Below are 57,671 nucleotides of genomic sequence, written 5' to 3' on the forward strand. Positions count from 1 at the left end.
TATTGGTTACATGACCCCACATCTGTGTGAAAAACGTTACTACGAGCAGCACCAGGTTGCATAATGAGCGTGTCTACTTTCTTGACAGAGGTACAGCCAGCTCGTTTTTCCGACTGTAAGGCGCTTTCGACTCTTACAGCACCTCGGCCAGCTCGCTTTTCCGCCTGTAAGGCGCCTTCGACTCTTACAGCACCTCTGCCAGCTCGTTTTCTCGCCTGTAAGGCGCTTTCGACTCTTACAGCACCTCTGCCTGCTCCTTTTTCCGCCTGTAAGGCGCTTTCGACTCTTACAGCACCTCTGCCTGCTCCTTTTTCCGTCTGTAAGGCGCTTTCGACTCTTACAGCACCTCTGCCAGCTCGTTTTTCCGTCTGTAAGGCGCTTTCGACTCTTACAGCACCTCTGTCAGCTCGTTTTGCCGACTGTAAGGCGCTTTCGTCTCTTACAGAAACTGCAACCGACACGGTTACGCAATCTCTATGAAACCAACTAAAAAAAAGCCCGGCTCCTTTTCATAAAAGAAGCTCGGGCGTATCGCTATTTTACTATGACAGCCGCTTATACTTTGATATCAAGCTTCTGCCCCAGGTTCGGGTCCAAACTTCCCATAGTTTGAATCAACTGCGCAGCTTGTCCTTCTGCCGAATCCATCGCCTTACTTAACATGCCAATGCTGAAAGCTTGTTTAACCGCATTTTGGCCCATTGCAATCGATAGTGCTGAAATGTCCAATGATTACACCTCCTTCTATATTAAATATCGGCATCTGTGCTCGTAATTTTCGTAAACTTTCTATGAAACTACAAGTGTGCTGTAGAATTAATGAAATAAATGATCAACCACCTAAATTAAGGAAGGTTTTGCAGATATTTTGTCGAATGTTGTTGCATTGTACACAAAACATCAAAGCTGGAGGCGGTTGTCGTTGGTTCGTTCTAATGAAAATTACGAAACGATTTATAAGCATGTAGAGGAGCACCTCGGTCCGGTTGCGGGCGTTTTTCAAGAGATTTTGTCCGATGAACTCACGATCGATATCATCGTGGCGGCTCCTACTAAAGAGCGGAACTGCTATACGCTGGTAACGAGCGGTATTAGCGAGATTCCGTTTACCGTTCCAGACGGGGCAGAGTCATACCGGTATGCCGAGCTGACAATCAGTCTGCCGCCGACTTGGAAAATATCCGACGAAGACTTCAAGGACGAACGCAACTACTGGCCAATTCGGGCCTTAAAAACGATCGGTCGCTTCCCGCATGAGTACAACACTTGGCTGTACTATGGACATACGGTCGCTAACGGCAACCCTCCTGCCCCATACAGTTCAGATGCAAAGTTCCAAGGCATGCTGGTATGGGTGCCGGAGGCGGCCAACGCAACGGAATTTTTCAATCTTTCATTATCTGAGGAAAAGGTTGTTCACTTCTTTTCGCTAATCCCGCTCTACCAAGATGAAATAGAGTTTAAAGTTAAAAATGGTCAGGACGCTCTGCTCGAGAAGCTAGGCCGTGTCGGCGCCGATCAAATTGTAAACGTTAATCGTAAAAATGCGTGCAAAAAGCTGTTCGGCCTGTTTTAAGGGAACAAGGGGTAATCGAACTTGAGCTTTTAAGGAAATAATGTTCGTGACAGCGGACGAGGATGTGTGCTCTAATCATTTCAATTGGTTAGAGCTCACATCCTCGTTTATTGTTTTAGCGCTTCTACTAGGTGCAACTGAGTCGATCGATGCGACGCCGGCCCCGTGCTTCTGTAGATCGCCCATCCTTTTAAACCTCAGACTCCTGTTTCCATTACTCGCCTATAATCATTAGGCTACTACCTACCAACTCCCTCCGAACTCAGTTATGTGAAAAAAAAGATGTACGCTGTGAGTGATCTTCACAAACCACGACGTAGTAATCAATAGAACAACGCCGGAGGTTCGTATACATGTTTAAAGATGAGAACCGCAAGTGGGTTAAAGGATTCAAAAGTCGCGACAAACGTGTGCTTGAAGAAGCTATCGATATTTTGGGACCGAGCGTTCATGCGCTCGTTAGACGTGTGTTGTCCGGTGCTGGCAGCGCGGAGGACGCGGAAGAATGTGTGAGCGATGTTTTTATGGCGGCTTGGCAAAGCATTGAAAACTACGAAGAAAGTCGAGCATCATTTCGGACATGGCTGCTCGTGCTGACTAAATACAAGGCGCTGGACTTACGACGCAAACTGCTGCGTAACGGTGGAGAACGTTTGATGCTCCAGGATGCGGAAGCGTTACAAAGTCCGTGTTCCACGGAACAACATGCGCTTGCCCGCGAATCGAATAGGGAGGTCATCGATTTTGTTCAAAAGATGAGTGAGCCTGACCGAAGTTTGTTTTGGCGAAGGTACTTCTACTACGAAAGTCTTGATGAACTGGCGGCCACGTTTGGCCTCACCAAGAAAGCGATTGAAGGCCGGCTCTATCGGAGCCGCAATGCGCTTAAGCAGGCACTAGGGTTATCGGAAACTGAAAAAGGGGGGACAAATCATGAAGGATGAGGAAAAGGTTATTTTCGAGTTGTTCGATCAACTAGACATTGAAAGTGCAGATTTGGAGCTGATGCAGTCAAAGCAGGACATTCCTAAAACTGTAACCGAAGATGATGCCGCAGCCATCACGCGCATTAAGGCACTCACGTTCTCCAAGCTACAATCTGGCGAAAATGTGACGTCCCCGTCCCCCCTTGTCCGCTCGTCCCAGCGGCGGCGCTACATTGCTGTAGTTGCAGCCGTGATCGCCGTTCTGTTCATTGCGGTTCAGATCGTCTCCACCCCTTCGGTACAAGCCGAGCTGAGAAAGGTGCTTCGATTCTTCCCGGGGTTTGGAACGGTACAGGAAGGAAATGCTTCACAACCGACATACGTGCTGGAAAAGCCCTACGTGCAGAAGATGGGAGCCGGAACGCTGACCGTCGATGGCATCGTACTGCAGCAGGACGTCGCAACCATTACACTGCAAGGGATACAAACGCCTGAAGTAAAGGAATTCGAAGCTGAAGTTAACGGCCGGCTCTATGCGTTCACTTCTTCCATGCGCTCCTCTTCTGGAGACTGGTTGGGCTATTACGTTCCTATTAAAGGCACCAATGTTCCTGTTCCTGTTGCTGATACGATTACACTGCACATCAACGATTCAATCATTGGTCCAATAAAGCTTGTTCCGCCAAAAACGGCCGGTGACCTTGAGCATTTAGGCTCAAGTGCCGTGCAGCAGGATATCATGATTACAGCATTCCCAACTAAACTTGAAGAGGGTATCGTACGAATTCAACTTGTCTCTAAGCTCCCGTTGCCAAGCCTTTCCGTTAGCTCCTACGGGGTATCCCCGCTTGTGAAGGACACTGGCTTGTATGTGGAGGATGCAGAGGGAACAAAAGCGAGCTTACTTCAAGCTGATACCTTAACGTATTCGTCCGGTTTTCGATTCCGTGAAACGCTCAATAACAGCGAGTTGCTTCCATATACAGTTGTCATTCCCTATATCGAAGTGCACGACCGGGAAGCAATCTCCGAAAAGGTTTCGATACCTCTCCCGGAAGTTGGCTCTGAACGCACGATCGACATTACGGCTGAGGTGAGAGGTTTCCCAGTCAAGTTCACAAGTATTAAACGCACGAGCGAAACAACCGTTAATGTGGAGGTCGACTTAGCGTTCGATTCGTCGAAGAATGAGGCGCTGCTTTATTTTTTGATCCGTTATCCAGATTCGAATTTCAACAATTCGTTTAGTTGGGAAAATGTCGATAAGAACACTGCCGTCATGAAGACGCTGTATCTTGAAACGAAACCTGGTCAAACATCGCTTCAGTTTTCGCTGACTAAGCCGCATTTCTTGATAAAAGGGCCTTGGACATTGCCTTTAAAATTTGAATAGCCATATGAAAACGGTGGCTTATCGCTTGCTTGCTAGAGTAGTCATTCGAAATCGGATCGCGCTGGGAATTGGGTTGAGAGATTTACTTTTATCCGCGAAATCCGGCCCAATTGACCACGGCTTGTACCGCCAACTGAAGGGGCAGCCATATCGGGACGTTTAAACCGTTAGCCAGGTGCCGCTGCATGTTAACGGAAAAACTAATGCAATCCAGCGCGACCTGCTCTACTTTCGATTCCCGAAAATGTCGGCTTATCTCCTGCAATCTCTCACGATCGCTAGAAGGCTGGGCCACCATAAGCATGGGTTCAAAACCGGCTGATCTCCAGCGATTTTCTGCGGCGGTAAGCCGGCTTTCATCCGGCACGATGACGCCCAGCCTCCCGCCGCTGGATGCGGCTGACCGTACGGCTATCTCTAGCCTTACACCCGGCAGAAGCAGCGGTACAGGAGAAGCGATCGGTGGAAAATCATTCGAGCAGAGCAGCACAATTAACTCTGCCCCTTGTTCGGCAAGCATCCGGCACTTCTGCTCGATCCGATCCAACAACCAGGCTTGCTGAACAATAAGCGGCCCGTCCTTCGTATGCACGTAAAGCGGACAATTGCCTTCCGATTCCGCTATTTTCTCTGCTTCGGATCTGCTCAATCCGTCCATTGCGCCCTGCAGCGTTAACCGCACACCGGGGAGCGCGACTTGGAACGGAGCAAGCAAATCCGGACGCGGGCTGTGGCCTAACGCAAGCAGTCCGATCATTGGCTGTCCCCCTTTTCGCTTTTAATGAGATTGCAAACTGCTAAAGAAACGTACCAGACTTGGATTGTCGTTCGATTCAAAAATCGCTTCCGGCGTTCCTTCCGCAACAATCCGCCCTTCTTCCATATAAAGCACACGATCAGCGACCTGCCTCGCAAAACGCATTTCATGCGTAACGATCACCATCGTCATTCCTTCTTCGGCCAGCATCGCAATCATTTTTAATACTTCTCCGACCAGTTCGGGATCGAGAGCCGAGGTCGGTTCGTCGAACAGCAAAACGCTCGGCCGCATGGCGAGTGCCCGCGTTATCGCGACGCGCTGCTGCTGACCTCCAGACAGCATGTCGGGATACGCGTCCTTTTTCTCCAGCAAATCCACGCGGGTAAGCAGCTGTTCGGCCTGCTGAATCGCTTCCCGGCGCGTTTGTTTTCGAACGGCGATTGGCCCTTCGATAATGTTTTCCAGCACCGTTTTATGATTCCAAAGATTAAAATGCTGAAAAACCATCCCAACTTTACTCCGCATGCCGCTCAGCCTGAACTTCGATAAAAAAGTCAAATGCCCTGCTCCATTAAGCGTATATTTCACCTGCTCGCTGTCGATCGCAATCTCCCCGGATGTCGGCACCTCCAACAGGTTAATCATGCGCAGCAGCGAGCTTTTGCCCGCTCCGCTTGGACCGATAATGGCCACAACTTCGCCTTTGGCCACCGAAAAATCGATGCCGTCCACAACCGTCTTGCCGTCAAACGACTTCGTCAGCTTGTTTAATTGCAAAACGCTCATGCTTCATCTCCCCTCTGCTCGCGTCCACTCCATGAATTCGTATTGGCCGCGTTATTTAATGCTGCGATTCAGATTTAATTTTTTCTCCGAGTAAAGCTGCAGCAGCATGAGCAGGCTCGTCATCAACAAATATAACAATGCCGCTACGCCCAGCGTTTCATATGGCTTATAGGTGCTGCTGAACTGGTTTTGCGCCCTTAACATCAGATCGGGCACGGTAATGACGGATACCTGCGCCGATTCTTTTAGCAACGCAACAGAGTTGCTGATATAAGTAGGAAGAACGAAACGAACAATTTGCGGAATTCGGATGCGAATAAGAATTTGCCAAGGCGTCATCCCGATTGCTTCCGCCGCTTCGATCTGTCCTTTTGGAATAGCCAATATGCCCGTACGAATAATTTCCGCCTTGTAGGCAGCCGCATTCAGAGACAACCCTAACAAACCGGCGGCAAAAGCAGACAGCGTTATACCAAAAGGCGGCGTATAGTAAATGAATACAAGCACCATCAAAATCGGAATGCCGCGGAAAAACCATACGTACACGATCGTGAACAAGCGAACGAACTTGTTGTGCGACAAGCGCAGCGCAGCCAGTACGAAGCCAAGCAGCGTGCCAATCAGAAGAGCAAGAAATGAGATTTCAAAAGTAACCAGTGCGCCTTGCGTCAAAAAAGGGAGTACTTGTGCGACCGTTTCGAAGTCCAAAGCCTGCCGCCTCCTTTCTAAAAATGATCCGGAAACAGCTCCGACCGCCCGAAGCTTGCCTCCGGGATGCCGAAGCCGTTAGTTTTAATAAAAAGAACCCTTACTTACTTACTTATCGAATTGCAGGCCGAAATGCTCTTCCGCCAGCCGTTGATAGGTGCCGTCGCTTTTCTTCTCCAGAATGATTTTGTCGATCGCTTCCTTGAGAGCGGCGTTGTTTTTGCGAAGTGGAATAGCCACGTCAACGAACTTGTACGGGTCGCCTGCGATTTCCAGCTGGCTGCCTTGAGCCGCTGTTTTGATATAGTCGCCAGCCGCGTCCCGGCCGATCGATACGAGATCGACGCGCTTGTTGATCAGATCCATGAATACTTCCGTTTCGCCCGGATATTCCTTGATTTCTTTGTACCCGCCGATTTCTTTCACAACCGCCTGCGCTGTCGCTCCTGCAATAACACCGACTACTTTGCCTTCCAGATCTCTGATGTCCGTCGGATTGTTTTTGCCTTCTTTGTTCACAACGGCTACGACGCCGTCGCGAGCATAAGGCTCGGCGAAGTCTACCGATTTTTTGCGTTCGTCCGTGACGTTCACGCCTGCGAGCAATATATCGAATTTACCGGCCAGCAAGCCTGGGGTTAATCCGGAAAATTGGCCTGTTACGAACTCCGGCTCGACGCCGAGTCCTTCCGCTATGATTTTTCCCCATTCAATATCGAAGCCGACCAGCTCATTTTTTTCATTCATATAGTTGAAAGGACGATAGTTGCCGCCGGTACCGATGACGATTTTGCCGGCTTTTTTAATTTTTTCGAGAGTGTTCTCGTCGTCAGCGGACGCGTTGTTCGTCTCAGGAGCAGCAGTCGAGGCTGCGGCCGGCGACAGTTCTTCCGTTTTTTTGTTGTTTTGCTGTCCGCAGCCGGATAGCAATACTACGATCATTAATACCAAGACAGATGAAAACCATGTGAACTTCTTCGTGTTTACTTTCATTTCTCCCAATCCCTCTCTTAACTTTTTCTATTTTTTTGGTTGATACAATGCGTTGCAGTTGAAAATCCGGAAATAGGTGTTCTGCTGCCTTGTTGCGATGCCCCCTTTGTATAGATGAACCGCCTTCTGTTTGATTAGCCGCCCCGCCTTATCGTAAATGGAGCACGCTTATGATTCGGGCAACAAAAAAAGGTCCCATTTTCCCCGTTGTAGTTGTAGCGGGAAAAATGAGACCTCCATTCGTTAGGTCAGTCTCTATATTATTATATTTTGATAACTAAGTATTATATATCAATATTATAAACAGGGTTAATGGAATGTCAAGAATTAATTTTACTATTCCTATCGGAAATTAAAATACCGCCTGTGGGAACAGGCGGTACAGTTGGGGATGAAGATTTCAATGGCAGATATGGTTAGGGGAAATTGGAATTGATGTGTCCTACTTCACCACAGACCCGGAAAATCCGGCCAATTGATTTCGATCCACGCACCTCAGCGAGGTGCGACGCCAATAACAATAAGGATCGTAACGCCCCATTTTTTATTTCAATCCACGCACCTCAGCGAGGTGCGACCTTGACTGGAGTTGGGTCAGAGCTACATGAACAGATTATTTCAATCCACGCACCTCAGCGAGGTGCGACTGCTGCAAACCACCCAGAAACTAAGCACTATCACATTTCAATCCACGCACCTCAGCGAGGTGCGACAACAAGTGGTCAAGGATAGTGCGAAGCGTATTGAATTTCAATCCACGCACCTCAGCGAGGTGCGACTACGTCCAGGAAAACGGAATTATCCGGCAATCGGATTTCAATCCACGCACCTCAGCGAGGTGCGACAACTTTTTGCTGTCAATCTTTGTCGATTATGATAATTTCAATCCACGCACCTCAGCGAGGTGCGACGGTGGATAGTGTGTTTACTATTAAGTAACTTAATATTTCAATCCACGCACCTCAGCGAGGTGCGACGCAAGCGGATCTGCCCCGTTCGGAGCGCAGCAGAAAATTTCAATCCACGCACCTCAGCGAGGTGCGACACTTTGACCGTGCAAATGCGTTCCGCCTCGTCGAAATTTCAATCCACGCACCTCAGCGAGGTGCGACGGCTGGCAGCGTACGTATAAGGTTGGTGCAGGACTTATTTCAATCCACGCACCTCAGCGAGGTGCGACTCGATATCAGACTCTTGTTAAAGTCCGAAATGATATTTCAATCCACGCACCTCAGCGAGGTGCGACTTGGGCGCGGTACCCGACTACATCCTGGAAAAACTATTTCAATCCACGCACCTCAGCGAGGTGCGACAACTAAAAAATAAACTCTCATTAATTAACCTCAAATTTCAATCCACGCACCTCAGCGAGGTGCGACACGAAGAGGTCCCGGCGTATAGTCGATTTCAGCATTTCAATCCACGCACCTCAGCGAGGTGCGACTCCATGGGGGCAACACAGAGGCTTCCGGAACGGATTTCAATCCACGCACCTCAGCGAGGTGCGACTTAACGATGAAAATGTCCGTAAGCTGGTCGAGAAATTTCAATCCACGCACCTCAGCGAGGTGCGACAAAAGGGCTAAAAATGAAAATGTGTCAATATTGTATTTCAATCCACGCACCTCAGCGAGGTGCGACCCCATCGACCCTGCGAATCCAATTGTTGGGATATTATTTCAATCCACGCACCTCAGCGAGGTGCGACAGCAGATTGAATTATTTTTTAACCTTGTCCGACTATTTCAATCCACGCACCTCAGCGAGGTGCGACGTGACGCCATGCAACAACAGATACAAGTGCAAGTTATTTCAATCCACGCACCTCAGCGAGGTGCGACATCTACACCTTCTCGAGCACTGATCCGGACAGGATATTTCAATCCACGCACCTCAGCGAGGTGCGACCATTTCGGCATAGCCGCTCGTACCTTTTGCAATGATTTCAATCCACGCACCTCAGCGAGGTGCGACAGCGATTTTATTTCTGAATCCACCCGATTTAGCAATTATCCCGGTGAAAACACAGAAAAACAATCAAATGTTTAAAACAATCCAATAAACAGCTATACCTTCACTCTCATTTTGCCGCTTTTTTTGGTGCGAATGTCCCGGGGTTTTCATGTGAGCTTCACATTCGCACCACGAATTCGCACTACAAAATGAGCGGCCCTTCCATATCTAATGATTCTTTTATGCCAATATGTTCGATTTTACTTTTATAGTTGTTACCCAGCCTATAAAACCTCAAACTATCTTGCTTCTCATCAATGATAGATAACAATTGAAGCTTTAGAATGGTAAATTGCGTGTTGTCCAGGATGCACTCAAATACAGAGTTCTGTACTCGCTGCCCATAGTTTTGGCAAGCCTTCGCCACCTGCCGCAATCTTCTTTGACCAGTGGGACTCACCGTGCTGACATCATACGTAATGAGTACTAGCAGTTAGTTCACCTACTTCCAAAGGAATGGCGGATATTCGTCCAGATCGCCGCGCAAGTAACGGGCCAGCAGCAAGGCTTGAACGTGCGGTACCAATCCCCAAGAGATTTTTTCACCCAAATATGGATGGTTTATGCTCTCTTGCTTCTTACTCTGCCACGCAGCCAAAAACTTTTTCCTCGCCTCGTCCCGCATGAGAACCGCACCGTTCTCTTTCTTGAAAAAGTCATCTTTATCTACCATCTTCTTATTAATTAGCGTTAAAACGAATTTATCCGCAAAAACGCCCCGAAGCTCCTCCATGACATCTAATGCAAGCGACACTCGGCCGGGCCGGTCGCGGTGCAGGAAACCAACATAAGCATCTAAACCGACCCCTTCCAAAGCCGCAGCTACATCCGTTGCCAACAGCGTATAGGCAAGAGACAGCATCGCATTCACGTTATCGAGTGGAGGTCTGCGGGATCGGACATGAAAATAGAAATCCTCTTTCTGCTGCAAAATCATCGAATCGAAAAGCCGGTTATAGCTGTAAGCCGCCTGCCCTTCCAATCCTCTCAATTCGCCCAGATCCTCGCAAGCTCGAATCACCTGCATCATCGACGATAGATGGGCGGATGTTTCTTTAAATTCTTCAACTTGAATACGGAGCGGATAATCTCTTGTCGCACGTTCAAGCATCCATTTTTGGTTATAAATTTTGCCTAAAATAAAATTGCGTGCCATTCTAGCAGACTGCGTCTCGTCCACTGAAAGCATGTATTGCTTTTTCCTAAGCACAACGTTGCCTCTGCTCTCGCCGATAACTCTCGCCAAAAATCTTCCGGTGGTCGTCATAAAAACAAGCGAAATATTCCGTTCTGCACAGTAGCCCATCAATGCGGGACTTGCTCCGGTATAGCCAAAAGAGACGATTGATTCCAAGTTATGCAGCGGCAATCTGCCTAGCTTTTCTTGCTCTTTCAGCAGCACGATATTATCTCCATCCAACGATAAGTAAACATCCGACTGCGTAACATACAACGTATTAAGGAGCTTTTTCATTCAACTAGTTTCCCCTCAATGTAGCTTTTGACGCTGCGTTTATTCATGATTTCCGGCAAGCAAACATGCTGTAAGGAACAGCTGCGGCAGAACGTACCGGTTTTCACTTTCGGCGTATGTCTCCTCATATAGTAATCCCGCATTTCGGAGAAAACCCGCTTGACCTTGTCTTTCATATCATCCGTTATATCGACTTCAACCCGATGCTTGATCTCGTTGTAAAAAAGAAAGCCCGTATTCACATCACATACGAGCATTTCTTCCAAACAAACCGCCTGAGCTGCCAGCTGCATAATGTCTTCATCCTTGGATTTCGGCTTGCCGCGTTTGTATTCGACGGGATAGGCCGAATATCTCCCATCTCCAAGATGAGGAATTTCAACGCCATATTCCTCATCTCGAACGAATTCGACGACATCACATATGCCGGTAATTCCGAGAGCTTCTGACTTCACCGGCATTGCGCGTACGACAAGCTTGTCTCCTCTTTTTTCTCTTGTAAAAGGTTGATCCGCATTTCGGTGCAAATGCTGGCCTTCAACCGTTTTTACGTTCTCCTCCCACTGCTGTTCGATATGAATAAGTGCCCACTGCCGCTTGCAAAACTGAAAGTGCTGAATGCCGGACAATAGTAAATACGAATCGTCTTCGTTATTGTCCATCAAGTACCTGGACCTTTAGTCCATCCAGTGGGTGTATCGAAAAGTCATAATCATCAAATGATTTCGGCTCATCCGATTTTCTATCGACAACAAGCGAACGATGCACCTTCGCCGACGAATACTGTCCGAGCTTGGACGAATGCTCCCACCAATAAACACGGTGAACTTCCATACTGCCTTCCGGCCGCGCGGAAGAGGCGTCATTTTCGAACAATGTACGAAGTGCTTCCTTAATTTTGTCTGCATCCTCATTGGTGAAGCTGGTTTTCTCAGCAAGCTGGGTATTGATACTGCCATAGAAAAGATACACGCCAGAATCGACGCGATGCTTCATGCCCATTGTATCCGAGCCTCTGTCTTTTCCCGGTTCTGAGTTAACACTCTTTGTAATTTGTGTGCTTGTAATATCGATCGGCTCCAGACTTGTAGCGGTCTGAATGGAAACGGGACCTCTGACTCCAACGGATACGCCGCCTCCCTTGCTATCCGCTTTGAAGGCAAACACTTGGCCGAAGCTGCGCACGTCCAACCACTCCTGGCAAGCGATACCGGCAAATTCGTCGTTCGATACCGATTTTGATTTCATGATTTTCTCCAACTCCAGATTGGCATCGGCACGCTCACGCAAGCTGCCGTAAGTGTCGGACTTACGGTCGTTGGACTGGACAAAGATCGATTCTCCCAAATCTTGCAGACGGTTTCTGATTTTCCGTTTCAGCGCAACGTCGGAAATTTCGCCGTAACCGTCGTAATTTTGCCGAGGACGATTTCCGTTCAATGGGTCGCCATTCGGATTCGCCTTGCTTACCGATAAAATGACCGCAAAATCGATTTTATGATCCAATACTGTCATGTTCGATCACTCCTTTTAGTTGGATGCTTCATTCGCATCGATTTCATTTTCTTTCAATTCTTTACTCTGATAGAGCGCATAGCGCTGACTGTAAAACCCGAGTAAATACTGTTCGGACAGCCTCTTATTGTTGAAATCTTCGCTCGGAATCAACCAAGTAATCTCGTCGATTAGCTTGTTCCAAAAGGTCAATGTCGTACCCAATCTAACTTGATGCGGCAGAATGCTTTTCTGAATCGTTTCCCATGTCCTTGCCGGATGGCTCGCAAACACATTCATATAACGGATCGCGTTGGTTGCACGTTTCTCATCCCTGCCAAGCGCTCTTCTTTCCAGAACATCCGCCACTGCAAGCAAACGTCCGAATAAATAACTGCGGTCTCTATTCGTTTCATCTAGTGCCACGCCGATTTCCTCCTTTTGATTAATGAGTGCACAAGCAATGCTGAGCGTTTTCTCCCACTCCCAAGCCTCCATCGCCACGGGATTCCTTGCCCTGTGGTAAGCGCTTCGGACAATGTCTTTTGGAATGTTGTGGCCATCAATCATGCATGGCAGCATGCGCTCTATCAAGCCCTTCACCAGCTTATCGTTAGCATTCGAGCCGTAGGCGGCAAAAGCAATGTCTTTCGTAGAGGGAGCGCCGAAAAATTGTAAATAGTCACCCTCGTCATTTTTCCGATAGCGATGCAACCAACGGCAAGTGGAATGCCACTTGATGAGCTTCTCCAAGTAAAACTCCTTGTTCAGATTGCGATAGTAGAGAACCGCCATACGTCCAGTCGTGGCCGAATCGAGCACAAGAATATTTACTTTTGCATCCTTAAAGCCTTTCTTGGACAAACCATTGCTATAACCATCCAATGCTTTAGTGAATTGTCTGGCGTATTCCTCGTTAGTGAAGGAGATCGCTTCCTTCGCAACCGTTACCTCCGGGAATAGTGTATAGGAATCGTCCCCCGCTTCGGCAACGTCCAATTCCTCATTTCCCCAGACAAGAAAAACCCGTTGATCAATGACCTTACCTTGGCGATTAATGAGCCATTTCAAAGCATTATGCGCCTTTTGGGAAACATCGTAACTGATGCTAGCCGCTTGGCGGCTTTCATTAAATCTTCCACGATACGTAAAACCGCTGGAATCATTAGCCGATATCAGCTTCGCTTTGTCCGCCGCGTTTCTAATCTTGTTGGCATGCTTGTCCGTACTTGGCCGCGATTCCCCCGTTACAAAGCAAAAATCTTCGTCACCAAGCTGCTCCCTGTAAAACCGGATGAAGGAATCATACATATCGCGATCCTTCCAAACGTCTGTTACTACTTTGTCCGGAGAGTAGACATTGAATCGAACAAAAGCACTCTCCTGTTCACCCGTTACGGCCGAAAAGATGTCAGGCTTCGATTCGTACAACGCCTCGTACTTCTTATCCCACTTGTCGATTAATTGATTGTCGGAATTCAAGGCAATTACCTTGCGAGCTACCAAATCTTGAATAAGCCTTCTTTTATTTAAATAGCGATAAATGCTGATGACTTTAGATGTCGCGTAAGGTGATTCCGCCCATTCTTTTAATTTGGCAATATAATAGGAGAATGGCTCCTCCTTCTTGATCTGGCCTCCGTAAGCAACAAAATCCCCTGCGACGTAGCTCAGCTTATCGTGCAGTGGGTAAGGTGCAATTTTTGAGCCGGCCCGGCTTGCCGAGTCTTCAGTACAAGGAATTAAAGTATTTCTTTTCTCCTTATCCGTAATGACTTTCGCATCGTAAAACTCGCCGTCCTCCGTCACCCACACTTCGATATGAGCAGTTTGCGTCGTATGCGAGATGGGCAGAAGCGTATATTCCTGATCGTTATATCTTCTCTGGATCTCGCCTACGCTTCCTAAATTCGATTCATAGGTTTGATAAAGATTCAACAGCCAGCTCACCGATCTCCGCCCTCCTCGAGTTGAGCGTATAGCTCGTCTACCGATTGCACATTTTCACGATTGAACCGCTTCGGACTCATCTCCGCAACCGTTCGTATCTTCGGGCATTCCTCAGGCTTGTCGAACTCGATGATTCCGTTCTTCATCACCGGACTCCAAAGCCGCACTTCTAATTGATTTCTACCAGTCTCATCTGGATAGTTAATGCCATGAACCATAGTGCCGAGATGGATCTCTCCATACTCGTCGTAGAAGCCATCACCCTCGCCAAATACGCACGGTTCCACGTAAGCCTGGCACTCTCTTGCGCCGAGAAAAATATCTCTTCGCCCACCAGCCTGTAAACAGCGCTTCATAATATTATGATGCTTATTTTCGTTCCGATCGTGAGCCAAGTCCGGACGGTTCGGGTTAAATTCAAAATGGGCTTTTACTTGATAAGATACATCACGAAGATACGTGTAGTTAGCCAGCGTATTGCCTCCGCCGTACTCGATCGGACGAACACCCTTTGACTCCATGCGAATCGCCTTCATGATCCGAACCTCGTCTACAATCATAATTAAGGTAGGCTTCCAATAGATGCTTTCTACGATTCCCTTCAATGCTTGATAGGTAGGTACTTGATAGGTGAGCTTTTCACCGCCCAACTTAGTCAGTGGGTCGGTGAAAAGAGCATACGGGCCGTGAACAACAAACTCTACGCCGTTTCGCATAGCATAACCTCCTTCCAATTTATTCTAAACCAATTGTAACCATTGATGGGAATTTGGTCAATATAAATTTATTATAAATTATATGAATTATTGATTGAATCGTCTCTCATGTTATAATGACTTGTCGCCAATGGCGTGGATTGAAATATATAGTTTATGATATTAGAACCTGTCCTTTTCTCAGATAGGTTCTAATACATTTTCAAAGAAAATCCACTATTGTTATTCAGATTCAAACCCCGTTCACTATCATAGGCACTCTCTGTAAGTGCCAATATTTTTCCATCCTGCAAGTACCTAATTCCTCCATTTCGATCTAGAGCAGACTTTTCATGAGGAAACAAATTGACCATGAATTGCTGAGCCTCTCGCATCCATCTCGACAAGTCTTCAATGTTAGCTTCGCCATTCAAGGACGCGATAATCTCTTCTCCTTTTTCACCATAAGGAACGATGACAGCCGTGCCGGGACTATCGATCACTTCAAAATGATCCGCAGCTGTCCGATAGCTGTTGGCAATGACCAGAGGTAACCTCTTACTCATATTTTGTTTATAGGCTTTAAAATAACTGTTCTGATCATAGTTGCCGAACAACAACTCGGTCATCTTTTTACCTACTCTCTGAACCCAATAGTCCAAATCGGTATCATACTTTGTATAAAGCTGTTGAAAATAAGTTGCTATCGCCTGCTCCGATTGAAGATGTCCGCCGTGGTATGTTCGATTTGCCTTTAAATCCACTAAAATATGTCTCGTAATTTCTTTTCCTGCCGCGATTTCCGGCAAATGCTTCAAATTTTCTTCTGCATGATCGATAACATAGACTTCTCGTAAAGTGTCTTTGCCGTGACGGTTGCAACGGCCTGCCGCTTGCGCAATGGAATCGAGTCCGGCAAGCGAGCGAATGACGCATTCGAAGCTAACATCGACACCGGCCTCGATCAGTTGTGTACTAATGCAGACAACTTTTTCTTGATTTTTGAGACGTTGTTTTACTTCTTCCAAAATGTCATTCCGATGAGCTGCGCACATAGCTGTACTCAAGTGATACAGCGGAACTCCGCTTTCCTGCAATCGTCCGTACAAAGCAGATACGACGCTCTTTGTATTTAAAATAACAAGAACGCTCTGCACCTCTTCCAACTTCTTCAGCACAAAGTCGGCCAAACTATCGGTGGTAGTTTCTTCTTCCGTAGCTTGATCAATGATCTCTACTCGCTTGAATGCATCTACCACTTCATCCAGACGGTCGATCATTTCGGCATTCCCGTCAATGTCCAGCTTATGCTGCACAAATTGTAATGCCGGTTGAGTGGCGGTGCATAAGACGAGACTGGAGCGAGCCCGTGTTTTCAAAAAATTAAGCGCATGATTAAATAACGACACGCAAGGAATCGGCACCTTTTGCACTTCGTCGAAAATAATGACGGATTCACTTAAATTATGCAATCTGCGTACGTTTCGGCTTCCTTTGGCGTAGAACACGTTTAGAAACTGTACCATTGTCGTAAAAATGATAGGCGAATCCCAATTATCTTTAGCCAACTTCCACTTCTGACGATGCGAAATGCGTCCCTCCAGTTCTTCGTCCTCATCGTCCGGATCGTCGACGACGTTGGAATGATGCTCTAAAATGTGCGCGTCGTCCTTCAACAATTCCCTTACCTCGCCTGCATTTTGTTCGATAATAGTCGTGTAAGGCACAACATAAATGATATGTTTTTTGCCGTATTCGATTGCATGTCTTAAAGCGTAGCGCAGGCTGGCCAATGTTTTACCGCCGCCTGTCGGAATCGATAAGGTATAAATGTCTGAAGGCTTCAGGGCGAATTCGTCGCATTTTTCAGACATTTTTGTCCGAAGAAGATTGATTGGCTTTTGAGCAGACTCGTCCGATTGAAATCGAGTCAGTTTCGCTAGCAAAAGATTATAGTATCCGGTGAACAGTGAAAGATGATCGAGCTCAGGCTCAGGCGGACGATTTTCCTCGAACAACCTTGTATCGGTGCGATCTGCATCAAGCAAAGTGCTAAAAATAAACTTACTGAGAAACATCAGCTGGCTCTCGATGCTAATGGAGGAGGCTGGTGATAGAAATGCTTTCAATTCTTCCACTGCCTTCTTCGCGTAAGATTTAAGCTCGTCCTCGCTCATGACTTGATCAAAGAAATACATTTTCGCCTGTTTGAATTGTTCCGGATCTAGCTGTTTGTCCTGTACACGTCGTAAATAGTCGGATTCTAAACTCTCGTTCAAGAAATCGTGCAAGTAGGAAGAGTGATGTGAAATAATCGCATTCCCTACAATTTCAGCTAAGATGCGGTAAAAAGGATCAGATGCATCTCGGTGAAATAAATCGAAAAGCAGCTTGCCACCAGCGGTGGAGTGATCGACGCTGCCTCGTTTTGGCGGCGCTTCTGGATGCTCCACTGCTTCCTGAATATAGTGCTGGAAATCCGGCGTGTACTTACCCATGTCATGCAGCATGCCGGCCAAACCTGCAACGTGTTTCAGGGCTATTTTGACGCCAAAACTCTCCGCCAGCCGCTTCACTTGGAGCAGATGATCCTTAACAGGCTGGATCTCCTTATCGCTTTGGCGAATATGCGCCATATGAACCATGACGAAAGCACCTCCTTCCTTAAATATACTAATATTTGATTATATTAACAACACGTTCTATCGAATTCATAATGTGACCTATTAAAAAAGACTTCTCTAATTGTAACTATGGATTATTCTCCTCTCGCTTTTACCTAAAATCAAAATAAAAAAGAAGCTACTATACTCAACCCTAAGGCAGTTTTGTAGCTTCTTAGTTTTGATTGATTTCAATTCACGCACCTCAGTGAGGTGCGACGATCACGATATACCCAGCGCCCGCAGGCGTACTCGATTTTAATCCACGCACCTCAGTGAGGTGCGACATGGACGGGATTCTCGATTACATGCCGGACGGATCATTTCAATCCACGCACCTCAGTGAGGTGCGACACAAATATTACAATCCTACCGTTTACGGCGACGCATTTCAATCCACGCACCTCAGTGAGGTGCGACCCGCGACTTATGGAGTCGGCACGCCCAACTTAACATTTCAATCCACGCACCTCAGTGAGGTGCGACGTTGCATAATGCCACCATTCGCCATCAGTAAAATATTTCAATCCACGCACCTCAGTGAGGTGCGACAGGCCGATCTAGGCGTCACTTTCCGCAGTTTACTATTTCAATCCACGCACCTCAGCGAGGTGCGACGGTTACTGGTTCGGTGTCACCGCTAAGGGGATATCATTTCAATCCACGCACCTCAGCGAGGTGCGACTTTTCACCCTTTTCAAGCTTGAGCAACCGGGTAACGAATTTCAATCCACGCACCTCAGCGAGGTGCGACGCCGACAATCGACTTGCGCCGGCGCTTGGCGACATTTCAATCCACGCACCTCAGCGAGGTGCGACTTAACCATAGATTTTGATAACCCTCGTCATTTACATTTCAATCCACGCACCTCAGCGAGGTGCGACCAGCACAGGTTCCATTTTCCGCTTGCTACAACGGAATTTCAATCCACGCACCTCAGCGAGGTGCGACGACGACGGACAGCGCCGCCGCCCGATCTTCATTCGATTTCAATCCACGCACCTCAGCGAGGTGCGACTATTGTCGGTGGTTATTTTTTTACTAAAAAATAATTTCAATCCACGCACCTCAGCGAGGTGCGACCAGTGCAATCGTCGAGGTCGATGCAGATATAGCAATTTCAATCCACGCACCTCAGCGAGGTGCGACAACGGTAGCCCCGCCGAGAGGAGCGCGGAGCGCGTATTTCAATCCACGCACCTCAGCGAGGTGCGACACAAAGGATTTAGAGATTAACGAGACATACATCGTATTTCAATCCACGCACCTCAGCGAGGTGCGACTTGATAGATTGCGGCGCGGCGCGGCGCGGCTCTTGGGAGATTTCAATCCACGCACCTCAGCGAGGTGCGACTTAGAACAGTACCAGGCGGCAGTTAAAACGATTATTTCAATCCACGCACCTCAGCGAGGTGCGACAGCGATTTTCTATCCGAATTCGCCCGAATGAGCAATTCAAATAGTAAAATCAAATCAAAACAATCATATTTCAAAAAAAGTAAACTAATTGAAATAGATTTCCATCATATTTTACTACATTTTTTGGTGCGAATGCTCTAGGGATTTTATGTGAGCTTCACATTCGCACCACGTTTCCACAAGTTCGAATTCCAGGACTATATGCTTGTAACTACACTACTACACTTTACGTTTCCTATCTTCATGACCATCGTATTATTCATTTAGACACGTGTCATGCTTCCACAAACCGATTATATATGAAATATCATATATAATTTTAACAAAATTAGAAAAATCGATAAATATATATGAAAAATCATACATAATGCGCCGATTTTCTTCTAAATCGAAAATTATGTATGAAATATCATATATAATGAACAACTCGTCTTTCCCTCATTGTACGGTTGCGTAACCACAGCATACTTTTTCCTTCAGTGCATACAGCTTGTCCAAAATCTTAGGCATTTTGACCGCTAACAAAGGCTACTTCTATCCGAAACAGAAATTTACCCGCGCCGCAGCAGCAACTAGTCTATATCGCTTGTATAACGTCTTAAAGAACAACAAAACACTGTCTAAATACAGCAGCACTTAATCGCATATCTTCTATTAATAAACGCTCCTTTCGAGGAGCGTTTTTGCATACTTAAATGTGGTTGATGTGGCGCCGCACCTCGCGCTGGGAGATGCACGAGGTGCCAAAAAACCGCACTCATTCATATCAATAAGCTCCTCTAATAGTCCAACTGCCCTCCTCTTACTACCAATCTAGAACCCACCCTATTAAAAACAAAAAGACTGCCGGCATTAGCCGGCAGCCCCTCTCCACATGCGGCAAGCTCGCCGCATCAACCTATCTTACTCGTTCCGATCTTACTCAATCCGATCTCACTCAATCCGATCTCACTCGTTCCGATCTTACTCGTTCACCAAAATGTTCTTTCTGAACAGCTCTACCAGCTCGGCAGCGCCGTCGCCGCCGTCCGCTTCCGAGTGCGCGATGCCAGCATATGGACCGGTTGGCGAGCAGTAGCCGGCTGGAATGCCGAATACTTTCTCCAGCAGCAGCTTGATGCCTGGCAGTGCGCCGACTGCAGCACGGGAATATGCCTCGTTGACATCGTTAGCACGATATTGGAGCTCACGAGCTTCGTCGTATTTGCCTTCGTTGATTTTCTCCATCATCACTTTGAAGTGATAGCAAGTAACAGCTTGCAGCGCCCCAATATTGCCGTCGGAGCCCATGTATTGCGAGCAGATCGCCAACTGGTCCGCGCCAGTCAAGATGTTAAGGTCCGGACGGTACTTCTTGAACCGCTCCAAAATGTAGAAGTTGTTGTCCGTGAACTTGATGCCGCGGAACGTCGGAACCTCTTTCAAAGCTTCCAGCAGCGCCGGCGGATCGATCTCTGTGCCGCCCGTCAGCGTTTTGCCCATTGCCACCCAGTAGATATAGAAAGGAACATTAGGCGCTGCAGCCGCAATCCGTTTGAAATACGCAACGTTGTCCTCCAAGGAAGCCTCTTCGGAAATACCGACCGAGGATACTGCGTAAGCGCCGTGCTCAGCCGCATGAGCAGCCAGTTCAATCGAGTCATCCAGATTGCGGTTGTAGCCGACATGAACGAATACCGGCAGTTTATCTTTTGCAGCCGCAAGCACCGCCGCCGCCCATTGTTTTCTCTTCTCTACGCTGAGGTGTTCGCCTTCGCCCGTCCAACCGAGCATGTAGAGGCCGTCAGCCTGTTGTTTTACATACATGTCTACCAATGGCTGTGCCAGTTCCGTTTTCACGTTGCCGTCTTTGTCCAACGGTGTAATAAGAGCTGGAAGTACGCCTGTAATCAACTGTTCTGTCATTGCAAATATCCCCTGTCCATTATGGATTTTGTAGTTTCTTACCCTTTAACGGCGCCGCTTGTGAGCCCCGAAACGAAATACTTGTTTAATGCAATGAAGACGACGAGCATTGGAATAACGGCCATAACGGTACCCGCCATCATGAGATCCCAAGAGGTAACGGATTCGCCCGAGCTCTTCATCGACACGATGCCGACGACGAGCGGCTGCTTATCCGGGTTGCCCAGTGTGAACACCATTGGCAGCAAGTAATCGTTCCACGAGTTCATGAAGGCGAGCAATCCGACAGTTGCGATCAATGGCTTCGTGAGCGGAAAAATAATTCTGCAGAATATTCCGAAAAAACTGGAGCCGTCGACCCGGGCCGCCTCGTCGATCTCCCTCGGAATGCCGTCGATGAAGCCTTTCGCCAAATATAGATTCGTAACGTTGATCCCGAAGATATAAATGATGATAACGCCCCACAACGAGCTGCTCAGATTCAGCGCCTTGGCGATATTCAGCTGCGGATAAAGATACAGACTTCCTGCCGAGATGAACATCGAAAACGTTATGAGCGCAAGCAGCGGCTTTTTACCCATAAACCGGCCGCGAGAGAACACGTAACCGGATGAAATCGAAGTAACAATTGTGCCGAGTACAATAATGCCGCACATGTAAATGCTGTTCCACGTATACACTTTAAAATTCGATAAGTTCCATGCCCGGACATAATTGTCCCATGTTACTGTTTTAGGAAAAAACGAGCTGGAAGCCAAAATACTTGCCGTGTTTTTCAAAGAGCTGACCACTACATAAAAAATAGGGAAAACGACCAGCGCGGCGAGCAGTGCAAGAAAAATATATTTCGGGATGGCTTCTAATGTCTTTCTCGTCTTCATCTGTTCGCCCCCTTAGTAGTGATTTCCCATATTTCTGGTCAGCCTCAAATACAGACTCACGATAACGGTTAGTATAAGTGCCGTTATAACGGCAAGCGCCGAGGAGTAGCCGTATTGACTGATAGCATCGGCTGCGCCGTACGAGAAGAAGTATTTGAACGTGTACGACATGACGACTTCGGTGGTGCCGCCAGGCTGTCCGTTCGTCAAAACGAGAACGAGGTCGGACATTTTAATGCTGTTGACGATAAAGAGCATCATGACAACTTTGCCAGTCGATGCCAGCATCGGCAGCGTAACTTTCGTAAATCGGTTCCACTTGTTTACGCCGTCGATATCCGCACACTCGTATATTTCTTGAGAGATGTTCTGCAGTCCCATGATGAAGAAAATCATATTAATGCCGAACCCTTTCCATACGCTTGCGATGACGATGACAAAATCGGCCAACCACTTGTTGCTGAACCAATTGATATTGGTGTCAATAATGTTGAACGCCTTTAGCAACTGGTTCACAGAGCCCATAAACGGCTCGAACATCAGGAAAAATACGATGCCTACGATAGCCGTACTGACGATCGTTGGAGAGAAAAACAGCGTTCGGAAAAACGAATTGATTTTTTTGTTGCCGTTTAGAATAATCGCCAGAAATAAAGCGAGCGGGATTTCGATTATAAATTTGGCAATAACGATATAAAACGTATTTTCAAGTGATTCCCAATAATGCGGATCGCGTGTAAAGGCGCGAATATAGTTTTCAAGTCCAATAAACTTCGGCGTGCTCATGCCGTCATAGTCGAACCAAGACCATTGAATCAGCCAAATCATCGGGTACACGGTGAACAGAGCAAATCCGATGAGCATGGGAGCAAGCATTAAATAGGATTGAATGGCATCTTTCCGGTACAGGCTTTGATGCTTCGTTTTGCGCTTGAAAAAGGTCATACCTGGGATGCCTCCTTTCTGTGAAAAAGCGGAGAGCATGACGTCATCCTCTCCGCCGTTGCTGCGTTTGCGTTATTCCGCTTTCGTACTCCAGTTCTTATCGATGTAGATTGTCATATCCAAGCCGTCGGCAATCGCTTTCTCAAGCGCAGTGTTGTAGCGTTTATCCAAATCCGCGAGAACAGCTGCAATGTCGGCGGTAGGCGAACCAGCAATCATGTTGACCAGCGTGTTCTGATAAGGCTGCCCCTCAACCGTAATGCCACCGTCCGGAGGCGTCAGCGTGAAATACGAATTGGACGTGTCGCCGAATTCCGCATAGCCCGCTTTCGTGAAGCTGGAAGGCTTTTGCGCTTGAATGTCTGCTCTTGCGATGAATTCCAGTTCATTGTTTTGAATGTCTTTCAAAATTTGATCGTCATGGAACAATTGATATACTTTCATCGCTTTTTCCGGCATTTTGTTCGCGCTTGGCCCTACGCAAAGCGCATCGGCGATTTGCGCATAGTTTTTATACTTATTGGCCTTATCGATAACCGGCGTATCGCTTACGCCAAGCTCAAAGCTGCTGCCGATCTCTTTCCAGAACTTATCGATGGAGGTTACATCCCAGTTAACGCCCGGGAGCATTGCAATCCGTCCTGCTGCGAACTGAGCGATCAACTCGTCGTTGCCCATGCCTTCGCCGCCTGGGAAAATGCTTCCGTCCGCTTTCATTTGAAGAATTTTTTCAATATTCGTTTTGAAGTCGGAGAATGCGAATTTGCCCTCATTGAAGTTGTAACCCATGTGACCGACCGAGCTGGCAAACTGTGCAGCGAAGTACCATTTGCCGGAGGACGCCGAATCCTTCAAGTGAACGCCGTAACCGTAAGCGTTTCCTTTATTGTCCTCGGTAATTTTCTTAGCGTAGGCGACGACATCGTCCCAAGTTTCAGGCGGTTGCTCGTAGCCGGATTTTTTAAGCAGATCCTTGTTGTAAACAAATTTAGTCGTCAGTACTTTGTAAGGCACGCTGTACGTTTTGCCCTTGAACGACGTATAGCCATTGATCAGAATATCTTTATATGTCTCTAAAAATTCCGGTCCGCCTGGCAAATCGTCGATCGGCAGCATCCAGCCCGAGTTAATGAAAGGCTCTTTGACGGTGCCTACGAATTTATAAAGCTCGGGAGCTTGGTTCGCGGCTAGCGCAACCTTCAACACATCGTTGTAGTCTCCGCCGAACACTTTATACTCGATGTTAATGCCGTCCTGCAGTCCTTGCCCTTTGTTGTACGCTTCGATAGCGGCTTCCATCACCGGCTTGTAGCCGGCATCGTTGGTCCATACGCGAACCGTTTCCATTTTCGTATTGCCGGAGCCGTCCGGATTGGCGGAACCGCTTGGCGAATTATCTTTTCCGCCGCAGCCTGCCAATACACCCGTCAGCAATACAAGACTCAAAAAGGTTTGACCCACCCTTGCACGTCCTTGAAATCGCTTACTGTTCAAATCTGTTCCTCCTTCTTATTCGTAGTTGAAGCGCTTGCAAGAGCAATAATATCAAGATTCCTCCGGGGTTAAAATACAAAAACTTGAGGGAAAAAGTTAGATATATTACGCAGTTTCCCTCACCTCCTTGTCGTTCATGATTTGGGGTTGCTATACTGGAACTGGAAGTAACCATTGTCGAAAGGGGCCAAATCGGACGCCGTGCATATGAGTATTCGCAACAGGTTGGTGCTGTATTTCCTTGCCTCCATTCTCATTCCATCCATTATTATAACCGTAGTCGTTTATATGGGCTCAACCGGCATTATTACGAAAAAAATGAATGATTTAATTGAGAAAAACGTCGAGTCCGCTCGACTGATTGTCCAAACAAGATTCGCTTTTATCGATGAAATGACGACGCTCATATCATTAAATCCAATGATTCAAGAAGTATTGAGCGCGAGCCCGACGACCAATATGACCGATAACATTTTACAAATCATTAAGCTCGACCGCGCGCTCGACAGTTATTATTTATCGAACTATTACGCATCGCCCCACTCGTCCATCGTACCGACGATTCATCTGATCGACAGACCGGAGTATAGCAAATACGATATCTCCACTAAAGTGCAGGATATCGAGTCCATCGAGAACGAACCGTGGTACAGAAATTTAAACGGGAAAAACAAGTCGGTCTACGCGGAGCCGGGAGACGCCCCGGTTGTCATCGCTAGAAGGCTGTTCAGCTTGCAAAATGCGGATAAATACGATTATGCGGCTTTGCTTACGGTTAAATTGGAAAAGTCCAGTCTAAACGACATGTTATCCAATTACAAGCCATCCAATGGGAGCCGTATCTTTATTCTCGACGAACGAAATCAAATTATTATGAGCAGCGATCCCTACTCCGTCGACGAGGAGCAATTTATCCATTCTCTCGATCCGGCGGCAAATGGCTTGGAGAGGGCGGATTGGAGAGGCAAAACCGTTATCGTCTCCTCTAAGCAGTTGGACAACATCGAGTGGAAAATTATTAATATGACGCGGTTAAGCGAGATCAATTCCGACCAGCTCCAGCTGACTCGCATTGTCTTGCTTGTCCTAATCATTTGTATGACGACCGCCTTGCTGGCAGCCTTTCTGCTGTCGCGCAATATATCGAGTCCGATTACGAAGCTGGTCGCGTCTATGCGCACCGTGCGAGGCAATAATTTCGACATCGACATCGCCTATCATAAGAAGGACGAGTTCGGATTTCTGATTCAGCAATATAAACGGATGATTCGTCAAATCAAAGACTTGATCGATATGCTGTACGTCAGCGATTTGAAAAAGCAAAAGGCAGAGCTGCTGGCCAAAGATGCTCAGCTTCGAGCCTTGCAGGCGCAAATCAATCCGCATTTTCTATATAACACGCTTGATTCAATCAATTTATATGCGATTAAGTACAATACGCCCGTCATTAGCGATATGATCGGCTCCTTGGCTAATTTTTATCGCTATTCGCTTAGCAAGGGACGAAATATCATTTCGCTTGAAGAAGAGCTGGGTCATACGAGCAGCTATCTCGAAATTCAGTCCATGCGGTTCGGTCCAAAATTGCACTATTCCATTCAAGTGCCGCGCGAGCTGAGAAAGACGAAGACGGTGAAGCTCGTCATCCAGCCGTTGGTGGAAAACTCGATCATTCACGGCTTTCATCAAAAGACGGGAGAACTTGAAATCGCTATCACCGCAAAGCAAGAGGCGGATAAAGTCATTGTGTGCATCTCAGACAACGGCACCGGTACGAAAGCGAAGGCGGACGAACTCAACAAGCTGCTCAATTCCGACGAGTCCGAGCAACAATCTTTTGCCATTACCAATGTTCACCGGCGGCTGCAAAGCGCTTTCGGCGAAGACTTTGGCCTTCGTTACAGACACAATCAGGTGGAAGGAATCACGGTCGAAATTACGATTCCAGCGTGCCTTAACTTGGAGGAGAACGATGCTAACGGTTATTCTGGCTGATGATGATTACTTGGTCAAAGAAATATTATGCGATACGATTCCTTGGAGCGAGCTTGGGATGAAAGTAATTGGGCTCGCTGAGAACGGACAAGAAGCGCTGGAGCTTTGCATGGAAAAGCAGCCGGATATTTTGGTGACGGACATCAAAATGCCTTTTTACAACGGTCTCGAGGTTGCCAATCAGCTGATGGAGAGCGGCATGCGTACGAAGACGGTTCTGATTAGCGGCGTGCAGGATTTTAACTACGCCAGAATCGCGTTGAACGTACAGGCGGCGGGGTATATTTTAAAGCCGATTCAGCTGAAGGAAGTTGTCGCCGTTCTGAAAAAAGTGCGCGACGCGATCGAAATGGAGTTTCAGCGTGAGCAGGTGCTGAAGCGTCTGGAGCGACAGCTGGAAGAAAACATGGCGCTGATGCGCGACAAGTTTTTGAATCAGCTCATTATGGAGCCAATCGGGAGCAGTGAGGAGCTGCAAGAGAGGCTCGACTATTTCCGTCTGCCGCTGCAATCCGGTCAAGATATGGCGGTGGCGGTGGCGGAAATTGACGAGTACGACTTAAAGGTGAAGAAAAAAGGCGTCGAGCGGATTCACTTTTTCAACTTTTCCATCAAAAATTTAATCGAGCAAGTGCTGAACAACTATCAAGCCGGCATCTGCTTCACGACCGCGCGGGAAAACGAATTCGTCATCATCCTAAGCGGAGAATATTGCAATGAAGTGCGAATGGCGCAAATTTTCGAGAGCATCGAGCAGCTTCTGCTCGATTTTGACGGGATTACGCTTTCGATTGGGGTCGGCCATAGCGTTGGCATGGAGGCGGCAAGTCTCTCCTATAACCGCGCATGCAATGCGATCGGCTACAAGTTTTATACGGGCAACGGTTCGGTTATCCATATCAATGACATCACCGATTCCAGCATCATGGGCAAAATGAACGATCTGAAGCTCGGGGAACTGCAGAAGCTGCTGCTGGACGAGATCAAGACCGGCAACAAGCCGCGGGCTAAGCAAGCGCTGGAGCAGTATTGCGTGCTGCTGGCACAAGCAACTCAGCTTTCCCAGGACTATATTCGAGGATTGTTTCTCGAGCTGATTATTACCGCTTACCGCGAAATTTGCGAGACCGAAGGGGAATCCCCAGAGGTTGCGGCAAGCTATACGACTTGCATGGAGTCGGTCATGCGGGTTGAGACTCTCACTGACATTAAAAATCATGTAAGCGCTATGCTTTTGTGCATCGCCGACTATTACGGCGCTAAGTACAATAAAAAGCATCATGTGCTGGTCGAGCGTATTAAAAACTACGTCAATCAAAGCTACATGGACAATATTTCGCTTGCCGACATTGCGAACGAAATCTATATGTCGCCCAGCTACTTGTGTGCGGTATTCAAACGGGAAACCGGCGAAACCATCAACGAGTACATTATCGAAACGAAGATGAGCTCGGCGAAAAAGCTGCTCAAAAACACAAAAATGAAGGTGCTCGAAATCGCCGAGCATTTAGGCTACGAGAACGCCCATTATTTCAGCTACTCGTTCAAGAAGTACACGGGAGAAACGCCGCAGCAATACCGGAACAGGCTTCCGAGCTGACTTTAGCAGTGGCGTGTGCCGGCCGGGTTTGAGTGGGGACATTGCAAGGCTGGTTATGGTTCGGGCGCGAGCTGATGCGGGCGCGAGCTAACGTGAGCGCGGGCTGACGCGGGCGCGAGCTGATGCGGGCGCGAGCTGTGGGTGTGGCTACGGTTGCGCCCCCTGCTTTTTCGTCGCCATGTAACGTTTTTACTCATCAAAAGAGGCATCGCGGCAATTATGTATGATTTTTCATATATAATTTCGCGATTTCACAAAAATCGGGCAATTATATATGATTTTTCGCATATAATTCGCCGATTTTCCGATTTTGCTCAAATTATGTATGATTTTTCATATACATTTGATCCATGAAGGAAAGGTGTAGCTAGAAGCTCCTCAGGGAAGGCTGCATTGTACGATTACAATGCCTTTAGAGAATCGGCGCTCCTCTACTCTACTGTGTGGTGCCTTTTACATATGAATCACCTAGGATAATGATTACTTTTGTGTGTGGTGGTCATTTAGGATGGTGCTTACTTTGACGAGTGGATGATCATGTTTAGTGCGTCCTTTGGGACATAGGCGGTCATGTACGATCACGCCTCCTTAGTCGCGCCCTTTAGCTTGTGGCAGCCATGTGCAGGAATGCGAATGCAACTTACTCTTTTCGGCACGCTGCCAGTCTAATTCAGCGCTTAGCCTCTACCGCATGCGCAAACCATACCAAACGCATGCGTTTGGTATGGTTTGCGTTTTTGCTTTAGAAAAAAGCGTTCAACTGGAGCTCGGGATAGCGGGCCAGCAAGTCATTCACTTTGTTTTGAAAGGCCTGCATCGCTTTGACGTTTTGGTCCAGCCAATACGTATCGACGAGAATCCAACCGGGGCCGGTCTCCCCCGGAAACCGCTCAAAATAATCGGCAACGATTTGCTCGGCGATAGCCACTCCATCGCAGTCTTCACCGGCGCAAGGCTCCAATGTGGCGTACGTGCAGTTGTCTTCTTCTCTACCTATGTATGTCCAGCAGCGCTGATTGACGCTATTCATCCTTGGGCACCTGCCTGCTCTTAATATTTAACCTAATAGACAGTATACCTCATGAATGATTCACCTGCTAAAAAGGAGTGTTCTCCCCACCTTCAAAAGGTAGAAACGCCCGATATTGCTTCCTAACGCACTCTTTTTTGCGACAGCAGCCAGTCAATCAGTTCGTTCTGCCCATAGGTTTCATACATGACTTGATGGCTATGGCGCAGACCCTCGTAGTAAGTCGTCTTGATGTTACCATTTATCGCCGTTATGGCTTCTTCCATCTCTTCCGTTCGCGAGACCGACACCACATCATCATCTACACTATGAAAAGCCCAGATAGGCATTTCCTTTAACCGTTCCGCCAGCTTCGGATCGTAAAAGCCCGCAATCGGCACCGCAGCTGCGATTAGCTCGGGTGCGCGGGCCGCAAAATCGAACGCTCCGTTTCCGCCCAGGCTGAACCCAGAAACATAGACGCGCTCGGAGTCAGTGCGCAGATCACCCGCAACCAATTCTTCCACAAGCGCACGAAGCGTTTCGAATTGTTCCGTCCAGTCCGAACCTGCTGGACATTGCGGCGCTGCAACGATGAACGGAAAATCGCCCTGCTTCTCCGCATGCCAGACTAGCCCGTAATGATCCAACATGCGAATATTCTTGCCGCGTTTTTTAATGCCATGAAGAAATAAAATAACGGGATATTGAGCATTCGTATTTCCTTCATAATCATGAGGTAAAAAGAGTTGATAATTCATCCGAGTGTTAAAAGACTTCGTGCTAGTAATCGTACAATCCGTAACTGGCATTTGTCCTCATCCCCTCTTCGTCGCATTAACCCATGGAGTACAGTAACGATAATGATTTCGGTTCCCGGCCCGTTACTCCGTTGCAGGTTTGTTTTTCGGATTGAAAAAAAGCTTTACAGCTATCATACTGGCCGCAATGAAAATGACAACCGTCCAGAACGAAAATGCAGCCGGCTTTTCCGTCGCAATGATCCATATAGGCGGTCCGTTGGAAGGCCAACTATTCTGCATATTCGGATCGAGTCGATTTACCTGATAAAGGATCGCCCAAGATTGATACACCTTAGCAAACATATAGCCCACAACCAATCCAATTAATCCGCCCAAATAATAGAAGCGATGCACCTTTTCTAGCATGGCTGCCCCCTAGTGTCGCATTTCCTTTATTATACAAGTCTCTAGCCATAGATGAATACCCATAAACTGGTTTACGACAAAAATTCAGCCTAACAGGTTGAAGCGTAAAAGCGCTTATGATACGATGTTACCAACTTTAACGACGGGAGATGTGAAGAGTAATGTAGGATTTCTTGCTTAATTCGAGACGGATAAAACAAATCGTTGTTTTATTCTCTTAAGCAGGAAAGTTACTTTATTCTTTGCACTCATGAAGACCTTGGTCTCTCCTATTCATTAGGATGGGATCAGTGTATTTATTTGAGCTACAAGAAGGGTAACTTTCTTGTGGCTCTTTTTTTATGGACAATTTCATTCATTTTAGGAGGCAGAAATTTATGTTGGAAGTTGTAGATGTTCAAGTGAAACGTTCATTGTCCGTTGGCACGGTTCACGATCAAATTAAACGGATGCCGGAGCATTTTCCATCTATCGATAGATGCACGTAGCGACGATTCTATCTGTAGACGCTTCGTAATTTTCTCGCATAGTTGGTTAAAATGAGCACGCTATACTGCCAAAAACGACGTTGATGCAGTTTCTCCGGCTTATGAGGAGAAAAACAATGAAACCAACTTCAAAATACGAAACCATTCAGCAGCTTTTATTAGATATGAAAGAACCCGCCTACCGTTTTTCGCAAATTATGGACGCCATTTTCAAGCAAAGAATAGGCGAATATGAGCAAATGACCTTGCTGCCGCTAAGGTTAAGAAACGAGTTGATTAATAAGCTGGGCGGCCGAGTTTTAACTCTCACGCCATCGCTGGAGCAAACATCGAAGCAAGTCAATAAAGTTCTTTTTGCCGCCGCCAAAGGTGATCGCATAGAAGCCGTTCAACTACGCTATGAGCGCGGCTGGAATTCGTATTGTATTTCCAGCCAATGCGGTTGCGGATACGGCTGCAGCTTTTGCGCAACTGGCACCATCGGCTTGAAGCGAAATTTAACGGTTGATGAGATTACGGACCAACTGCTTTATTTTCATTTTCACGGCCAATCGTTGGACAGCGTCTCTTTTATGGGAATGGGAGAAGCGCTAGCCAATCCGCATTTGTTCGATGCTCTTTCGACTTTGACAGATCCGGCTATTTTCGGATTAGGGCAACGCAGAATTACGGTTTCCACTATCGGAATTGTACCGGGCATCGAACGGGTGACGAGAGAGTTCCCTCAAGTGAATCTGACTTTCTCCCTGCACTCTCCATTCGATGAGCAACGAAGCGAGCTGATGCCTATTAACAAACGTTTTCCACTTGCCGATGTGTTAGCAACGTTGGATCGCCATATTCGCGCAACAGGCAGAAAGGTTTATATTGCGTATATATTGCTTCGGGACGTCAACGACTCCAATGAGCATGCGGAAGCTGTATCCGCTTTATTAAATGGCCGAGGCTCATGGAATCACTTATACCATGTTAATTTAATTCCTTATAATTCAACCGAGGTGACTCCTCAAACGTATAAGCAATCGGATAAAGATCGTATAAACCAGTTCGTTCATATCCTAAAGGCGCGAGGTGTTAACGTCACGGTGAGAACGCAATTCGGATCGGATATCGATGCTGCTTGCGGGCAGCTGTACGGGAAAAGCGAGGGTTTATTTCTAGAGAACTGAGTCGACACTTCACACTAGACACTAGCAAGGACTAAGTCTACAGCAAAAAAGCAGTCCGCCCTCAGATAAGGGCGGACTGCTTTTTACGTATCGTATTAATTTCGGATCAGGTAATCGAAGGCGCCCAAAGCTGCGGTCGCTCCCGAACCCATCGAAATAATGATTTGTTTATAAGGACTATTCGTGCAATCGCCAGCGGCAAATACGCCAGGGATGCTCGTAGCGCCGCGGCTGTCTACGACGATCTCGCCCATGCGGTTGCGCTCCAGCGTGTCGCCCAGCCAGTCGGTGTTCGGCACCAGACCGATTTGAACGAATACGCCTTGCAGCTCAACATGTTGAACGGTTCCCGTCTCGCGTTCGATATAGGAGATGCCGTTCACTTTGTCGGTGCCCGTAATTTCCTTCGTTTGCACGTTTTTCAGCACGGTAACATTCGGCAGGCTGTACAGACGGTCCTGCAAAACAGAGTCCGCTTTCAGCTCAGGCATGAACTCAAGTACCGTTACATGGCTTACGATACCAGCAAGGTCAATCGCTGCCTCAATACCGGAGTTGCCGCCGCCGATTACGGCTACGTGCTTGCCGGCGAACAACGGACCGTCGCAATGCGGACAGTACGCTACGCCTTTATTCTTGAACTCGGCTTCGCCCGGCACGTTGACATTGCGCCAACGAGCGCCTGTGGAGAGAATGACGGTTTTGCTTCGCAGCACGCCGCCGTTCTCGAGCTCAACCTCGATCAGATCCTTCTTCTCCAGCCGCGTCGCGCGCTGCAACTTCATCACGTCAACATTGTACTCTTTGACATGCTCTTCGAGGCTTGCAGCCAGCTTGGCGCCTTCGGTATATTTCGTACCGATAAAGTTCTCGATGCCGACCGTATCCATCACTTGACCGCCGAAGCGATCAGCGACAATACCAGTGCGAATGCCTTTGCGAGCCGCGTAAACCGCGGAGCTTGCGCCTGCAGGACCGCCGCCGATGACAAGCACGTCGAACGGTTCGCGGTTCGTAAATTCGGAGGCGTCCGGCGCTTCCACGATTTTGGAGAGAATCTCTTCAATCGTCATGCGGCCGCTGCCGAAAAATTCACCATTCAGGAAGACGGAAGGAACAGCCATTACTTCTCTGCTTTCCGCTTCTTCCTTGAACGCAGCTCCATCGATCATCGTATGAGTGATGCCCGGGTTCAGCACACTCATCAAGTTGAGCGCTTGAACGACATCCGGACAGTTATGGCAGGTCAGGCTAATAAACGATTCAAACGTATATTCGCCGCGAATGCCTTTAATTTGGTCAATAACGCTTTGTTCAACCTTCGGAGCTCTTCCGCTAACTTGCAGCAGAGCCAGCACCAGCGAAGTGAATTCATGTCCCAGCGGAACGCCCGCGAACACGACCCCGGTATCCTCGCCGGGACGGTTCACGCTAAAGCTTGGCGTTCTCGACAGCTGCGCTTTTTCCACTTTTATTCTGGAGGACATGCCGGCCAGCTCGTCCACGAGAGCCAGCATGTCCGTTGATACTGCGTCCGACGCAGCGCTGACTTTAATCAGCACGTCGCCTTCCAAGAGCTGAAGGTATTGGTTTAACTGCTCTTTAATTTCCGCATCCAACACCATAAGAAGCCCTCCTTAGATTTTGCCGACAAGATCAAGGCTTGGCTTAAGCGTTTCGCCGCCTTCTTGCCATTTCGCCGGGCAAACTTCGCCTGGATTTTTGCGCACATATTGTGCAGCTTTGATTTTGTTCACAAGCGCGCTTGCGTCGCGGCCAATGCCGCCAGCGTTGATTTCAACTGTTTGGATCACGCCGTCTGGATCGATGATGAACGTGCCGCGGTCAGCCAGGCCGTCTGCTTCGATCAATACGTCGAAGTTGCGGGAGATCGTGTGCGTAGGGTCGCCGATCATGATGTACGTGATTTTGCCGATTGTGTCCGAGCTGTCATGCCATGCTTTGTGCGTGAAGTGCGTGTCAGTCGATACGGAATATACTTCAACGCCGAGCGATTTCAGCGTTTCATATTGATCTTGCAGGTCGCCGAGTTCAGTTGGGCAAACGAATGTGAAGTCAGCTGGGTAGAAGCATACAACGCTCCATTGACCTTTAAAGTTTTCTTCCGATACGTCGATGAACTTGCCGTTTTGGTAAGCAGTTGCTTTAAATGGTTTTACTTCTGTTCCGATAAGAGACATAGTGAATGTTCCTCCTGAAAGTGTATTTTGAGAATTATCGCGTTTATCGGAATCCATGCTTTGCATTGCATCGCGTTCGTCATCCACAAACAATAATAATTCTTATTTAACTATATTTATATAATAGCATTGTTCGTCGAATTATGCATGAAGAAAAAATGAATTTATGATGAAGAAGTTCATTTTTTGGCACATCGTTTAGTTTTCCCATAAAAGCAGGTTCCTATGCCTTAAAAGATCTATTGCAGGTGTGCTACGGCTGTTACCGTGCTGTACTTATATATAATGAAGAATAACAAAAGCCGAGTGAAATCAGCAGTAAATCGCTGAAATCAGCTCGGCTTGCAAGCAAGCTTTTAAACAATCAAATCGGTACCGCGGTTTGCTCAATTACCCTTGAACCGATTCGATAAATTTTTCAAGCGAGGTGACATCCGTCACATTCTTATTGCACTCATGACCGCTAATGCATAAATAATTGCCTACCGACTTGTAGTAGTCTGAAGAGGCGTTAGCCGGTCGTTTTTTCGTAATTGCGGAGAAAAGCGCCAATGATTCGTATTTGTTGCAAACGAAGCAATAGCTTTTCTTATTTGTCGGCGTAAATCGTCCTTCCACGCCTACGAATTGCCCGTCCATCTCGTATACGAAAAACATTTTATTCGTTGAGACATCGACCCAGCTCAGATAAGTCGTCTGGTGAAAATCGATTTGCGTCAGATCAGGAAGCTTCAGCTTTTTGTTTTTCGGAAAAAGCCTGCGGATCTGCTTGTCCGTAATTTGCGAGAACTCAATTCGATAAGGCTCTAGCTGCTGCAAATATTGCTGAAAATCATCCGCTGTTTTTAAGTTCGCAATCGATTCCAGCATCGTTTTCTGCTCATCCGTTGCATCGGGGAACAGCTCCGCTACCTTCGACTGCGCGCTAAAGCGGACGGATTCTACTATTTTCGGATCGCCAACCGTTCGAAGCGCATAAAGCACAGAGTCGGCTTGGTTTTTAATAAAGTTATAGTGATGGTTTCTAATAAATGGTTCGCACATGGACGTCAGCCCCTTATTTTTATTTGAAAAACAAATAAGGTGCAAAGCCAAATATTAAAAACGATAAATGCGTTATTTGGGCGACATATTAGTAAAGCCTAGTCGACCCCATGCAAAGTATCGCCTCCAATTAAGGCTTTGCAGGGGCTTTGCCAATCCGGCAATCTCTGAATGCCATCAGTATCAGCCTCCCTTTCAAAGGAATACAGCTATTATACGCTTGCCGGTCGATAATTGAAAGGCGACTAAGTCATCTTGCAGGATTTAACGGCTCAAACCCGAAATCAGCGCTTGACTTGAAGTGAGGGAAGCGTTGCGGGCCAAAAGAAAAAGAGCATTACCATGAGCATGTCCCTTGAAGGTATGCCTGTTGGTAATGCTCTTATCGAATTTATTATTGAGGCTAGCGTACATTCATTTCGTTCGGATTAGGACCTTTACGGCGGTTTTTGTTAAGTTGATCGATTGCCGCTATATCGTCCGCCGATAATTCGAAGTCAAACACATTGAAGTTTTCTTCGATACGGGACGGAGTCACCGATTTAGGAATGACAATCGCATTACGCTGCAGGTGCCAGCGCAAAACAATTTGAGCCGGCGATTTGCCATGAGCTTCGGCCAGCTTCACAATAACCTCATCCTTCAGCACTTCGCCGCCTTGCTCAAGCGGGCTCCAGGCTTCAAGGAAAATTTGATGCTTATCGCAAAATGCTTTCAGCTCGTTCTGAGCCAGGTACGGATGGCATTCGACTTGGTTGAGCACCGGTTTAACCTCGCACTCTTTAAGCAGACGCTCCAAGTGCTCGATTTCAAAGTTGCACACGCCGATAGCTTTCACTTTGCCTTCATGGTACAGCTTTTCCATCGCCTTGTACGTTTCGATATATTGGTCGAATTGCGGCGTCGGCCAATGGATCAAGTACAAATCAATGTAATCCAGCTGAAGCTTCTTCAAGCTTTCGTCGAACGCACGCAGCGTATTTTCATACCCCTGATCGGCGTTCCATACTTTCGTTGTGATAAACAATTTCTCGCGCGGAATCGAAGTTTGCTTAATCGCTTGTCCAACTCCAACCTCATTTCTGTAAATCATTGCCGTATCGATAGAGGTGTATCCTACTTCGAACGCCTTGGCAATGGCATCAGTGGCTTGATCGTCATTGACTTGCCATACCCCATAACCAAGCTGCGGCATTTCCAGCCCATTGTTTAACGTTACATACTGCATGATATCTCCTCCTATTTGCGATCTTCATATGGTTTAATGTGAGCCTACAGTTGTCATTTTAACTTGACTTATCTTCTAAGAAAAGTAGTGAATATTTTTTTCAATAGTATACTCACATATACTAGCTTTAAATAAGTAAGTTAAACCATGCTTGCCCGCGTTAGTATTTGCACAGCTTTGAAGAAAATTCATTCTGGAAACGGCGTGCAGAATGAATCAGGGTTTACTTTATTTTAACGATGACCTTTCCTTTAGCGCCCCCGCCTTCCAGATACTTGAGCGCTTGAGGTGCTTCTTCAAACTTGAAAACTTTATCGATGACAGGCTTAATGCGGCCTTCTTCAATAAACTGCTTAATGATTTTTAACTGCGCGCCGCTCGGCTTCATAAATAAGAAATGATAGCTCGTCCCCGTTTTCTTCTCAAGTGCTGTAAGGTTGCGGGTTACGATCGATAAAAGGGTTGTTTTCAACCAGCCCAATTGCGAATCCTTGCCGAATCTGGCGTTTGGCAGACCGGAGACAGAGACGATTTTGCCGCCTGGCTTCAGCACCTGAAACGATTTTTTCAGCGCCTCTCCCCCTAAAGTATCGTAAACCACATCGTAGTCCGTCAGCAGCTCTTCAAAATTTTCTTTCCTATAATTAATAATCTGATCAGCGCCAAGCGACTTGACCAAATCATAACCTCTATCGCTTGCGGTAGTCGCTACGTAAGCCCCCATCAGTCTGGCTAACTGGATCGCAAAAGTGCCTACGCCTCCCGCTCCCGCATGAATCAATATCTTTTGGCCTTTTTGAAGGTTCAAAATATCGTGGAAGGCTTGATACGTCGTCAATCCGACAAGCGGTATCGATGCCGCTTCTTCAAAGCTTAGGTTGCGAGGCTTTAATGCAATATCATCTTGATGAATCGCGATATACTCGGCCAACGTTCCTATTCTGCCTTTGCGGGGCCGGCCGTACACTTCATCTCCCGGTTTAAAACCTTTTACCCGAGTGCCAACCGCGACGATTACGCCGGAAAAATCATTGCCCAAGACTAAAGGCATCTCGTACTTTAACAAAAACTTTGCTTTCCCTTCTTTTACTTTAAAATCGATCGGATTCAAACTGGCTGCATGAATCTCCGCCAGCACATCGTTCTCTCCGATTTCCGGCATCGGCCTTTCTGTCATCAGCAAAGGCGAATCCTTGCCATATTTCTCGATAACCATGGCTTTCATTTCAATCACTCCTATTTGGGTTATTTGTTTAAACTTATAAACGTAATCATTAAAAAAATGCATTAAAAGTTTTGTATCGCTTGTATCGATCTTATCCAATTCGATCATTCGTTTAAACTTATAAACCTATTGTTCAAAAAAACGCGCTAGGCGGTTCTTTTCCTGATTAAATCAAGATTTGAGGCATTGGGCTTCTATGCCTGCAATTAGCGACTTAAGCTGCTCAAGCGGCTGGCGGACAGTCAGAATATAATAATTCTCGACGCTTTTTTTCTCGTAATCCACGAAGCCGGATTGTTTCAGCACCTTCAAATGATGAGAAACAGCGGGTCTCGATAAGTTGATATGCTCGGCTATCGTATTGACGTTAAGTCCCGATTTATGCTGTGCAAGCAGCATAATAATCGCTTGACGCTTTTCATCTGTCAGCACATCCAGCAACGGGATACACTCTTTAAACTGCTGCATAACTTGCTCCGTTTCCTGGCTCATCCTCTCTCCACCCCTTCCGTTTATTCGTTTAAGCGCGTAAACCTAATTATAGCGAACTTGTTTGTAAAATCAAGAATAGGCTTCAGAAGGACGAGAAGCGTTACTTTTAGCAAGTGCGCATCGATATGACAGTCTTAATATGATATAGTATTTTATAGTATACAACTCGGAATAGTTAATATTTAATTCTGCGTAATAGCACCAAATAACAATGCAGAGGTGATCTTCCCTATGACAGAACCGCTTATTGCCCGTTGGCATGAAGAGATCGAAGATAAGCTCGCTGACCGTATCATAGGCTGGCGCAGATATTTGCACCAGCGTCCCGAGCTGTCATTCGAGGAAAAGCAAACAGCCGCTTTTATAGCTGCCGAACTGGAGAAGCTTGAGCTTGAGGTTCGGACGAATGTAGGAGGGGGAGGCGTGGTCGGCGTGCTGAGAGGCAGTCATCCGGGGCCGACGATCGCGCTAAGAGCCGATTTCGACGCGCTGCCCATTCAGGACGAAAAACAGACCGCGTATACCTCGACCGTTCCCGGTGTGATGCATGCGTGCGGTCATGACGGGCATACCGCTTCGCTGCTAGGCGTCGCGACACTTTTAAGCGAGCAGCGTGAGCAACTGCACGGCACGCTTGTATTTCTGTTCCAGCATGCGGAAGAAAAGCCTCCCGGCGGCGCTCAGGCCATGATTGCCGACGGCTGTCTCGACGGCGTGGATGCCGTGTTCGGCATTCATCTGGCAACCGACCTGCCTGTCGGCCATTTCGGATTTTGCAGCGGCAGCTTCATGGCGGCCGTTGACGCCTTCACCCTTCGAGTCGAAGGAAGAGGCGGACATGCAGCGCGTCCTCACGAGACTGTCGATTCGATTGCCATTGCCTGCGGCCTGGTCGGACAACTGCAGCAAATCGTCAGCCGCAGAGTTAATCCGCTGCAGCCGGCCGTTGTCAGCATTGGCAAAATTCAGGGCGGCACAGCTTTTAACGTCATCGCGGAAAAGACGCTGCTGGAAGGAACGGTTCGCTCCTTCGATCCCGAAGTTAGAGATCTGGTCGAGCAGGAGCTCCGCACCATTGCCGACGGCGCAGCACGCGCCTCGCATGCAGCCATTCACATTGACTATTTGCGCGGGTATCCGGCGCTTGTCAATCACGACAAGGAAACATCGATCGCTCGCGATGCCATAGCAGGCACAATTCCCGGCGCTGTCATTACCGAGCTGGACAGACGAATGGGAGCCGAAGATTTTGCCTATTATCTGCAGCATAAGCCGGGTAGCTTCTTTCAAGTCGGTGCGCGGGGAACGGACGAGCGGACGCATTATCCGCATCATCATCCCCGCTTCGATATAGACGAACGCGCGCTGGCGTTGTCGGCAAAAGCTTTTCTAAGCATCGTAGGCCATTATTTGACACGTTAAGTATTATTCATGAACAAAAAGCAGGTTACGAGGAGAGCATAGGGTCAGCCAGCCCCATGCCATGCCTCGGAGCCTGCTTTTTTCTTGCTGCAAATATCGAATGCAGTCAGCTCTAGTACTAGACAATAAGATTTAAGAAAAATAAGGAAATATGGTAATATAGCATAATACTTCGAATCGATAGGAGCTATTATGATTTTTAGCACACGTATTCTATCTGCAGCAGGCGGACTTTTTTTCCTAACCATTATGCTCTCTTCCATTGCAACGATGGCTTTTGTCTATGACTCTATATGGAAGATGATCTTTGCACTTGCTATAACCCTTGGTCTCTCTTGGATGATCATTCGTTGGATGGTCTCTCGATTAAGCCGAAAAATGTTTCTAGCCGTGTCTCTATCACTTGGCTTTGCTTTACGATTAGCTTGGATCATATGGAATCCGGCTCCTCCGGAATCGGATTTTTTATTTATGTATAATGCAGCCGTAGAGGCAGCAGCGGGCAATTTTTCATTTAGTGATACGCCTTACTATATCAGTTTTCCCTACCAGTTCGGTTTTACGATGTATGAGGCTGCTATCATTCGTTTATTTGGCAATCACCTCATTATTCTTAAACTATTAAACGTTCTGTTAAGTGTTGGAACTTCCGTCATCCTATATGGCTTAGCCTCAAGGGTGTTTAATGAGAGCTGCGGTAGAATTACGGCGCTTGCCTATCTCTTTTATTTGCCAAACATCATTATGTGTTCCGTATTAACGAACCAGCATTTATCAGTCTTTTTATTTTTACTAGGATGCTTCCTGCTGCTGAGGGAGAAAAATGCAATCGTTTATTGGCTAATCGCTGGATTGGCTATAGGTCTCGGCCATTTGATGCGCCCGATCGGGACCGTCTACTTAGCGGGAATTGCTCTATTTGTCTTGCTCGTCCTATGGCAGCAATGGCGCGGATCGCTTAAAAGACTGGCGGCTATGACCGCGGGCAAGCTTAGCGGTTTGATCTTGGTTTATTATTTAGTTCAACTGCTTGCCAGCACCGCTTTGATCTCATCCGGTGTCACCCAGCATTCTTTATTCGAGGGAGAGAAGTACTGGAAGTTCATGGTCGGCCTTAATGCTGAAACCAATGGCAGTTGGAATATGGAAGATGCCAACTATGCGAACCAATACGCCTTCGGCGACGAACGCCATCAAGCTGAGCTTGTGAAAATAAAAGAACGTCTGGAAGACAAGCCCGAGTTGGCCGCCTTAATGGCGAGAAAGCTAGTTTTAATGTGGGGTTCTACCGACTCTTCTCCTTTTTGGAGCCTTCAAGGATTGAACCAGTGGGAGCTTGAGAAAACACTGCAGCAATGGGAAAGACCTATGTATGTGCTGATGTGTGCATTTGGCGTCTTTAGCATGATCGCTTTGTGGCGTACGCCAGGCAAGAGGAATGAAGCGTTATTGTTTATGATTTTGATCATGCTGTATATCGGTGCGCATTTGCTCATCGAGAATCAACCGCGATACCGGCTCGATTTTGTTCCGGTTCTCATACTCTTGCAAAGCTACGGGGTTTATCACGTCTTTCGTTGGGTGCGAGATAAACGTCCAGTGGCTTCGGTTGAGCGAGGAAGAAGTATTGGGGGCTAGCATGTTGAGGGCTAGCATGATGTTAGCATGATGTTGGGGGCTGGCGTGATGTTGGGGGGCTAGCGTGTTGAGGGCGCGGCCTAGTGATGCCGTAAAATGAGGCTGTCCCAACAGCAATTTCCGAAGGAAATGATTGTTCACAATGGACAGCAGCATTATCGTGCCTGTCAAGTGGTCAATTCTGACCGGCAGAGCAAAAAAAAGGATATTCACTTTCTTTAAGGATACTAATGACCGTTAGAAGATGATTTCACGCTTTTCTCCGACCTATCCCTTGCTTAGGGACAATTATATCCGTAAGCAAGCCAAATTTTCGAATAATCGGCGCTAACGGTCACTAACGTCCATTAACTATGGCTCAAACCATCACGCCTTCTTTTCGAATGCAAAGTCTTGCTATAACGGTCACTCGTCATTCAGACCTCACTGGTAAGAGTGTCAAGCATTGATTACGGTGTAGAGCCCCTATTAACGCAAAAAAAGAACCTTCAAAGCCACTTTCTTAGTGGTTTTGAAGGTTCTTTTGCACGTAACATGAGATTCTCCCGCTCAAGTTTACCTTTTTGGGATAGCCTCGTAAAAATAGACCGCTCCAAATTTCAATCAAACAGCACAGACGTATCCTTAGACTCGTAAATTTGAGCCGCGCATGTATCCAACAATGCTTGTAGCTTTCGATATAAGGCACCGCCGAAGCTTAGCCTTCTGACCCCAAGCTCCTGCAGCTTTTCACCACTTGTTAGCCCCTGGTTGTCACTCTGCGGCCTTCTGCAGTGCCTGAATGATTTGACGATGGATGGCGGGGCTTGCCGCTATAATGCCTCCACAATAGCGGCGGTCGATCGCCCGGCCCTGCAAATCGGAAAAGGTATAGCCCAGCTCCTCCAAAATAATTCGTCCCGCCGCATAATCCCATGAATTCACATAATACTGAACATAGCCGCCGAGCAATCCTGCCGCCATATCCCCAAGCTCCATCGTCGTTGCGCCATAATTACGGACGCCGCGAACTTGCGGACCGAGCCGAAAAAAGTGCTCCCATCGCTTCATTTCTTCGATGCTGCCCCAAGGCGCATTGATCGCCATCAGTTCATTTTCCAGTGCACCGTCTGCCTCGGGAGGAGAAAGCTTTCTGTCATTCAAGTAGGCTCCGTTCCCTTGGCGGGCACAGTAAAATTTTTCTGCCATCACATCGTAAATGATTCCGAATACGCCACGTTCTTGCTCGCAAAGCGCCACGGAAATGGCAAAATCCTGCTTGCGATTAATAAAGTTGCTCGTCCCGTCAATCGGATCGATAATCCATACATAAGGACTGGATGAAGCGCGGTTGCCTATATTTTCTTCGCCTATAATGTTATGTTCAGGGTAATACTCATTAATTTTGTTGACCAAGAAGGCTTCAACTTGCCGATCCACCTCGGTCACTACATCCGAATGACTCGTTTTCTGCTTGTACTCGGTCTTCTCCAGCATTCTTGCCTTAATGATCTCCCCTGCCTCCATAATCCATGAGACTGAGCGTTCATACATTTCATTTTCAATTTCAATTCTGCTATGCGGATTTAATTCATGATTGTTACTCATAGTAGTCCACTCGCTCCTTTGAGACGGTATCCGTCAAAACTTTATTGAGTACACTCATTTTAGGCCAATCATTGGTAACGATCAACCTTTGTGCAATAAGTGTGGATGGGGATAGACGAGGGGTGAGTGTATTCAGACGGCTTGGTCGAAAGGAGATTAATCAATTCTAAGATAAAACTTATCTATTATTGAGGAATCAAGGCCTTTCCTTCCAGAGTAAAACATAAAAGTTTACCTTGCTTCTTCGGTGTCCAACCTTGATTCAACGCTTCATTAATTATAATGACTACATCCGAAGGCAGTACCAATTTCGTATCAATTGAATTAATATCAGGAAATTCAACCCATAGATTATTAATATCTGATTTAACGCTCACCCTAATAAGCTGTCCATTGAATTGATCATGATGAACTGTTAATATTAATGACTTTTCTGCAGGAGATACTCCCCACCTATATACTTCTTGTCCGATCCTTATCTTTCTCGATCCCTTTTTACTCATTGTCATTTAAAATGATACCGTTGCCTTTCGTTAAGAAATCTGGGGATTTCCCTTCATACACTCCTCTTTTAAATAAAAAAGCCCTGATCCAGTGCATTCTATTATATCGGCTATCGAAGTCCTAAATGGCTAGAGCTTCAAAGCTGAAATTGCATGGTGCAGTATTGCTACCTTAGCATCTTTATCCATTACTACGCTTGCATGCATCAGAGCATACTCACTTACCTGTACATCATTATCTTCCTGTCTCAGCTTATTTATCAATGACGATAACCCAATTAGAGGATCAACGGGGCTTTTTAATAGTACGGTTTGGATATTTTGAACGCTCTCACTGTAGTCACCTTTCGGAAAATGGAGTCTTCCTAATGTATTCTTCGAATGAAGCTCGTATTGGTCACCATAATCAAACACTTGCCAGCCAGCCCATATATCCTTTAATTTATGAATAGGACTCGCAGCCGGATCTGCACGCCAAAAATGAAGTTCCTTGGAAAGACTGTTAACGTGGAACCCTGCGACTGGAAATTCCTCTCCTCGCTCCTCTATACACAAATCTGGATAACCGAAAGAACGTTTAAATTGGGACAAGATGTTAGGACCGTGAAATAGATATTCTTCGATCCCTCCTTGCAATGGGAAGATCACTGTTTCACCGTCTCCGAACGTAATACTGCTAACGATGTCTGACCAGACCAGATCTCTTGAAGACCCTATTACAGGACTATTACCAAGTTCATCCTCAGCATCGGACAAAACGATTTGCCTAGGAAGCCCCAGGTATTCTACAATACTTATAATTCCTTCTTCAGCCCATTCTATCTCCCAATCCTCCCAGACAATATCCATAAGCTTGATAAATAACCTACGGTAAGGAATATTATATCGTTCCTCCTCTCCACCAAAGAAAAGGAGCTTCCTATTTTCTAAATCCATTAGTGCCCCACCCTCTGCCCAGACTTCATTCAGCCAATCGTCGTTTGCAACTTTAGCCTGAGCCTCGATAAAGGAACGTGCATGGTTCTCTCCCCAGAACAATTCATTTGGCAGCGTGTTGGCACACCAGTGATTATAATAAAGCTCGTATCCGTTCGCTTGTAGAATGACCAAATTGGCCCGTTGACCCATAAATAATCTCCCTTCGCTATACCACGCTATTCTAAGCCTTGTTAATGGAATTGCTTATATAGTAAATAAAGAGTCACGGCCCCTAATTTCGGCAACATCGCTTTAAATCGCCCGATACATTTAATTGTAGTTTATAAAATTTCTAGATTTTATAACTCAACTAGTCTTAAACTGCTGCGGTTTGTTTAAAACTTAATGCCTTCCTCTTCTAGTTAAATGAATCGGGTGCCCATGTAACTACACCGTTTCCAGGCGCTCCAACAACCAACCATTCATCTCCTGAATATCCTTTACCGTCTCCTGCTTGCCAACATTCATATTTATCATGATTCCCATTAACAAAAAGTGCTCTGCCTGACTCAAATTCAATCAAAAGATGCGGGGATAACTCACCTAGCTTTATGTTCGTCACTCTCTCTGCGTAGTTCGAATATAAGTTTATACTCCTGTTCTTCGGTCATTTCTTTCATTTCTGCTTCTAAGCTAGGAAATACCTCGTTCCCTTCAGGAAACACATTCCAAAAGGATTTAATATTTAACCAAAGTTGATCAGGAACATGGTTTTCGTAATGCTCAAAACGAATTAACAGTGTACTTGGACCCAAACCAAATCTCACACCATCTAACTGGCTTCCAATAAACATTTTTTTTAATGCCCTCTCGGCTATTTCTCTATTTAACTTGTTCATATTACTCACTTCTTTCAAAATAAAAATGTATCACCACTATGACCATCTACTTTCACTATCCACCCATAAAGTTGAGCAAATCTGCCTTTATCGTTATTATTGTATTCTTGGCTGAACATGCATTACCTTTATTTTCTATATATTAACTCGATAAATGCTTCTCCAGGCTTTGATCGGGATGGAACTTACCATCTTCAATGTAGCCCGATTCCTTCCAGATTGCTGAACTGACCGCATGTGCACAGTATGAATCCGGATTCGTCAGCCACTCGAACAGCTCGGATCACCCCTAGCAATTGCAGCGCATTGTTCACAAGATCGGTCTCCGTAAGAAGAATGTGAACGAGATGCCTGTGACGACAACCCAGGAAATAAAGTGCGGCGTGCAGTTCATCGTCTGCACGAACCGCTTCAGGAAGAAATGCCAAACCTCGTTAAGCACGACAAAGGACGAATTCTAACAGGACAAAAAGACCTTCTTTCTACCGGATGATTCATCCAGATGGAAAGAAGGCCTGATGTGTTTCTATTCTTTTAATAAGCCGGAACATTCCGTTACTCTACTTACTTCGCAGGAGTCGCAACGACTCTTTGCTGCTCGTTTTTCATGAGGGTAATGCTAAACGGTTTACGTACGCCGTCTTTCAAACGCGGAATTACTGGTACCATTGGTGTTCACCTCCTTTCAAATCGCTTTACTATAATCTCAAATATTGTCTCAGCTCCTGCATCGAGGTCTCATATACATTTTCATGGCCGTTCGTCCCTTCCCGTTCGCCGATGCGACGGGCGAATTTGCTATACAGCCGATTCAGATAGGCTTGATCCGCCAGCGCATGGAATCTCATTCTGGAAGCATTTCCGTTCTCCACACCAATTTGCTTCACGATATCACGGAAGCCTAGGAAGAAGACGCGGCTGGATCTATATGGACTGGCAAGGATAGCGGAATCAATGAACACGGCTGCGCCGTTATCTTCATACTGGTATAGAATAAATGCGCTCAACTGTCCATCCTTATTGTCAAGCAGCATAAGGCGGAAGGAAGACAAGGAATCCAGCACATACAACAAAGCGTCTGGCAATGAATATTGACTATGAAACTCCCTGCTGTGCGCAATATAAAATCTGGCGAAGCTCGCAAAGTCGTCATCGCACAGACAATCGTTCGGTCTGAGCTTCAGCATCGTAAGCACCTCCTTCTCCCGCTTGTTCTACTCTAGAATCGGCTTGCTGCTCCCACATTTTATCGTAAAGCCCTCTCTTCTTCCTTAACTCATCATGCCTGCCCCACTCTGCAAGCTCTCCATCCCGAAGCACGAATATGCAATCTGCATCCGCTATCGCAGCAAGCCGATGAGACACGATGACGATTGTCCGCTCTCCACGCGTTAGCTTGCTTATCGTCCGTCCTACCGCAGCCTCCGATAGTGGGTCAAGAGCCGAAGTGACCTCGTCCAGCAGCAGCAAGGCAGGATTCCGCAGCAAGGCTCTAGCCAGCGCGATTCGCTGCTTCTGTCCTCCGGACAGATTGCCCCCGTCCTCATTCACTTGCGTCATGTAGCCGTCCGGCAATCCTTCGATATAGGAGGCGATATCGGCTTGCTCGGCTGCCGCGGAGACCTGCTCCAGAGACGCATCCGGCTTGCCTATCCGAATGTTGTCCAGCAGCGTGCCACGGAACAGGAACGGCTCCTGGAACACCGCCCCGACGCTGGTCCTATATAGCTCGCCGTCCAAAGCGTGCAGATCTGCTTCATTCAATAACAGTGCCCCCGCGCTTGGCTCACGAAGACCGAGAAGCAACTGCAGCAGCGTGCTCTTGCCCGAGCCGCTCGGACCGACAAAGGCGACGGTAGAGCCTGGTTTAATCGTCAAACTGACTCGCTTCAGCGCCTGTCTGCCATCCGGATATGCATAAGATAAGTCATCCATTCGAAACTCCGGGCCGGCTTGCAGCGGCAGTCCTGTCTTCAAGCCCATGCTCGCCTCTTCCGACACATCCAGCAGCTCCGACACTCGATCCAGACTCACTCGGGCATCCACTACCGATGGAAGCACAGCTGTCAGATTGTAGACCGCGTTGCCCATCGATGTATATATGGTAAAGAAAGCAACCAGATCGCCAAGCGAAATCACTTGCAAAAGAGCTAAATAAGAGCCGAACCCGATAATGCAAAAATTCATCAGCAGCAGGCTGACCATAGGTACGCGATTCAGCGTTGCCGCCGCCGCATTGCGCCGATAATGGCTAACAAACAAACCGCTAAGCCTGTCTGCGAACCTCGATATGACCGTCTTCTGTAAGCTAAAACCTTGAATGACGGGCTGGCCTCTCACATATTCGCCCACATCGGCCGTCATCTCGCCGAACCCATCCCGATAAGCCGCGAAGGCCGAGCGAGCCCGCTTCTCCAACAGCTGCGGACCGAGATAGACGAGGCCCGCTCCAACCAAAATGACAAGAGCCATCGTCCATTGAAGCGAGAACAGTACGATTCCGCTCATCGCGACAACCGCAAGCGATTGAAGCCCGATCGTCATCATTGCTGTCATTGCGCCTTCAATGGCGGGGAGATCCACAGAGAAGCGAGAGATATGCTCGCCCGCAGGAATGGCCTGGAAGCGTTCTGTCCTCATTCTCTGCATGGCCGAGAACAGTTGCATCCTTAATCGCTGCTGCACCGCGGCATTTATTCTCGCCAGCAAGCGATCGCCTGCCGCTCCCGCTACGATACCGAAGAAGCCTACTGCGCCTATAATGAGCAATATGAGAATAAACGCTTCCCTGTCAGCGGGCACGATAGCCCGGTCAATGATGAACTTGAAGCTGAGCGGAGCGAGTGCAAGAACGGTCATCTCTACCGCAGCAAATAACAGGAACAAGACAACCCGGCCCCTGTACGGCTGTATGAAAGACCACAACTTACGAACAATTGCCAGCATGAGTCTTTCTCCTTGTACAGTTATGAACTGGAATTAATTAATTAAATACTTAAAACCGCGAAAGATATTCTCGAAGATCAGAGACGGGTACAAGATAGCTGCAGAGTATACCACGTTCACTCTCCACCCGTGCCGTCTGTCGGGCGAACTTCGAGAACAGTCGATTGCTGTACACATCCTCCCCTGTCCAGAAGCGGATCTCCTTCACGCCTTCATCCCGCTCCTCCAGAAACTCCGATAAGTATCGAAGCCCTTCCAGGAACAGTCTCGTGCAACGATGCTCTTCCTTCATGTAAGCAACCTGAAGTTGAATAACGTGCATATCCTCGTAATTCCGCTCCCCCGTCCCGTGGATATAACCGAATGCCCCTACAACCTCATCCTCTTCATTGAAGCAGAGAAAAGACTCTCTCCCAAGCAGCACTGGACTCGCGAGATAACTGAAAGCGACAGGGAACGAATATGGCAGCTTCAGCTTGGTATAGTTCTCTAGTAAAAAATCCATATATTTTCGCATATACACGTCAGTAGCGCATACGGCAAAATAATAATCCATTACAATTCTCCTCCATGCCTTAAGCTATATGTCCATTCGACTTCGATATCTGGAGGAAATCTTCTGGTACATGCCAGCTTTCGACAGCTTGTCCTATCAATCTATCAGAGCAAGTTTAATTTCTGTTTAAGTTTCGACTTTTTTTGCAAAAGAAACCAGTCTATCCACTCCGCTCCTGCTATAATGACGTTAGTATAAACATGATTACTTCATATGTAATAAGCGTATCTACAGCATGAAGGAGTTCAGCGCTCATGGGATATATTCGTCTTATGACAATTTTCGCCAGATCACTCTTTTGGGCTATTTGGCTTGCAGGCCTATTATGGTTCCTCCCCTCCTTGGCCGCTGCAGCCTCGTTCCAGGTGGAGGAGGGAAGAATGGACTTGACCGGCTGGAAGATCGAAGAGCAGCCTACTGTGCAATTATCCGGCGAATGGAGCTTCTACTGGGAAGAACTGCTGGAGCCTCAACACTTCCTAAGCGATACTGTCGCTTCCCATGCTGAAGTGGTTCACGTCCCCCTCCCATGGACGAACTACCACCTGGAAGGCCGCCCGTTGCCGAATGAAGGCTACGCCACATACCGGCTGCTCATTCTCCTACCGGATGATCTGACGACGGCAGACAAGACGCTCGCTCTGTACCCCAAGAGCATCGCCTCCGCATACCGCTTATGGGTGAACGGCAGTGTAAAAGGCGGTAACGGAACGGTGGGAACCGATCGAGACAGCATGACGCCGTCCAGCTATCCCGAAGTGATCTACTTTGATCCGCAGCCCGGCTGGAACGAGCTGATCATTCAAGTATCTAATTTTTCGCAGCGCAATGCCGGAATTTGGCAGGATTTAGAACTTGGGACAGCTGACGCTGTCTCTTGGATTCGCCTATCTCGTGTTGCCGCCCAAGTGTTCATTGTCGGCATCTTCTTCGTCATGGCGCTGTACTACATCTTCGTCTATTTTAATCGTCGGCAGGAAATCCCAGCGCTCTTGTTCGGATTGCTATGCTTATCGGTCGGCATCCGCACGATTGTGCTGGGAGAGTCAACTGCGCTCTATCTGTTGCCCTCGCTACCATGGGAATGGGCCGTCAAGGCCGAATACATCTCTATTGCGATGACAGCTCTCTTGCTCGTGTTATTCGTGAAATGGGAATATCCCAAGGATTCCGCACCTTGGGCGCCGACAGCGGCCAGCTTGATCTTATCCGCCTGCATGCTCTTGTTTCTGTTGACGCCGGCCCGCGTCTATACTTTTTATTTGTCCCCCTTCACGTGGGGGGCTCTATTCCCTGTGCTCATGTATACGATGGGCGTATATATCCTGTCTGCTTTCAGGCGCAGAAGAGGCTCGACGATGAACGCCGTCGGCTTCCTGCTTTTCACGCTGTTCGCTCTAAACGATATGCTGTTCTACAACGGTCTCCTTCCAACTGACGACTTGCTCTCCATCGGCTTGCTCTGCTTTCTGCTAACGCAAGCCCTCAATCTGTCGGCTCGCTTCTCGCATGCCGTACAAATGTCGGAGCAGTTGTCGGAGGACTTGCAGCGTTATAATCGCATATTGGAGCGAACTGTGGAGGAGCGGACCCAATCGCTGCAGGAGAGCAACGAGCAGTTGCTAAAAGCCAATGCGCGTATGGCTGACATTGAACAGTTCCGCACTCGGCTGTTGTCCAATATTTCGCATGAGTTGAATACGCCGATTACGTCTATTAAAGGCTTTGCCAAAGCGCTGCGCGATGGCATCATTACGGTTGATACGCGAAAATACGCCGGCAGAATTTATGAGCGATCTCTTCTTCTGGAGCGACTTATTCACGACCTGATCGAGCTGACCAAGCTGGAGACGAAGCAGGTGAAGTTCACCATGGAAGAACGTGAGCTGTTGCCATTCCTGCAAAAGCTGTTCAAGCAATACGAATGGGAGATGGAGGAGCAGCGCATCCGCTACCAACTGGACCTCCCACCTATGACCAGTTGCTTGTATGCACGTATCGATCCCATTCGCATGGAGCAAGTATTCGCCAATCTGATCTCCAATGCGATCAGACATACGCCCGCGGACGGAACGATCACTATTCGAGCAAGATTGATTCCTTCCGAAGAACGGCAATTGATAGCGGAGGTTTCCATCATCGATACGGGGGCAGGTATTCCCGCATCCATGCACGAACGTATATTTGAGCGGTTCATACAAGTGCAGCAGCAGAATACGGGTAAGCCACATAACGGTTCGGGATTGGGACTGGCCATTTGCAAAGAGATCGTTGATTACCACCAAGGAGAGATTGGAGTCAGAGGCGGAACGCCAGAGGGCAGCGAATTCTACTTCAGGCTGCCGGTATACGAACACATTGAGGGGGAAGCATGAACATGACAGACAAGACCATCGAGCGCAATCGCATCCTTATCATTGAAGACGATACCGATATTGCCGAGTTGATCGCCATTTACCTCCACAACGCGGGCTTCCTTACCTCCACTGCCGCAACGCTGAGGGATGCTGATCGCCTGCTGGAAGAGGAACGGCCGCAGCTGGTATTATGCGATATTACACTTCCGGACGGCGAAGGGACGGAATGGGTAAAGAGCATGAGACAGTATTCCGCATTGCCTGTGATTTTCCTCAGCAGCAGAATGGAGCCGAAGGACATTATCGCCGGTCTGGAGCTGGGTGCCGATGATTACATGACCAAGCCGTTCGACCCCGACATTATGGTCGCGAGAGTGAAGGCTCATTTGAGACGCTTCCCCTCTGCTGCCGGAGCGGGAAATGGATATGCGGATAAGGAACGGCAATGGTCGGACGGCAGGCTGGAGCTTCACTTCGGGCGGCGGGAGGTGAGGGTGCACGGCGAGGAGCTGAACTTGCCCGCGAAGGAGCTGCAGCTGCTGTTCCTGCTGGCGGAGCATCCCGACCAAGTGTTCAGCGTAGAGCAGCTGTACGAATCTGTCTGGGGAATGGACGGCTGGAGCGACCAACGGACCGTCATGGTGCATATTCACAATGTGAGACGAAAAATAGAGGAAGACGTCGCCCTTCCCCGTTATATCCTTACGGTGCGCGGGGTCGGCTATAAGTTTCAGGGCGGCAGGTAGCGGGGCTGGTAATGCCGGGCTGCTAATCATTGCTTGTCACATCTTCGATTAATCAATGCGGTATTTAAGTCCCCAAGCATTCACTATAATCCCTTATTAACACAAATATCCCGATGACCTAATAAAGCATCATCGGGACTGTTCTAGCGGTTCCACCTCTTTGTTACTGATTCCAGAAGGGGCAGAGGGATTCTGGAGAAACGATAGTGTTCGCTTTAAAGTCGGATTCCCACAGCAAATATTCATCAAAATAAAAGGAATCGAGCATTAATGGCGATCGGATCCGCAGCGTCTCCCCTCGCTTAAGTTTTTGTTATATCTGTTAACGGAATACCTTCCAAGTATTTTTCAACTTCATGGATAGACAATGGATGACTAAACAGGAATCCTTGTCCCTGATTACATCCCTCTTCACTCAAGACCGCTAACTGCTCCTTGCATTCCACGCCTTCTGCAATCACATTTAGATTGAGCGTTTGGGCAATCGTCAATATTGCTTTGACAATGGCGTGGCTTTCTTTATTTCGATGAATATCTCTAACGAATGAAGCATCAATTTTCAATGTATCTACGGGAAGGTGCTTGATATAACTGAATGAACTATATCCTGTTCCAAAATCGTCAATTGAAACTTGAATACCTAAATCTCTAAGATCCTGCAAAATAGTCGTTGCGAAGTCGACGTCCGTAAAAGCACTTTCTGTAACCTCAATCTCCAACCATCGCGGTGCGAGTCCGGTATCAGCTAATACTTGCTTAACATCGTCTATCAGGTTAGGTTGATACAATTGTCGGGCGGATAAATTAACGGCTACGATCATAGGTGGATAACCTTGATCTTGCCACTTTTTGTTTTGTTTGCATCCATGGCGAAGAACCCATTCTCCCAAGGGCAGAATCATTCCTGTATCTTCAGCTATAGGTATAAACTTGTTAGGCGGTATTCTTCCCAATTCCGGATGATTCCAGCGAACGAGTGCCTCCATACCAATCAATTGTCCTGTTGCAAGATTAAGTTTAGGTTGATAATCGATATCGAACTGCTCATGCTGGATGGCTCTTTTCAGTTCATTTTCTAACAATATCCTCTCCAATGAACGCTCCTCAATATCAGAATGAAAAAATAAAACTCCGTCTCGTCCTCGTTCCTTAACCGCATACAGAGCCATATCCGCCCGTCTCAAAAGTTCATCAGGGTTTCTTCCATCCGATGGATAGAGAGCGATCCCCATACTGCAAGGAATACTATGGATTAGTCCACCAAGATCAATTGGTTCTTGAAGGCTTGTTCGGATTTTTTGAGATATGGCTTCTACCTCCAATGAATTAGTGATGTTGGTTAATAATACAACAAACTCGTCTCCTCCTAATCGAGCGACCATATCATTCGAACCAATACAATGACTGATTCTTCTTGCAACCTCTATTAGTATACGATCTCCAGCCTCGTGACCAAGCGAATCATTGATATTTTTAAACCTATCCAGATCAAGGAATATGATAGCCAGTTGCAAGTGCAAACGCTGTGCATGATGGATTTCTTTTCGTAAACGATCCATAAGAAATCTTCGATTGGGTAAATCAGTCAAGGTATCGTGGTATGCCAAGTGGTAAATCGTTTCTTCCGATCTCTTCCGTTCTGTGATATCTCTCATAACCAGAGATAAGTTACTGATATCACCTGATGGAGTGAGTATCGGGTTTATATTTGTTTCCATAATATAATATTCGCCACCTTTAGCGCGAACCCGAAACTCAAGCAGAGGGGACGGGCTTTTTGTGACAATCTGAATTTGAATAGCACGGGAAAAAGCTTCATGATCTTCTTCATGAATCCAACGCAGAGCATCACTGGATACAAGATCAGACAAATCATACCCTAATAAACTTTTGTGGGAAGGAGATACGTATACAAAATTCCCAATTGTATCAATGATTGAGATTAGATCGGATGAATTTTCGGTGATTAAGCGATACTTTGCTTCGCTCTCCTTAAGTTCTTCCTCCATTTGTTTTCGTAAGCTAATATCATTTCGAATCGAGACATACTGATAGGGTTTTCTTTGTTCATTTAGAAATGGAACAATTGTTGTTTCTACCCAGTAGTATGTTCCGTTTTTGGTTCTATTCCGTATTTCCCCCCGCCAAATAGCCCCAGATCCAATAGTAGCCCACATGTCTTTGAAAAAATCACGAGGGTGATGCCGGGAGTTGAGTATGCGGTGATCTTGACCAAGTAATTCTTCACGCTCATATTGAGAGATTCTACAGAACTGGTCATTGACATAGAGAATTATCCCTCGTGAATCCGTTATAGCTACAATAGAGGACTGCTCTAATGCATGTCTAATATCAGCCAGTTCTTTCAGTACATCTTGTAAATTTTCCTCAGTTTCTTCACTTTTCATTTATATCCACCTCTATATCATTGTTGTTAAGGATTTGGAAGTCCGATTATATAAAGGAAAAAAATAAAACCGACTCTATAAGATAATAGAGTCGGTTGCACTAATTGCTTCAAACTATTCAAGTGCCCAGTTACGAATGACTAATCATCGCTTCCACTATGTATGATGTTGCCTATGATGTGCGATGACATAATCTATAAAAAAACAGAGTTTCATCTACCCTGTTTGAGTAATTGAGCACTTTTACTGTACTCGTTATTCAATTTAGTGCTCAGCTATCTACAGACAGATATTGTCACTATACATCAGTCAGATAGATCATTTCAATATCTTGTAACATATTTCACTTAAAGTTTTTATCGTCTTTCTTCGCATTCATCGCCGGGTAACGGCGCCTAAAGCTGTCCAACATTGAGAGTACTTCGCCATCCCGCGATAAGATCATCAGCAATTTCAAATCGACAATGCACGAAAGCAATATTTATATCGCGAGGGCTTAACCCCTCCCACGACCGAACTTTCACCGGTTAGAAGATGTGTGCTTTTCTGGACACGCCACATAAAAAAAAGACTCACTCGGAATTCAGAGTCCCTTTTATCGCATTATAAAGTTAAGTAGAGTAAAGCAAGCCGAGCACGCGAAGAGCCGCTCCCCTATCCGATCCGTTCGAGCTTGAGACGCCGTGTACGGAAATTTCGATCTGCCCGGCAGCGGGCAGCGATACTAAGGGCACCTTTACCGGGCGGTAGAATAAAGGGCACCATTCGTCGTAAGGATCGTATTGCAGGAACTCGCCGCCATTAATCGAATATGCGAACGCGCCGGTGTCAGGTCCGCAAAGCAGCAACAGTCCGGCACTGCGGCCGTAAACGTCGAATGTGAACGATACGGTGTCACCTTCCCCGTACAAATGTCCAGCAGGGTATCGCCAATTGACGGTATTGTTCGGCCTGCTGAGCCAGCTCATACCCGAAGCTCGACGAACCCCGAAGGCGCCGATCAAACCGGCCCGCTCGTAGTTGTCGGAGCGTAGCGGCTCCGGAAGCGTACTTGTCTCGTCACGCGTTGGCTCATTTATCGATCCCTCCGAGGAAGACAACGCGAGCTCGAGAAACTCTCGCAGCATCCCTGCATAGATCACATGTCCCTCATCGTTCGGATGGACGCCGTCCGGAGCGAATGCTCGCCAAGAATCTCCGCCTCGTATACGTTCCCGAACTCCTGCCAAGAATGAGATGGACGGCAGCCCGTAATGTTCGGCGACCTTCTCGTGAACGGCAATGAAAAACGGCTCCGGCTCCGCCGCAGCTAACGACTGCTCGTCCGCAGAATACAAGAACACGATGTCGGCATCGGGAGCGACCTTCCGGCATCGCCGGACGATGCCTTCCATCCCGCGGATCGTCTCCGCCCATCCTTCTGGCGTTGGCGCACGTTTCTGCCCGTCATTGACAGCGAACTCTACGAACAGCAGATCGATGCCGCCGTCTTCGAATACGTGTCTGCCGATCCGATGGGCGCCAAGCGACGAGTCCGTGCCGCCGACACCCGCATTGATGAAGCGCCACCGCAAGCTTGGGTAGCGCTCGGTGAAATATTTTTCGGTCAGCGCCCGCCAACTCGTCTCGTCCGGGTCGGATGCCCCGAACCCTTCCGTTATCGAGCCGCCCAGGAACGCGACCACGAGCTCGCGCTCTGCCTCGTCCCGCAGTTTGGCCGCCAATCTAGCCATCCCTTCGCGCATTCGACTATGTTGCAAATTGCTCATCGATGTTCACCAACCTTATAGTATCTCCCGTTCTGAAAAACAGGCTCCCCTCAAACATGCGGAGAGCCTGCTCCTACAATCTAGGAGTAATTCTAAGCGAATCAAGCAGCATGTACAAGGCCGATTTTTAACCGCTTTCAAAGTATGAAAATACTCATCAAGTTCCATTTATCAGAGCTAATAATAGCGTTAATGCTCATATATAAAAACTCTTCCAAAGAAGAGTTTTCGGCGCGATTTGCGTTGCATCGTTCAGCCTTTGACGCTGCCGAGCACGAGACCCGTCGTGAAATACTTTTGCAGGAAAGGATAAACGAGGAGAATCGGCAGCGTCCTGACGAAGAGCTGGGCCGCCCGGGACGTTCTCGCGTTGACAAGGTTGAGCAGGTCGGCATAATCGCCGCGCGCCATGTTAATAATGTTTTCGGGATTAATAATAACGGTTTGCAAATAACTTTGCAGCGGATAGTTTTCTGTGCGGTTCATGAGAATGAGACCGTCGAACCATGAGTTCCAATGGTTGACGATGCAAAATAAAGTCAAAGTGGCCAAAGAGGGTTTCGATAAAGGGGCTCATCATTAAGTGCATGAAGCCCGAAAACGAGATTGGGTTCGCATAACATGTGGAATTGCAGCACGAGACAGCCCCTTCTTACCTCCAAAACAAAACAAAATCGACAATCAAGCCGATCAGCTTGGTCGGTATGAACCTATGGTTCAGCAAAATGCTGATCCAATCGGCGAAGCCAATCAGCGCGAGACAGAGGAAAATGACGATTTCGCGCGTCGGTTTACCGGCTCTCTTCATGAAAAAGAGGCTCGCGATGACGGCGGGGGTGAAAAAAAGAATGAATCTGATCATGAGGAACCATTCTCCTGGCGGTGACCTTTTCGTTTTTTGAACCAGGTCAAGAGAAGCAGGAACAAAGGCAGAATAAGGGAGAAAAATACGGTGTATTCGAAATCGTACTTTTGGCTAAATTCGATATTTTCCACCATATTCTCATAGCCCAGCGCGAACCCGGCAACAATGGGCACGAACGCCAACGCCAGCCACATTCTATCAGTAATCTGAAACAACTGGCACAGCCCGGCTACCGAACAGTAGTAGGAGATCGAAAGCTTGATAAAGATGGCAACTAGCAAAATCAGCGCGACCGCGGATTCCAGATGCTCTAAGAACAGCCCGATATGCAGTTCCTGCACGATGACAAACATCGGATACGCGTCGTGAGAGGCACGGTAAACACCAAGAACGCCAATCGCGAAAAACGTAATAACACTCAGCATCAGCGTGGCGATGATAAGCGCCGAAATAAAGATGCTTTTTTTACGTTTCTGGACGTATGGGAACAGCATGAGGAAGCATAGAGCTTCCATGAAGGGGAATCCAAAGATGGAACGAGTTTCTTTGACGGTTTTCCATACATCCATCCGAAACATGCCTTGAAACCGGCCCCAGTCCCATTCGACCAGCGCGAAGCCGAAAACAAAGATGAAGGTCGCTGTGACGATAGGGAACAGTACTTCCGAGGAACGGGCGATCGTTTCGAATCCCTTGGTAACCGCATACACGATAATGAATAAAAATATGACATGGAACACACTTAGCGGCGTAAGCCGCATCAGGGACTGCTTCATGAAATCTCCCAGATTCCTGGTGATGAAGGCGGAAAGCTGGGTGAAGTACGCCACGTACATGAGTGCCAGCACACCGCCGAGGGCTTTGCCTGCCGCCTCTGTGCAAATTTGAATGAGCGTCAGGCCGGGATATTGATCGGATAGGCGAAACCAGACAAAGGCATTCAGGATGCCCGCGGCTCCGGCCCACAGCGGGACGATCCACGCATCCTGTTTGGCTACGGCGATTAATCCTCCCGGAATGAAGAAGAACGACGTTCCGAGTATGAAGGAGATGGTCAGCACAAAAAATTGCCATACCGTCAATTGGTTGGATTCCATACATTACTCCTTTCCTTTATACGGATTGATGATCTCGCCGATGTCGCTGATCAGGCTCTTGACCGACACGTCCAGTCTGGTTCGCGTCCAGGCTTCTTGCTGCTGCAGCGCCCTCCATTCCTTACCTCGCTTGTACTTGATTTTATCCTCCAGACCGAACAAATCCCATTTTTTTTCAACTGATTCCTCGAAGAGCGCCGTTGAATTTTCGATGATTTTCTCTTTAAACTTGTTTTTGATTTCTGCTAAATTGTCCATGTTCAA

48 protein-coding genes, 1 pseudogene and 2 CRISPR repeat arrays (1 of these 51 running past the window's edge) are annotated in these 57,671 nt (G+C 47.4%); of the genes and pseudogenes, 11 read left to right on the plus strand and 38 right to left on the minus strand.

The window, feature by feature from the left end; all coding sequences use genetic code 11:
• Positions 1–555: 555 nt before the first annotated feature.
• Entirely contained in the window at positions 556–729 is a 174-nt protein-coding gene (locus ACFVTB_RS22615) for a YjfB family protein (protein ID WP_387754360.1), read from the minus strand.
• A 193-nt stretch (positions 730–922) separates the two neighbouring features.
• Here ACFVTB_RS22615 and ACFVTB_RS22620 point away from each other — a divergent pair, with 193 nt between their 5' ends.
• The 3 genes from ACFVTB_RS22620 to ACFVTB_RS22630 all read left to right on the plus strand — a co-directional run bounded on the left by ACFVTB_RS22620 (position 923) and on the right by ACFVTB_RS22630 (position 3,895).
• A complete protein-coding gene (locus ACFVTB_RS22620; RefSeq protein ID WP_387754363.1) occupies positions 923–1,576 on the plus strand; it encodes a suppressor of fused domain protein in 654 nt (217 codons plus the stop codon).
• 353 nt (positions 1,577–1,929) lie between these two features.
• Positions 1,930–2,520, plus strand: a complete 591-nt coding sequence (locus ACFVTB_RS22625) for a sigma-70 family RNA polymerase sigma factor (RefSeq protein WP_387754366.1) — start codon at positions 1,930–1,932, stop codon at positions 2,518–2,520.
• A complete protein-coding gene (locus ACFVTB_RS22630; RefSeq protein WP_387754368.1) occupies positions 2,510–3,895 on the plus strand; it encodes a hypothetical protein in 1,386 nt (461 codons plus the stop codon). The genes ACFVTB_RS22625 and ACFVTB_RS22630 overlap by 11 nt, the downstream gene beginning before the upstream one ends.
• A gap of 88 nt (positions 3,896–3,983) precedes the next feature.
• Here ACFVTB_RS22630 and ACFVTB_RS22635 read toward each other — a convergent pair whose 3' ends face one another.
• The 11 genes from ACFVTB_RS22635 to cas3 form a co-directional block, all read right to left on the minus strand.
• The gene (locus ACFVTB_RS22635) at positions 3,984–4,652 is read right to left on the minus strand and encodes an AroM family protein (RefSeq protein ID WP_387754371.1); all 669 of its coding nucleotides are present in this window, start codon (positions 4,650–4,652) and stop codon (positions 3,984–3,986) included.
• Positions 4,653–4,673: 21 nt separating this feature from the next.
• Complete coding sequence (locus tag ACFVTB_RS22640) at positions 4,674–5,441, minus strand: amino acid ABC transporter ATP-binding protein (RefSeq protein ID WP_387754374.1); 768 nt, start codon at positions 5,439–5,441, stop codon at positions 4,674–4,676.
• 51 nt (positions 5,442–5,492) lie between these two features.
• The gene (locus ACFVTB_RS22645; RefSeq protein WP_387754377.1) at positions 5,493–6,149 is read right to left on the minus strand and encodes an amino acid ABC transporter permease; all 657 of its coding nucleotides are present in this window, start codon (positions 6,147–6,149) and stop codon (positions 5,493–5,495) included.
• Positions 6,150–6,257: 108 nt separating this feature from the next.
• Positions 6,258–7,142, minus strand: a complete 885-nt coding sequence (locus ACFVTB_RS22650) for a substrate-binding periplasmic protein (RefSeq protein ID WP_387754380.1) — start codon at positions 7,140–7,142, stop codon at positions 6,258–6,260.
• 478 nt (positions 7,143–7,620) lie between these two features.
• A CRISPR array of direct repeats spans positions 7,621–9,116; the repeat unit is 32 nt; unit sequence ATTTCAATCCACGCACCTCAGCGAGGTGCGAC.
• Between the two features lie 181 nt (positions 9,117–9,297).
• The gene (cas2, locus tag ACFVTB_RS22655) at positions 9,298–9,588 is read right to left on the minus strand and encodes a CRISPR-associated endonuclease Cas2 (RefSeq protein WP_387754583.1); all 291 of its coding nucleotides are present in this window, start codon (positions 9,586–9,588) and stop codon (positions 9,298–9,300) included.
• Positions 9,589–9,597: 9 nt separating this feature from the next.
• A complete protein-coding gene (cas1c, locus tag ACFVTB_RS22660; RefSeq protein WP_387754382.1) occupies positions 9,598–10,629 on the minus strand; it encodes a type I-C CRISPR-associated endonuclease Cas1c in 1,032 nt (343 codons plus the stop codon).
• Entirely contained in the window at positions 10,626–11,291 is a 666-nt protein-coding gene (cas4, locus tag ACFVTB_RS22665) for a CRISPR-associated protein Cas4 (protein WP_387754385.1), read from the minus strand. Before cas4 ends, cas1c begins: the two co-directional genes overlap by 4 nt.
• Positions 11,281–12,144, minus strand: coding sequence for a type I-C CRISPR-associated protein Cas7/Csd2 (gene cas7c, locus ACFVTB_RS22670; protein WP_387754387.1), 864 nt, complete (start codon positions 12,142–12,144; stop codon positions 11,281–11,283). The genes cas4 and cas7c overlap by 11 nt, the downstream gene beginning before the upstream one ends.
• Positions 12,145–12,159: 15 nt before the next feature.
• The gene (gene cas8c / locus ACFVTB_RS22675; RefSeq protein ID WP_387754390.1) at positions 12,160–14,073 is read right to left on the minus strand and encodes a type I-C CRISPR-associated protein Cas8c/Csd1; all 1,914 of its coding nucleotides are present in this window, start codon (positions 14,071–14,073) and stop codon (positions 12,160–12,162) included.
• Positions 14,070–14,789, minus strand: coding sequence for a type I-C CRISPR-associated protein Cas5c (cas5c, locus tag ACFVTB_RS22680; protein ID WP_387754392.1), 720 nt, complete (start codon positions 14,787–14,789; stop codon positions 14,070–14,072). Before cas5c ends, cas8c begins: the two co-directional genes overlap by 4 nt.
• A 191-nt stretch (positions 14,790–14,980) precedes the next feature.
• Positions 14,981–17,413: a CRISPR-associated helicase Cas3' gene (cas3, locus tag ACFVTB_RS22685; RefSeq protein WP_387754395.1), complete on the minus strand. Its 2,433-nt coding sequence runs from the start codon at positions 17,411–17,413 to the stop codon at positions 14,981–14,983.
• A 206-nt stretch (positions 17,414–17,619) separates the two neighbouring features.
• Positions 17,620–18,851: a CRISPR direct-repeat array (repeat unit 32 nt; unit sequence ATTTCAATCCACGCACCTCAGCGAGGTGCGAC).
• Between the two features lie 851 nt (positions 18,852–19,702).
• Between cas3 and ACFVTB_RS22690 the strand changes: the two genes are divergently transcribed.
• The gene (locus ACFVTB_RS22690; RefSeq protein WP_387754586.1) at positions 19,703–19,843 is read left to right on the plus strand and encodes a pentapeptide repeat-containing protein; all 141 of its coding nucleotides are present in this window, start codon (positions 19,703–19,705) and stop codon (positions 19,841–19,843) included.
• On the opposite strand, the gene ACFVTB_RS22695 is transcribed toward ACFVTB_RS22690, so the two are convergent.
• From ACFVTB_RS22695 to ACFVTB_RS22710, 4 genes are all read right to left on the minus strand, one after another.
• A complete protein-coding gene (locus ACFVTB_RS22695) occupies positions 19,815–20,756 on the minus strand; it encodes a dihydrodipicolinate synthase family protein (RefSeq protein WP_387754398.1) in 942 nt (313 codons plus the stop codon). The two genes, ACFVTB_RS22690 and ACFVTB_RS22695, sit on opposite strands and share 29 nt — an antisense overlap.
• Positions 20,757–20,794: 38 nt before the next feature.
• Positions 20,795–21,637 carry a carbohydrate ABC transporter permease gene (locus tag ACFVTB_RS22700; RefSeq protein ID WP_387754401.1) on the minus strand — a complete coding sequence of 281 codons (843 nt, stop codon included), beginning with the start codon at positions 21,635–21,637 and terminating at the stop codon, positions 20,795–20,797.
• 12 nt (positions 21,638–21,649) lie between these two features.
• Positions 21,650–22,582 carry a carbohydrate ABC transporter permease gene (locus ACFVTB_RS22705; RefSeq protein WP_387754403.1) on the minus strand — a complete coding sequence of 311 codons (933 nt, stop codon included), beginning with the start codon at positions 22,580–22,582 and terminating at the stop codon, positions 21,650–21,652.
• Between the two features lie 72 nt (positions 22,583–22,654).
• Complete coding sequence (locus ACFVTB_RS22710; RefSeq protein WP_387754406.1) at positions 22,655–24,076, minus strand: ABC transporter substrate-binding protein; 1,422 nt, start codon at positions 24,074–24,076, stop codon at positions 22,655–22,657.
• A 207-nt stretch (positions 24,077–24,283) separates the two neighbouring features.
• On the opposite strand from ACFVTB_RS22710, the gene ACFVTB_RS22715 reads away from it, so the two are divergent.
• Both ACFVTB_RS22715 and ACFVTB_RS22720 read left to right on the plus strand, forming a co-directional pair.
• Positions 24,284–26,071 carry a cache domain-containing sensor histidine kinase gene (locus ACFVTB_RS22715; protein WP_387754409.1) on the plus strand — a complete coding sequence of 596 codons (1,788 nt, stop codon included), beginning with the start codon at positions 24,284–24,286 and terminating at the stop codon, positions 26,069–26,071.
• Positions 26,049–27,671, plus strand: coding sequence for an AraC family transcriptional regulator (locus tag ACFVTB_RS22720; protein WP_387754411.1), 1,623 nt, complete (start codon positions 26,049–26,051; stop codon positions 27,669–27,671). Before ACFVTB_RS22715 ends, ACFVTB_RS22720 begins: the two co-directional genes overlap by 23 nt.
• A 742-nt stretch (positions 27,672–28,413) precedes the next feature.
• On the opposite strand, the gene ACFVTB_RS22725 is transcribed toward ACFVTB_RS22720, so the two are convergent.
• From ACFVTB_RS22725 to ACFVTB_RS22735, 3 genes are all read right to left on the minus strand, one after another.
• Entirely contained in the window at positions 28,414–28,701 is a 288-nt protein-coding gene (locus ACFVTB_RS22725; protein WP_387754414.1) for a hypothetical protein, read from the minus strand.
• Positions 28,702–28,823: 122 nt separating this feature from the next.
• The gene (locus tag ACFVTB_RS22730; RefSeq protein WP_387754416.1) at positions 28,824–29,492 is read right to left on the minus strand and encodes a carboxylesterase family protein; all 669 of its coding nucleotides are present in this window, start codon (positions 29,490–29,492) and stop codon (positions 28,824–28,826) included.
• Between the two features lie 72 nt (positions 29,493–29,564).
• A complete protein-coding gene (locus tag ACFVTB_RS22735; RefSeq protein WP_387754419.1) occupies positions 29,565–29,849 on the minus strand; it encodes a hypothetical protein in 285 nt (94 codons plus the stop codon).
• A 604-nt stretch (positions 29,850–30,453) separates the two neighbouring features.
• Here ACFVTB_RS22735 and ACFVTB_RS22740 point away from each other — a divergent pair.
• Positions 30,454–31,506, plus strand: coding sequence for a Cfr family 23S rRNA (adenine(2503)-C(8))-methyltransferase (locus ACFVTB_RS22740; RefSeq protein ID WP_387754421.1), 1,053 nt, complete (start codon positions 30,454–30,456; stop codon positions 31,504–31,506).
• Positions 31,507–31,601: 95 nt separating this feature from the next.
• Here the strand turns inward: ACFVTB_RS22740 and ahpF are convergent, their stop codons facing one another.
• The 6 genes from ahpF to ACFVTB_RS22770 form a co-directional block, all read right to left on the minus strand.
• Positions 31,602–33,131 carry an alkyl hydroperoxide reductase subunit F gene (gene ahpF, locus ACFVTB_RS22745; protein WP_387754424.1) on the minus strand — a complete coding sequence of 510 codons (1,530 nt, stop codon included), beginning with the start codon at positions 33,129–33,131 and terminating at the stop codon, positions 31,602–31,604.
• Between the two features lie 12 nt (positions 33,132–33,143).
• Positions 33,144–33,707 carry an alkyl hydroperoxide reductase subunit C gene (ahpC, locus tag ACFVTB_RS22750; protein ID WP_387754426.1) on the minus strand — a complete coding sequence of 188 codons (564 nt, stop codon included), beginning with the start codon at positions 33,705–33,707 and terminating at the stop codon, positions 33,144–33,146.
• 390 nt (positions 33,708–34,097) lie between these two features.
• Complete coding sequence (locus ACFVTB_RS22755; RefSeq protein ID WP_387754429.1) at positions 34,098–34,751, minus strand: FusB/FusC family EF-G-binding protein; 654 nt, start codon at positions 34,749–34,751, stop codon at positions 34,098–34,100.
• 403 nt (positions 34,752–35,154) lie between these two features.
• Positions 35,155–35,979, minus strand: a complete 825-nt coding sequence (locus ACFVTB_RS22760; RefSeq protein WP_387754432.1) for an aldo/keto reductase — start codon at positions 35,977–35,979, stop codon at positions 35,155–35,157.
• Positions 35,980–36,202: 223 nt separating this feature from the next.
• Positions 36,203–37,204, minus strand: coding sequence for an NADP-dependent oxidoreductase (locus ACFVTB_RS22765; RefSeq protein WP_387754435.1), 1,002 nt, complete (start codon positions 37,202–37,204; stop codon positions 36,203–36,205).
• A gap of 171 nt (positions 37,205–37,375) precedes the next feature.
• Positions 37,376–37,696 carry an ArsR/SmtB family transcription factor gene (locus ACFVTB_RS22770; protein WP_387754437.1) on the minus strand — a complete coding sequence of 107 codons (321 nt, stop codon included), beginning with the start codon at positions 37,694–37,696 and terminating at the stop codon, positions 37,376–37,378.
• 231 nt (positions 37,697–37,927) lie between these two features.
• Between ACFVTB_RS22770 and ACFVTB_RS22775 the strand changes: the two genes are divergently transcribed.
• Together ACFVTB_RS22775 and ACFVTB_RS22780 are read left to right on the plus strand one after the other, a co-directional pair.
• Complete coding sequence (locus tag ACFVTB_RS22775; protein ID WP_387754440.1) at positions 37,928–39,118, plus strand: M20 metallopeptidase family protein; 1,191 nt, start codon at positions 37,928–37,930, stop codon at positions 39,116–39,118.
• A gap of 192 nt (positions 39,119–39,310) precedes the next feature.
• A complete protein-coding gene (locus ACFVTB_RS22780) occupies positions 39,311–40,756 on the plus strand; it encodes an ArnT family glycosyltransferase (RefSeq protein ID WP_387754443.1) in 1,446 nt (481 codons plus the stop codon).
• Between the two features lie 753 nt (positions 40,757–41,509).
• On the opposite strand, the gene ACFVTB_RS22785 is transcribed toward ACFVTB_RS22780, so the two are convergent.
• From ACFVTB_RS22785 to ACFVTB_RS22815, 7 genes are all read right to left on the minus strand, one after another.
• Positions 41,510–42,343, minus strand: coding sequence for an inositol monophosphatase family protein (locus tag ACFVTB_RS22785; RefSeq protein ID WP_387754446.1), 834 nt, complete (start codon positions 42,341–42,343; stop codon positions 41,510–41,512).
• A gap of 185 nt (positions 42,344–42,528) precedes the next feature.
• Positions 42,529–42,852, minus strand: coding sequence for a hypothetical protein (locus tag ACFVTB_RS22790; protein ID WP_387754448.1), 324 nt, complete (start codon positions 42,850–42,852; stop codon positions 42,529–42,531).
• A 123-nt stretch (positions 42,853–42,975) separates the two neighbouring features.
• Positions 42,976–43,974, minus strand: coding sequence for a hypothetical protein (locus ACFVTB_RS22795; RefSeq protein ID WP_387754451.1), 999 nt, complete (start codon positions 43,972–43,974; stop codon positions 42,976–42,978).
• A gap of 389 nt (positions 43,975–44,363) precedes the next feature.
• Positions 44,364–44,663: a hypothetical protein gene (locus ACFVTB_RS22800; RefSeq protein WP_387754453.1), complete on the minus strand. Its 300-nt coding sequence runs from the start codon at positions 44,661–44,663 to the stop codon at positions 44,364–44,366.
• Between the two features lie 698 nt (positions 44,664–45,361).
• Positions 45,362–45,850, minus strand: a complete 489-nt coding sequence (locus ACFVTB_RS22805) for a GNAT family N-acetyltransferase (protein ID WP_387754455.1) — start codon at positions 45,848–45,850, stop codon at positions 45,362–45,364.
• Positions 45,813–47,609, minus strand: a complete 1,797-nt coding sequence (locus tag ACFVTB_RS22810; protein WP_387754458.1) for an ABC transporter ATP-binding protein — start codon at positions 47,607–47,609, stop codon at positions 45,813–45,815. The genes ACFVTB_RS22805 and ACFVTB_RS22810 overlap by 38 nt, the downstream gene beginning before the upstream one ends.
• Positions 47,610–47,658: 49 nt before the next feature.
• Entirely contained in the window at positions 47,659–48,165 is a 507-nt protein-coding gene (locus tag ACFVTB_RS22815) for a hypothetical protein (protein ID WP_387754461.1), read from the minus strand.
• 254 nt (positions 48,166–48,419) lie between these two features.
• On the opposite strand from ACFVTB_RS22815, the gene ACFVTB_RS22820 reads away from it, so the two are divergent.
• Both ACFVTB_RS22820 and ACFVTB_RS22825 read left to right on the plus strand, forming a co-directional pair.
• Positions 48,420–50,540: an ATP-binding protein gene (locus ACFVTB_RS22820; RefSeq protein WP_387754463.1), complete on the plus strand. Its 2,121-nt coding sequence runs from the start codon at positions 48,420–48,422 to the stop codon at positions 50,538–50,540.
• 2 nt (positions 50,541–50,542) lie between these two features.
• Complete coding sequence (locus ACFVTB_RS22825; RefSeq protein WP_387754465.1) at positions 50,543–51,268, plus strand: response regulator transcription factor; 726 nt, start codon at positions 50,543–50,545, stop codon at positions 51,266–51,268.
• A gap of 302 nt (positions 51,269–51,570) precedes the next feature.
• Here ACFVTB_RS22825 and ACFVTB_RS22830 read toward each other — a convergent pair whose 3' ends face one another.
• The 6 genes and pseudogenes from ACFVTB_RS22830 to ACFVTB_RS22855 all read right to left on the minus strand — a co-directional run.
• Positions 51,571–53,676, minus strand: coding sequence for a putative bifunctional diguanylate cyclase/phosphodiesterase (locus ACFVTB_RS22830; protein ID WP_387754467.1), 2,106 nt, complete (start codon positions 53,674–53,676; stop codon positions 51,571–51,573).
• A gap of 611 nt (positions 53,677–54,287) precedes the next feature.
• Entirely contained in the window at positions 54,288–55,445 is a 1,158-nt protein-coding gene (locus ACFVTB_RS22835; RefSeq protein WP_387754470.1) for an SGNH/GDSL hydrolase family protein, read from the minus strand.
• A 252-nt stretch (positions 55,446–55,697) separates the two neighbouring features.
• Positions 55,698–56,015: pseudogene (locus ACFVTB_RS22840) on the minus strand (carbohydrate ABC transporter permease); the annotation flags it as partial.
• A gap of 82 nt (positions 56,016–56,097) precedes the next feature.
• Positions 56,098–56,307, minus strand: a complete 210-nt coding sequence (locus ACFVTB_RS22845) for a hypothetical protein (protein ID WP_387754473.1) — start codon at positions 56,305–56,307, stop codon at positions 56,098–56,100.
• A complete protein-coding gene (locus ACFVTB_RS22850; RefSeq protein ID WP_387754476.1) occupies positions 56,304–57,407 on the minus strand; it encodes a GerAB/ArcD/ProY family transporter in 1,104 nt (367 codons plus the stop codon). The genes ACFVTB_RS22845 and ACFVTB_RS22850 overlap by 4 nt, the downstream gene beginning before the upstream one ends.
• A 3-nt stretch (positions 57,408–57,410) precedes the next feature.
• Positions 57,411–57,671, minus strand: the 3' portion of a protein-coding gene (locus ACFVTB_RS22855; RefSeq protein WP_387754479.1) for a Ger(x)C family spore germination protein. Its footprint extends 921 nt past the window's final position; 261 of the gene's 1,182 nt are visible here — the last part of the coding sequence; its start codon lies beyond the right edge, outside the window — the gene reads right to left on this strand; its stop codon occupies positions 57,411–57,413.

The organism is Paenibacillus sp. NPDC058071, assembly GCF_042885235.1.
In the GTDB taxonomy this organism is placed as follows: domain Bacteria; phylum Bacillota; class Bacilli; order Paenibacillales; family Paenibacillaceae; genus Pristimantibacillus.

Bases quoted from the DNA above. Each gene is read 5' to 3' on its own strand.
- ahpC (WP_387754426.1), bottom strand. From the start codon at position 33,707: ATGTCTCTTATCGGAACAGAAGTAAAACCATTTAAAGCAACTGCTTAC.
- ACFVTB_RS22810 (WP_387754458.1), bottom strand. From the start codon at position 47,609: ATGCTGGCAATTGTTCGTAAGTTGTGGTCTTTCATACAGCCGTACAGG.
- ACFVTB_RS22790 (WP_387754448.1), bottom strand. From the start codon at position 42,852: ATGACAATGAGTAAAAAGGGATCGAGAAAGATAAGGATCGGACAAGAA.
- ACFVTB_RS22775 (WP_387754440.1), top strand. From the start codon at position 37,928: ATGACAGAACCGCTTATTGCCCGTTGGCATGAAGAGATCGAAGATAAG.
- ACFVTB_RS22845 (WP_387754473.1), bottom strand. From the start codon at position 56,307: ATGATCAGATTCATTCTTTTTTTCACCCCCGCCGTCATCGCGAGCCTC.
- ACFVTB_RS22630 (WP_387754368.1), top strand. From the start codon at position 2,510: ATGAAGGATGAGGAAAAGGTTATTTTCGAGTTGTTCGATCAACTAGAC.
- ACFVTB_RS22715 (WP_387754409.1), top strand. From the start codon at position 24,284: ATGAGTATTCGCAACAGGTTGGTGCTGTATTTCCTTGCCTCCATTCTC.
- ACFVTB_RS22815 (WP_387754461.1), bottom strand. From the start codon at position 48,165: ATGGATTATTATTTTGCCGTATGCGCTACTGACGTGTATATGCGAAAA.
- ACFVTB_RS22850 (WP_387754476.1), bottom strand. From the start codon at position 57,407: ATGGAATCCAACCAATTGACGGTATGGCAATTTTTTGTGCTGACCATC.
- cas7c (WP_387754387.1), bottom strand. From the start codon at position 12,144: ATGACAGTATTGGATCATAAAATCGATTTTGCGGTCATTTTATCGGTA.
- ACFVTB_RS22740 (WP_387754421.1), top strand. From the start codon at position 30,454: ATGAAACCAACTTCAAAATACGAAACCATTCAGCAGCTTTTATTAGAT.
- ACFVTB_RS22795 (WP_387754451.1), bottom strand. From the start codon at position 43,974: ATGGGTCAACGGGCCAATTTGGTCATTCTACAAGCGAACGGATACGAG.
- ACFVTB_RS22650 (WP_387754380.1), bottom strand. From the start codon at position 7,142: ATGAAAGTAAACACGAAGAAGTTCACATGGTTTTCATCTGTCTTGGTA.
- ACFVTB_RS22780 (WP_387754443.1), top strand. From the start codon at position 39,311: ATGATTTTTAGCACACGTATTCTATCTGCAGCAGGCGGACTTTTTTTC.
- ACFVTB_RS22825 (WP_387754465.1), top strand. From the start codon at position 50,543: ATGACAGACAAGACCATCGAGCGCAATCGCATCCTTATCATTGAAGAC.
- ACFVTB_RS22705 (WP_387754403.1), bottom strand. From the start codon at position 22,582: ATGACCTTTTTCAAGCGCAAAACGAAGCATCAAAGCCTGTACCGGAAA.
- ACFVTB_RS22635 (WP_387754371.1), bottom strand. From the start codon at position 4,652: ATGATCGGACTGCTTGCGTTAGGCCACAGCCCGCGTCCGGATTTGCTT.
- cas3 (WP_387754395.1), bottom strand. From the start codon at position 17,413: ATGGTTCATATGGCGCATATTCGCCAAAGCGATAAGGAGATCCAGCCT.
- cas1c (WP_387754382.1), bottom strand. From the start codon at position 10,629: ATGAAAAAGCTCCTTAATACGTTGTATGTTACGCAGTCGGATGTTTAC.
- ahpF (WP_387754424.1), bottom strand. From the start codon at position 33,131: ATGGTGTTGGATGCGGAAATTAAAGAGCAGTTAAACCAATACCTTCAG.
- ACFVTB_RS22720 (WP_387754411.1), top strand. From the start codon at position 26,049: ATGCTAACGGTTATTCTGGCTGATGATGATTACTTGGTCAAAGAAATA.
- ACFVTB_RS22725 (WP_387754414.1), bottom strand. From the start codon at position 28,701: ATGAATAGCGTCAATCAGCGCTGCTGGACATACATAGGTAGAGAAGAA.
- ACFVTB_RS22625 (WP_387754366.1), top strand. From the start codon at position 1,930: ATGTTTAAAGATGAGAACCGCAAGTGGGTTAAAGGATTCAAAAGTCGC.
- cas5c (WP_387754392.1), bottom strand. From the start codon at position 14,789: ATGCGAAACGGCGTAGAGTTTGTTGTTCACGGCCCGTATGCTCTTTTC.
- ACFVTB_RS22735 (WP_387754419.1), bottom strand. From the start codon at position 29,849: ATGCTAGAAAAGGTGCATCGCTTCTATTATTTGGGCGGATTAATTGGA.
- ACFVTB_RS22640 (WP_387754374.1), bottom strand. From the start codon at position 5,441: ATGAGCGTTTTGCAATTAAACAAGCTGACGAAGTCGTTTGACGGCAAG.
- ACFVTB_RS22820 (WP_387754463.1), top strand. From the start codon at position 48,420: ATGGGATATATTCGTCTTATGACAATTTTCGCCAGATCACTCTTTTGG.
- ACFVTB_RS22695 (WP_387754398.1), bottom strand. From the start codon at position 20,756: ATGACAGAACAGTTGATTACAGGCGTACTTCCAGCTCTTATTACACCG.
- ACFVTB_RS22760 (WP_387754432.1), bottom strand. From the start codon at position 35,979: ATGCAGTATGTAACGTTAAACAATGGGCTGGAAATGCCGCAGCTTGGT.
- ACFVTB_RS22785 (WP_387754446.1), bottom strand. From the start codon at position 42,343: ATGAGTAACAATCATGAATTAAATCCGCATAGCAGAATTGAAATTGAA.
- ACFVTB_RS22835 (WP_387754470.1), bottom strand. From the start codon at position 55,445: ATGAGCAATTTGCAACATAGTCGAATGCGCGAAGGGATGGCTAGATTG.
- ACFVTB_RS22700 (WP_387754401.1), bottom strand. From the start codon at position 21,637: ATGAAGACGAGAAAGACATTAGAAGCCATCCCGAAATATATTTTTCTT.
- ACFVTB_RS22830 (WP_387754467.1), bottom strand. From the start codon at position 53,676: ATGAAAAGTGAAGAAACTGAGGAAAATTTACAAGATGTACTGAAAGAA.
- ACFVTB_RS22805 (WP_387754455.1), bottom strand. From the start codon at position 45,850: ATGCTGAAGCTCAGACCGAACGATTGTCTGTGCGATGACGACTTTGCG.
- ACFVTB_RS22755 (WP_387754429.1), bottom strand. From the start codon at position 34,751: ATGTGCGAACCATTTATTAGAAACCATCACTATAACTTTATTAAAAAC.
- cas4 (WP_387754385.1), bottom strand. From the start codon at position 11,291: ATGGACAATAACGAAGACGATTCGTATTTACTATTGTCCGGCATTCAG.
- ACFVTB_RS22730 (WP_387754416.1), bottom strand. From the start codon at position 29,492: ATGCCAGTTACGGATTGTACGATTACTAGCACGAAGTCTTTTAACACT.
- ACFVTB_RS22770 (WP_387754437.1), bottom strand. From the start codon at position 37,696: ATGAGCCAGGAAACGGAGCAAGTTATGCAGCAGTTTAAAGAGTGTATC.
- ACFVTB_RS22800 (WP_387754453.1), bottom strand. From the start codon at position 44,663: ATGAACAAGTTAAATAGAGAAATAGCCGAGAGGGCATTAAAAAAAATG.
- ACFVTB_RS22765 (WP_387754435.1), bottom strand. From the start codon at position 37,204: ATGAAAGCCATGGTTATCGAGAAATATGGCAAGGATTCGCCTTTGCTG.